General features: G+C 72.6%; 50 protein-coding genes and 2 tRNA genes (2 of these 52 only partly in view). 27 read left to right on the top strand and 25 right to left on the bottom strand.

Annotated elements, in window-relative coordinates:
- The 4 genes from ACZ5NJ_RS00485 to ACZ5NJ_RS00500 all read right to left on the bottom strand — a co-directional run.
- Positions 1–322 carry the 5' end (the start) of a 3-keto-5-aminohexanoate cleavage protein gene (locus tag ACZ5NJ_RS00485; RefSeq protein ID WP_468761117.1) on the bottom strand. Its footprint begins 407 nt before the window's first position, so only the first 322 of its 729 coding nucleotides appear in the window; its start codon is at positions 320–322; its stop codon lies off the left edge, out of view.
- Between the two features lie 20 nt (positions 323–342).
- Positions 343–972 (bottom strand): hypothetical protein, encoded by a 630-nt coding sequence (locus tag ACZ5NJ_RS00490; protein ID WP_468761119.1) that lies wholly within the window; start codon positions 970–972, stop codon positions 343–345.
- 158 nt (positions 973–1130) lie between these two features.
- Positions 1131–2492 carry a serine-threonine protein kinase gene (locus ACZ5NJ_RS00495; RefSeq protein WP_468761121.1) on the bottom strand — a complete coding sequence of 454 codons (1362 nt, stop codon included), beginning with the start codon at positions 2490–2492 and terminating at the stop codon, positions 1131–1133.
- Positions 2493–2605: 113 nt separating this feature from the next.
- Positions 2606–3853: an exo-beta-N-acetylmuramidase NamZ family protein gene (locus ACZ5NJ_RS00500; RefSeq protein ID WP_468761124.1), complete on the bottom strand. Its 1248-nt coding sequence runs from the start codon at positions 3851–3853 to the stop codon at positions 2606–2608.
- A 100-nt stretch (positions 3854–3953) separates the two neighbouring features.
- Here ACZ5NJ_RS00500 and ACZ5NJ_RS00505 point away from each other — a divergent pair, with 100 nt between their 5' ends.
- The 3 genes from ACZ5NJ_RS00505 to ACZ5NJ_RS00515 are packed head-to-tail and all read left to right on the top strand — an operon-like array spanning position 3954 to position 7099.
- Positions 3954–4727: an SDR family oxidoreductase gene (locus ACZ5NJ_RS00505; RefSeq protein ID WP_468761126.1), complete on the top strand. Its 774-nt coding sequence runs from the start codon at positions 3954–3956 to the stop codon at positions 4725–4727.
- Entirely contained in the window at positions 4724–6451 is a 1728-nt protein-coding gene (locus ACZ5NJ_RS00510; protein ID WP_468761128.1) for a class I adenylate-forming enzyme family protein, read from the top strand. Before ACZ5NJ_RS00505 ends, ACZ5NJ_RS00510 begins: the two co-directional genes overlap by 4 nt.
- 36 nt (positions 6452–6487) lie before the next feature.
- The gene (locus tag ACZ5NJ_RS00515; protein WP_468761130.1) at positions 6488–7099 is read left to right on the top strand and encodes a TetR/AcrR family transcriptional regulator; all 612 of its coding nucleotides are present in this window, start codon (positions 6488–6490) and stop codon (positions 7097–7099) included.
- On the opposite strand, the gene ACZ5NJ_RS00520 is transcribed toward ACZ5NJ_RS00515, so the two are convergent.
- Positions 7096–8217 (bottom strand): alkene reductase, encoded by a 1122-nt coding sequence (locus ACZ5NJ_RS00520; protein WP_468761132.1) that lies wholly within the window; start codon positions 8215–8217, stop codon positions 7096–7098. The genes ACZ5NJ_RS00515 and ACZ5NJ_RS00520 overlap by 4 nt on opposite strands.
- Positions 8218–8293: 76 nt before the next feature.
- On the opposite strand from ACZ5NJ_RS00520, the gene ACZ5NJ_RS00525 reads away from it, so the two are divergent.
- On the top strand, positions 8294–8662 hold the full coding sequence (locus ACZ5NJ_RS00525; RefSeq protein ID WP_468761980.1) for a MerR family transcriptional regulator: 369 nt from the start codon (positions 8294–8296) through the stop codon (positions 8660–8662).
- A 15-nt stretch (positions 8663–8677) separates the two neighbouring features.
- Here ACZ5NJ_RS00525 and ACZ5NJ_RS00530 read toward each other — a convergent pair whose 3' ends face one another.
- From ACZ5NJ_RS00530 to ACZ5NJ_RS00555, 6 genes are all read right to left on the bottom strand, one after another.
- The gene (locus ACZ5NJ_RS00530; protein WP_468761134.1) at positions 8678–9892 is read right to left on the bottom strand and encodes an acyl-CoA dehydrogenase family protein; all 1215 of its coding nucleotides are present in this window, start codon (positions 9890–9892) and stop codon (positions 8678–8680) included.
- A gap of 12 nt (positions 9893–9904) precedes the next feature.
- Positions 9905–10930, bottom strand: coding sequence for a phosphotransferase family protein (locus tag ACZ5NJ_RS00535; RefSeq protein ID WP_468761136.1), 1026 nt, complete (start codon positions 10928–10930; stop codon positions 9905–9907).
- A 121-nt stretch (positions 10931–11051) separates the two neighbouring features.
- A complete protein-coding gene (locus ACZ5NJ_RS00540) occupies positions 11052–11960 on the bottom strand; it encodes an MBL fold metallo-hydrolase (RefSeq protein ID WP_468761138.1) in 909 nt (302 codons plus the stop codon).
- 154 nt (positions 11961–12114) lie between these two features.
- The gene (locus ACZ5NJ_RS00545) at positions 12115–12435 is read right to left on the bottom strand and encodes a DUF202 domain-containing protein (RefSeq protein WP_468761140.1); all 321 of its coding nucleotides are present in this window, start codon (positions 12433–12435) and stop codon (positions 12115–12117) included.
- Positions 12432–12830, bottom strand: a complete 399-nt coding sequence (locus ACZ5NJ_RS00550; RefSeq protein WP_468761142.1) for a YidH family protein — start codon at positions 12828–12830, stop codon at positions 12432–12434. The genes ACZ5NJ_RS00545 and ACZ5NJ_RS00550 overlap by 4 nt, the downstream gene beginning before the upstream one ends.
- A 20-nt stretch (positions 12831–12850) precedes the next feature.
- Entirely contained in the window at positions 12851–13393 is a 543-nt protein-coding gene (locus tag ACZ5NJ_RS00555; RefSeq protein ID WP_468761144.1) for an NUDIX hydrolase, read from the bottom strand.
- 85 nt (positions 13394–13478) lie between these two features.
- On the opposite strand from ACZ5NJ_RS00555, the gene ACZ5NJ_RS00560 reads away from it, so the two are divergent.
- From ACZ5NJ_RS00560 to ACZ5NJ_RS00575, 4 genes are all read left to right on the top strand, one after another.
- Positions 13479–15134, top strand: coding sequence for an FAD-binding dehydrogenase (locus tag ACZ5NJ_RS00560; RefSeq protein WP_468761146.1), 1656 nt, complete (start codon positions 13479–13481; stop codon positions 15132–15134).
- Between the two features lie 439 nt (positions 15135–15573).
- Positions 15574–16521, top strand: a complete 948-nt coding sequence (locus ACZ5NJ_RS00565; RefSeq protein WP_468761148.1) for a hypothetical protein — start codon at positions 15574–15576, stop codon at positions 16519–16521.
- A 76-nt stretch (positions 16522–16597) separates the two neighbouring features.
- Positions 16598–18148: an APC family permease gene (locus ACZ5NJ_RS00570; RefSeq protein ID WP_468761150.1), complete on the top strand. Its 1551-nt coding sequence runs from the start codon at positions 16598–16600 to the stop codon at positions 18146–18148.
- Between the two features lie 219 nt (positions 18149–18367).
- Positions 18368–19807 carry an amino acid permease gene (locus tag ACZ5NJ_RS00575; protein WP_468761152.1) on the top strand — a complete coding sequence of 480 codons (1440 nt, stop codon included), beginning with the start codon at positions 18368–18370 and terminating at the stop codon, positions 19805–19807.
- 134 nt (positions 19808–19941) lie between these two features.
- Here ACZ5NJ_RS00575 and ACZ5NJ_RS00580 read toward each other — a convergent pair.
- Positions 19942–20026 (bottom strand) — tRNA-Leu (locus tag ACZ5NJ_RS00580).
- Positions 20027–20199: 173 nt separating this feature from the next.
- Positions 20200–20284, bottom strand: a tRNA-Leu gene (locus tag ACZ5NJ_RS00585).
- Between the two features lie 167 nt (positions 20285–20451).
- Between ACZ5NJ_RS00585 and ACZ5NJ_RS00590 the strand changes: the two genes are divergently transcribed.
- The 3 genes from ACZ5NJ_RS00590 (at position 20452) to ACZ5NJ_RS00600 (ending at position 23070) form a co-directional block, all read left to right on the top strand.
- Complete coding sequence (locus ACZ5NJ_RS00590) at positions 20452–21777, top strand: M20/M25/M40 family metallo-hydrolase (RefSeq protein WP_468761154.1); 1326 nt, start codon at positions 20452–20454, stop codon at positions 21775–21777.
- Positions 21778–21913: 136 nt separating this feature from the next.
- A complete protein-coding gene (gene chpH / locus ACZ5NJ_RS00595) occupies positions 21914–22147 on the top strand; it encodes a chaplin ChpH (RefSeq protein ID WP_468761156.1) in 234 nt (77 codons plus the stop codon).
- Positions 22148–22299: 152 nt separating this feature from the next.
- Complete coding sequence (locus ACZ5NJ_RS00600) at positions 22300–23070, top strand: chaplin (protein WP_468761158.1); 771 nt, start codon at positions 22300–22302, stop codon at positions 23068–23070.
- Between the two features lie 67 nt (positions 23071–23137).
- On the opposite strand, the gene ACZ5NJ_RS00605 is transcribed toward ACZ5NJ_RS00600, so the two are convergent.
- A complete protein-coding gene (locus ACZ5NJ_RS00605; RefSeq protein ID WP_045950166.1) occupies positions 23138–23326 on the bottom strand; it encodes a DUF5703 family protein in 189 nt (62 codons plus the stop codon).
- A gap of 47 nt (positions 23327–23373) precedes the next feature.
- Between ACZ5NJ_RS00605 and ACZ5NJ_RS00610 the strand changes: the two genes are divergently transcribed.
- Complete coding sequence (locus ACZ5NJ_RS00610) at positions 23374–24039, top strand: hypothetical protein (RefSeq protein WP_468761161.1); 666 nt, start codon at positions 23374–23376, stop codon at positions 24037–24039.
- A 64-nt stretch (positions 24040–24103) separates the two neighbouring features.
- Here ACZ5NJ_RS00610 and ACZ5NJ_RS00615 read toward each other — a convergent pair whose 3' ends face one another.
- Positions 24104–26323: a helix-hairpin-helix domain-containing protein gene (locus tag ACZ5NJ_RS00615; protein ID WP_468761164.1), complete on the bottom strand. Its 2220-nt coding sequence runs from the start codon at positions 26321–26323 to the stop codon at positions 24104–24106.
- Positions 26320–27303 carry an aldo/keto reductase gene (locus ACZ5NJ_RS00620; protein ID WP_468761166.1) on the bottom strand — a complete coding sequence of 328 codons (984 nt, stop codon included), beginning with the start codon at positions 27301–27303 and terminating at the stop codon, positions 26320–26322. Before ACZ5NJ_RS00620 ends, ACZ5NJ_RS00615 begins: the two co-directional genes overlap by 4 nt.
- A gap of 109 nt (positions 27304–27412) precedes the next feature.
- Between ACZ5NJ_RS00620 and ACZ5NJ_RS00625 the strand changes: the two genes are divergently transcribed.
- Positions 27413–28462, top strand: coding sequence for an LLM class F420-dependent oxidoreductase (locus ACZ5NJ_RS00625; protein ID WP_468761168.1), 1050 nt, complete (start codon positions 27413–27415; stop codon positions 28460–28462).
- A 194-nt stretch (positions 28463–28656) separates the two neighbouring features.
- Entirely contained in the window at positions 28657–29439 is a 783-nt protein-coding gene (locus ACZ5NJ_RS00630; RefSeq protein WP_468761170.1) for a ferritin-like domain-containing protein, read from the top strand.
- A gap of 20 nt (positions 29440–29459) precedes the next feature.
- Here the strand turns inward: ACZ5NJ_RS00630 and corA are convergent, their stop codons facing one another.
- Complete coding sequence (gene corA / locus ACZ5NJ_RS00635; RefSeq protein ID WP_468761172.1) at positions 29460–30452, bottom strand: magnesium/cobalt transporter CorA; 993 nt, start codon at positions 30450–30452, stop codon at positions 29460–29462.
- 55 nt (positions 30453–30507) lie between these two features.
- On the opposite strand from corA, the gene ACZ5NJ_RS00640 reads away from it, so the two are divergent.
- The 4 genes from ACZ5NJ_RS00640 (at position 30508) to mshC (ending at position 34030) form a co-directional block, all read left to right on the top strand.
- A complete protein-coding gene (locus tag ACZ5NJ_RS00640) occupies positions 30508–31215 on the top strand; it encodes a histidine phosphatase family protein (protein WP_468761174.1) in 708 nt (235 codons plus the stop codon).
- 74 nt (positions 31216–31289) lie between these two features.
- Complete coding sequence (locus ACZ5NJ_RS00645; RefSeq protein ID WP_468761176.1) at positions 31290–31880, top strand: DUF3090 domain-containing protein; 591 nt, start codon at positions 31290–31292, stop codon at positions 31878–31880.
- Positions 31881–31894: 14 nt separating this feature from the next.
- Positions 31895–32680 carry an SCO1664 family protein gene (locus ACZ5NJ_RS00650; RefSeq protein WP_468761982.1) on the top strand — a complete coding sequence of 262 codons (786 nt, stop codon included), beginning with the start codon at positions 31895–31897 and terminating at the stop codon, positions 32678–32680.
- A 120-nt stretch (positions 32681–32800) separates the two neighbouring features.
- Positions 32801–34030, top strand: coding sequence for a cysteine--1-D-myo-inosityl 2-amino-2-deoxy-alpha-D-glucopyranoside ligase (gene mshC, locus ACZ5NJ_RS00655; protein ID WP_468761178.1), 1230 nt, complete (start codon positions 32801–32803; stop codon positions 34028–34030).
- A 71-nt stretch (positions 34031–34101) separates the two neighbouring features.
- Here mshC and ACZ5NJ_RS00660 read toward each other — a convergent pair whose 3' ends face one another.
- From ACZ5NJ_RS00660 to ACZ5NJ_RS00680, 5 genes are all read right to left on the bottom strand, one after another.
- A complete protein-coding gene (locus ACZ5NJ_RS00660) occupies positions 34102–35094 on the bottom strand; it encodes a PAC2 family protein (RefSeq protein WP_468761180.1) in 993 nt (330 codons plus the stop codon).
- A 126-nt stretch (positions 35095–35220) separates the two neighbouring features.
- Positions 35221–36828 (bottom strand): glycerol-3-phosphate dehydrogenase/oxidase, encoded by a 1608-nt coding sequence (locus ACZ5NJ_RS00665; RefSeq protein WP_468761182.1) that lies wholly within the window; start codon positions 36826–36828, stop codon positions 35221–35223.
- Positions 36829–36865: 37 nt separating this feature from the next.
- Entirely contained in the window at positions 36866–38392 is a 1527-nt protein-coding gene (gene glpK, locus ACZ5NJ_RS00670; protein WP_468761184.1) for a glycerol kinase GlpK, read from the bottom strand.
- A gap of 79 nt (positions 38393–38471) precedes the next feature.
- Complete coding sequence (locus ACZ5NJ_RS00675) at positions 38472–39254, bottom strand: MIP/aquaporin family protein (RefSeq protein ID WP_468761186.1); 783 nt, start codon at positions 39252–39254, stop codon at positions 38472–38474.
- A 346-nt stretch (positions 39255–39600) separates the two neighbouring features.
- Positions 39601–40368: an IclR family transcriptional regulator gene (locus tag ACZ5NJ_RS00680; RefSeq protein ID WP_468761188.1), complete on the bottom strand. Its 768-nt coding sequence runs from the start codon at positions 40366–40368 to the stop codon at positions 39601–39603.
- Positions 40369–40621: 253 nt separating this feature from the next.
- On the opposite strand from ACZ5NJ_RS00680, the gene metH reads away from it, so the two are divergent.
- From metH to ACZ5NJ_RS00700, 4 genes are all read left to right on the top strand, one after another.
- Positions 40622–44134, top strand: coding sequence for a methionine synthase (gene metH, locus ACZ5NJ_RS00685; protein WP_468761191.1), 3513 nt, complete (start codon positions 40622–40624; stop codon positions 44132–44134).
- Positions 44135–44247: 113 nt separating this feature from the next.
- Positions 44248–44949, top strand: a complete 702-nt coding sequence (locus tag ACZ5NJ_RS00690) for an HAD family hydrolase (RefSeq protein WP_468761193.1) — start codon at positions 44248–44250, stop codon at positions 44947–44949.
- A gap of 478 nt (positions 44950–45427) precedes the next feature.
- Entirely contained in the window at positions 45428–47032 is a 1605-nt protein-coding gene (locus tag ACZ5NJ_RS00695) for an ABC transporter substrate-binding protein (protein ID WP_468761195.1), read from the top strand.
- Between the two features lie 72 nt (positions 47033–47104).
- Positions 47105–48688 (top strand): ABC transporter substrate-binding protein, encoded by a 1584-nt coding sequence (locus ACZ5NJ_RS00700; RefSeq protein ID WP_468761197.1) that lies wholly within the window; start codon positions 47105–47107, stop codon positions 48686–48688.
- 72 nt (positions 48689–48760) lie between these two features.
- On the opposite strand, the gene ACZ5NJ_RS00705 is transcribed toward ACZ5NJ_RS00700, so the two are convergent.
- On the bottom strand, positions 48761–49432 hold the full coding sequence (locus ACZ5NJ_RS00705; RefSeq protein WP_468761199.1) for a response regulator: 672 nt from the start codon (positions 49430–49432) through the stop codon (positions 48761–48763).
- A gap of 59 nt (positions 49433–49491) precedes the next feature.
- Complete coding sequence (locus ACZ5NJ_RS00710) at positions 49492–50370, bottom strand: RecB family exonuclease (protein WP_468761201.1); 879 nt, start codon at positions 50368–50370, stop codon at positions 49492–49494.
- Between the two features lie 228 nt (positions 50371–50598).
- Between ACZ5NJ_RS00710 and ACZ5NJ_RS00715 the strand changes: the two genes are divergently transcribed.
- The 3 genes from ACZ5NJ_RS00715 to ACZ5NJ_RS00725 all read left to right on the top strand — a co-directional run bounded on the left by ACZ5NJ_RS00715 (position 50599) and on the right by ACZ5NJ_RS00725 (position 53456).
- Complete coding sequence (locus tag ACZ5NJ_RS00715) at positions 50599–51732, top strand: site-2 protease family protein (protein WP_468761984.1); 1134 nt, start codon at positions 50599–50601, stop codon at positions 51730–51732.
- An 18-nt stretch (positions 51733–51750) separates the two neighbouring features.
- Entirely contained in the window at positions 51751–52647 is an 897-nt protein-coding gene (locus tag ACZ5NJ_RS00720; RefSeq protein ID WP_042814566.1) for a tRNA (adenine-N1)-methyltransferase, read from the top strand.
- Positions 52648–52952: 305 nt separating this feature from the next.
- Positions 52953–53456 carry a hypothetical protein gene (locus tag ACZ5NJ_RS00725; protein ID WP_468761986.1) on the top strand — a complete coding sequence of 168 codons (504 nt, stop codon included), beginning with the start codon at positions 52953–52955 and terminating at the stop codon, positions 53454–53456.
- Between the two features lie 4 nt (positions 53457–53460).
- On the opposite strand, the gene ACZ5NJ_RS00730 is transcribed toward ACZ5NJ_RS00725, so the two are convergent.
- Positions 53461–53781 (bottom strand): ferredoxin, encoded by a 321-nt coding sequence (locus ACZ5NJ_RS00730; RefSeq protein WP_468761204.1) that lies wholly within the window; start codon positions 53779–53781, stop codon positions 53461–53463.
- Positions 53782–54045: 264 nt separating this feature from the next.
- On the opposite strand from ACZ5NJ_RS00730, the gene arc reads away from it, so the two are divergent.
- Positions 54046–55812 carry a proteasome ATPase gene (gene arc, locus ACZ5NJ_RS00735; protein ID WP_468761206.1) on the top strand — a complete coding sequence of 589 codons (1767 nt, stop codon included), beginning with the start codon at positions 54046–54048 and terminating at the stop codon, positions 55810–55812.
- Between the two features lie 248 nt (positions 55813–56060).
- Positions 56061–56457, top strand: partial view of a depupylase/deamidase Dop gene (gene dop, locus ACZ5NJ_RS00740; protein WP_468761209.1) — the 5' portion only. 1115 nt of this gene lie beyond the right edge of the window; only the first 397 of its 1512 coding nucleotides appear in the window; the start codon lies at positions 56061–56063; its stop codon lies off the right edge, out of view.

Genomic DNA, 56457 nt, shown 5'->3' on the forward strand with positions numbered 1-56457 from the left:
CGAACGGCACCACCGCCCGGTCCGGCAGCACCGTCCAGGACCGCACCCGCTCCAGCCGCCCCGCCGGATCCGGCTCGGCCGCGACACCCGCCGGCACCGCCACGGGTACGCGGACCCCCGCGCCGCGCAGCTCCGCCAGCAGCGGCCCGACCACCCGGGGCGAGAGGCTCTCCCGCCCGCACGGGGTCCTGGGATGCACCAGCACCTCACCGGCCCCGGCCGCCACCGCCGCCAGCGCCGACTCCGCCAGATCCGCCGGGGACAGCGGCACCGCGGCCCCGTCGCCCGCGCCCCGCGACCCGTTCAGCGCGACCTGCAGCACCGGCCCCCCACCGGCCCCGCTCACGCCGCGTCCGCCGACGCCCGGTGCGCCGCCGCGGCCTCCGCCGGCGCCCGGAGCACCGGCGCCGTGTCCGCCAGCGCCGGCCGCGGGACCACGATCCCACAGCCCCCGCACACCGGCCCGTCCCACGCCCAGGCCCCGCCCCACGCCGCCGGCCCCGACCGCGCCGAAGGCCAGCGCAGCTCCCGCTCGCCGCAGACCGGACACGCCGTCCCCGGCTCCGACTCCAGCGCCCGCACCAGCCGTCTCAGCACCTCGCCGAGGGTTCCCTCCGGCCGTACGCCCGGATCGGCGCACCGCACCACGGCGTCACCGCTGCCGCCCCAGGCCCACTCCGGCCGCCGCACCCCGTCGTGCTTCTCCCGTCTGCGCCGCGCCGCGAACTGCCTCTCGTACTCCAGCCAGACCGCCCGGGCGTCCTCCAGCTCCTCCAGTGCCGCGACCAGCCGCAGCGGGTCCGCGCCCCGGTCCTCGGGGGCGATCCCGTGCCGGTCGCACAGATGCCACCACGTCGCCCGGTGCCCGTACGGCGCGAACCGCTCCAGGCAGCGGCGCAACGAATGGCGCCGCAGGGCCCGGTCATTGCGCGCGTCGCGCACTTGGTAGGCCAGACTCCGAAAACCCGCCACCGTACCTTCACCTCCGCCGTACCCCTGCCTTTACCGTCCGTCGCGCCCCGCGCTACCGCGTAGAACGAAGCGACCCGCCCCGACGTGCCCAACATGCCCGAGGGGATACGGGCGCATGCGGGGGCGGTCGAGGCGTACGGGTGGCACATGGCCGGAAGTCAGCGCCCCATGCGCCCCGCGCCGACCACGATCCGGGCCAGCTCCTCGTGGCAGATGTCGCTGTGCGCCCCCGCCGGGGGACCGCCGCGGCGGACCACGGAACCCGCGTCGACGCTGACGCAGCCGGATCCCGGCAGTCCCCCGCTCAGGGCCCTGTCCAGGGCCAGCCGCGGAGCGCCCGGCACCGCCTGCACCCCGTCGTGCCCGAGGGCGCCCCACCGCTCGTCGAAGCCGAGCAGTCCGGCCGAATCACCCGCCGTCCGGGAGGCCAGGGGGTAGAACACACCGAGGGCGGAGTCGTGCGCGGAATGGCAGGCCACCACCGGTCCGTCCACCCGCCGCTGGAGCCCGCGCAGGACGCCGCCCCGCGCCGGGTCGTGGGGGAGCCGGTCGCTGAACGCGTAATGGGAGAAAGCCCCCTGGAGCAGCGTCAGCGACTTCACGTGGCGGGCCCCGTCCGGCACCGCGCGCAGCGAGAACGACACCACCCGCGCCCCGAAACTGTGGCCGATGAGGTGGAAGCGCAGGGCGGGCCGCCGTGCCGCGAGGTCGGTGAGCACCGGTCCGAGGCCGTGCTCGCCGACCAGCCCGGCCCGCTTCTTCATCTCGTAGTACGTGGCCTGCCGCAGCAGTTCCTTCGCGCCGCCCCACAGGGCGCGCAGCCCGTCCGCCGCCGTGGGACCCGGCCCCGTCCAGGCCCCGGGCAGCCCGTCCCCGGCGGCGGCCTCCGCCTCGGCCAGGGCGGCGGTCAGGGCCCGGCACACCGCCACCGGGTCCAGTGCGAAGACGTCCGGCACCCCGCCGCCCGCGCCCGCCCCGGCCCCGCCCGCGCCCGCCGGCGGTCCCTCCGCGACCGCCGCGGCCCCGGCCGGGGCCGCCGGGCCCGCCCCCACGAGCTCCCGTACCAGCGTCCCGAACTCGGCGAACGCCGCCTCCGACTCCGGCCGCCGCGCCAGCAGCGCCGCGATCCGGTCCAGCTCCGCCTCCCGCCCGGGCCAGAACCCGCCCAGCGCCGCGCGGGTCGCCGCGTCCAGGGCGGGCCCGGAGGCCGCCTCCGCGAGCGCGCCGTGCGGATCGAAGTCCGGTATCGGCTCGTCCGAGAACCGGATCGACGGCCACACCACCCCCACGTACCCCAGCCGCACCCCCGACCCCACCAGGCCCGGGAAGGGGGCGAAGAAACGGTCGTACAGCCGGGTCGCCGCCGAGCGGTCGCTGTTCCACCCGTGCGCGAAGACCAGCAGGTCGGTGGCCTCCATCCGGGCCACCGCCGCCCGCGTGGCCGGGTCCACGTCCCCCTGCGCGTCGAAGGTCAGCTCCTGGTACGGCCCGACCCCGATCCCCGCTCCGCCGTCCGCCATGACGTACCCCTTCCGCGCGAGCCGTGCGTGCCCGGGTCGGTCGCAGCATCCCGCCGCGGGGCCGCGACGGCCAGACCCGCGACAGCACCGGTCGCGGGCGGGGCCGGCGCGGGTCAGGGATAGAGCAGGTACCGCTCCCGGACCGCCGCGAACCGCGCCAGCCCGGCCGCCCAGTCACCCGCGACCTCCTCCACCCCCGCCCCCGCGTCCACCAGCGTCCGCACCCGGTCCGACCCGGTCAGCCGGTCGATCCAGTGGTCCGCCCGCCAGCCGAACCCGCTCCACGTCCGCCGCGCCGTCACCAGCAGCCCGATCCCCGCCCGCACCGGGTCGAAGGCCTCCCGGTCGTGCACGATCAGCCGGAGCCCGCCGCACACCTTCCCGGCGTGCTTGGAGAAGGACGGCGTGAACCAGGCCTCGCGGAACCACACCCCGGCCAGCCCCAGTCCGTTGGCCGCCTCCGCCCACCGCCGGTCGACGCCCTCGGCCCCGAGCAGCTCGAAGGGCGTGGTCGTGCCCCGGCCCTCCGACAGGTTGGTGCCCTCGAACAGGCAGGTGCCGGCGTATGCCAGCGCCGTGTCCGGGGTGGGCACGTTGGGGCTCGGCGGCACCCACGGCAGGCCGGTCTCCCCGAAGAACGAGCCCCGCCGCCAGCCGGTCATCGGCACGGTCCGCAGCCGCGGCCCGGCGCGGCCCAGGAACTCGCCGCCGAACAGCAGGGCCAGCTCGGCCACCGTCATGCCGTGCGCGAGCGCGATCGGCTCGCGGCCCACGGCGCTCGCGTACGGACGCTCCAGCACGGGCCCGGCGGCCCGGAGCCCGCCGACCGGGTTGGGCCGGTCCAGCACCACCACCGCCGTGCCGGACAGCGCGGCCGCGCGCATGCAGTCGTACAGGGTCCAGACGTAGGTGTAGAAGCGCGCCCCGACGTCCTGGACGTCGAAGACCAGGGTGTCGATCCCCGCGGCCGTGAACAGGCCGGCGAGCTCACGGGCGCTCCTGCCGTACGCGTCGTACACCGGCAGCCCCGTCGCCGGATCCCGCCCGGCCCCCTCCGAGCCGCCCGCCTGGGCGGTCCCCCGGAATCCGTGCTCGGGCCCGAACACCGCGACCAGGTCGACCCGTTCGTCGGCGTGGAGCACGTCGACCAGGTGGCGGGCGTCGGCGGTGATGCCGGTGGGGTTGGTGAGCACCCCGACCCGCTGGCCGGCGAGTTCCGCGTACCCGTCGGCGGCCAGCCGCTCGAAGCCGGTGCGCACCCGGCCGGGGCGCGGGGGTGCGGCGGGCCGCCCCGCTCCCACGGCGCCGGCGGCCCCGGCCGTCCCCGCCAGTCCCAGCAGCCCGCGGCGCGAGAGTGTCACCCCGTCATGCTGGCGCGCCGCCCCCTTCCGTCCTGACATACCGACTGGTTAGTCTGCCGGAATCCGGCGGCCCGGTGGGGCCGGCAGGCAGCGGCGAAAGGTGATCCCCGTGAGCGCGTACCAGGACCAGCGAGTCGTCGTCACCGGCGCGGGCGGCGGCATCGGCGCGGCCCTCGCCCACCGGTTCGCGGCGGAGGGGGCCACCGTCGTCGTCAACGACCTCGACGCGGACAGGGCCGCCGCCGTCGCCGCCGCCATCGGCGCCCGCGCCGTCGCCGTCCCCGGCGACGCCTCGGCGGTCGTCGGCGAGGCCCGCGAGGCACTGGGCGGGAGGGTGGACGTCTACTGCGCCAACGCCGGACTGGCCTCGGGCGGCGACGCCTTCGCAGAGGAGGCGGTCTGGGAGGCGGCCTGGGACACCAACGTCATGGCCCACGTGCGCGCCGCCCGCGCCCTGCTGCCCGACTGGCTGGAGCGGGGCGAGGGGCGCTTCGTGTCCACCGTCTCGGCCGCCGGGCTGCTCACCATGCTCGGGGCGGCGCCGTACAGTGTCACCAAGCACGGTGCCCTCGCCTTCGCGGAATGGCTCTCGCTGACCTACCGCCACCGGGGCGTGCGGGTCCACGCCATCTGCCCGCAGGGCGTGCGCACCGACATGCTGACCGCCGCGGGATCGGCGGGCGAACTCGTCCTGGCGCCGACCGCGATCGAGCCGGACGCGGTCGCGGACGCCCTGTTCGACGGCATGGAGAAGGGCCGGTTCTTGATCCTCCCGCACCCCGAGGTGGCGGACTACTACGCCGGGCGCGCGAGCGACCCCGAGCGGTGGCTGGGCGCCATGAACCGCCTCCAGCGCACCTGGGAGTCCTCGTGACGGAACCCGCCGCCGACGCCGCGGCCGCCGGCCCGGCCCCCGCCTCCCCGTACGCGGCCCGGCCGTGGCTGCGCCTGCTCAGCCCCGCCCAGCTGGCGCCGGTGGCGCCACCGGCCAGCGTGCTGGACGCCTTCCGCGACGCCGTGGCGCGGGCCCCGGAGCGGGCCGCGCTGGCGTACTTCGACGGGCGGGTCGGGTACGCCGAGGCCGACGCCCTCTCCGACTCCCTGGCCGGGTACCTCGCCGGGCGGGGGGTGCGGCGCGGGGACCGGGTCGCGGTGATGCTGCAGAACACCCCGCACTTCGTGCTCGCCGTGCTGGGTGCGTGGAAGGCGGGCGCGGTGGTCGTGCCGGTCAACCCGATGTACAAGTCCGCCGAGACGCGGCACGTGCTGGGGGACTCCGGGGCGGTGGCGCTGGTGTGCGAGGACGGGGCGTGGGGCGGCCACCCCGCGGAGGCGGTCCGCGGGACCGCCGTCCGGACCGTCCTGACGGCCCGCCCCACGGACTTCCAGACCCGCAACGACCCCCGGGCCCTCCCGGCCCCTGCCACAGCCCCGGACCCGGCCCTGGCCTCCGCCCCGGCCTCCGCCCCGGCCGTCCCCGCCGACCTGCTCGCCGTGGCCCGGCAGGGCCACCCCGCGCCGCCCGACCCCCGGCTCACCTCCGCCGACACCGCCCTCATCAGCTACACCTCCGGGACCTCCGGCACCCCCAAGGGCGCCATGAACCCGCACGGGGCCATCACCTACAACGCCGTCCGCCAGGTCACCGGGCACCCCGTCGCCGAGGGGGCCGCGTACTTCGCGCTCGCCCCGCTGTTCCACATCACCGGCCTGGTCTGCGAACTGGCCGCCTGCCTCGTCAACGCCGGCACCCTCGTCCTCACCCGCCGCTTCGACGCCGGCACCGTCCTCGACGCCTTCCTGGAGCACCGCCCCGCCTACACCATCGGGCCCGCCACCGCCTTCACCGCCCTGGCCGCGCACCCCGCCGCCACCCGCGAGCACTTCGCCTCCTTCCAGGTGGTCTCCTCCGGCGGCGCCCCACTCCCGCCCGCCCTCGTCGCGCGCCTCCACGCCGACTTCGGGTTCCACCTGCGCAACGGCTACGGCCTCACCGAGTGCACCGCGCCCTGCGCCTCCGTCCCCGCGCACCGCGAGGCCCCCGTCGACCCCGGCAGCGGAACCCTCTCCGTCGGGGTCCCGGGCGCGCAGACCCTCGTACGCATCCTCGACGAGCACGGCGCCGAGGTCCCGCTCGGCCGGACCGGCGAGATAGCCGTGCGCGGTCCGCAGGTCGTGCCGGGCTACTGGGGGCTGCCCGACGCCACCGCCCGGACCTTCCCGGACGGCGAACTGCGCACCGGCGACGTCGGGTTCATGGACGCCGACGGCTGGCTGTACGTCGTCGACCGCAAGAAGGACGTGATCATCGCCTCCGGCTTCAAGGTGTGGCCGCGCGAGGTCGAGGACGTCCTGTACACCCACCCCGCCGTACGGGAGGCGGCCGTCGTCGGTGTCCCCGACCCCTACCGCGGGGAGACCGTCAAGGCGTACGTCAGCCTGCGTCCCGGCGCCCGCGCCGAGCCGGCCGCCCTCGTGGCGTACTGCGCCGAGCGCCTCGCCGCCTACAAGTACCCGCGCCGGGTGGAGGTCCTGCCTGTTCTTCCGCAGACCACCAGTGGCAAGATCCTGCGACGAGAACTGCGCGAGCGCGGCTGAAAACAGTCGGAGGATCAGGAGAGGAAGGCGAGCACCATGGCCGCCAGGAACACCGCCGGACCCCAGACCGGGGACCACGACACCCCGGTGCCGCAGCGGCTGCTGGCCGTCGCCACCAGGCTGTTCGCCGAACGCGGTTACGACCGCACCTCCGTCCAGGAGATCGTCGAGGCGGCGGGGGTCACCAAGGGCGCCCTCTACCACTACTTCGGCTCCAAGGACGACCTGCTGCACGAGGTGTACGCGCGGATGCTGCGCCTCCAGCAGCAGCGGCTCGACGCGGTGGCCGGCTCCGGGGCCCCCGTCGAGGAGCGGCTGCGGGCCGCGGCCGCCGACGTCGTCGTCACCACCATCGAGAACCTCGACGACGCGATGATCTTCTTCCGGTCGATGCACCAGCTCAGCCCGGAGAAGTACAAGCAGGTCCGTGCCGAACGCCGCCGCTACCACGAGCGCTTCCGCGCCCTGGTCGAGGAGGGCATGGCCGCCGGGGTGTTCGCCACGGCCACCCCTGCCGACCTGGTGGTGGACTACTACTTCGGCTCGGTGCACCACCTCTCCACCTGGTACCGGACCGACGGCCCCCTCACCCCCCACCAGGTGGCCGACCACCTGGCCGACCTGCTGCTCCGCTCCCTGCGCCCCTAGAGGGGTGCGGGCGCGGCCAGGAGCGGGTAGTCGTTGTAGCCCTCCGCGCCGTGCACGTGCATCAGGAACTCGGGGCGGAGCTCGTTGAGCGGTGCGCCGGTGCGCAGGCGTTCCACGAGGTCGGGGTTGGCGATGAACCCCCGCCCGAGGGCGATCAGGTCGGCGCCCTCGGCCAGCAGCCGCCCGGCCCGCGCCGCGCCCGCGTCGGCGGCCGCCTCCTCCCGGGTGAGCTTCGGGTTGGCGATCAGCGTGCCCGGCCAGGCCTTGCGGAGTGCGGCGAAGCCGGGCTCCTCCGGGTCGGCGTACACCAGGTGCAGGTAGGCCGGGTCCAGCTCCGCCAGGGCCGCGAGGAGGGCCGGGTAGAGCTCCCCGGTGTCGCCCTCCTCGATGCCGTTGACGTCCCGCCCGGGGGAGATCCGCACCCCGACCCGCTCGGGGCCGACCGCCTCCGCGACCGCCCGGACCACCTCGACGGCGAACCTGATCCGCCCCCGCACCGTCCCGCCCCACGCGTCGGTGCGGAGGTTGGTGTTGCGGGCGAGGAACTGGTGGACCAGCATGCCGTTGGCGGCGTGCACCTCCACCCCGGCGAACCCCGCCTCCACCGCGTTGCGCGCGGCGGTGGCGAAGTCGGCGACGGTGGCCCGGATGTCCTCCGGCGTCATCGCGCGGGGCGTGACCGGGTCCTGGAGCCCGGCCGCGGTGTGCAGCGGCTCCGGCAGCGGTACGGCCGACGGGGCGAGCGGGACGCGGCCGCTGGTGTCGGGGTGGCCGATCCGGCCGCCGTGCTGGAGCTGGAGGAACATCCGCCCGCCGGCGGCGCGCACGGCGTCGGTGACCCGCCGCCATCCGGCCGTCTGCTCCGGGGTGTGGATACCGGGGATGCGCGGGTAGGTCTGGCCGACGGCGTTCGGCGTGGTGCCCTCGGCGATGATCAGCCCGGCCGAGGCGCGCTGCGCGTAGTGGGTGGCCATCGCCTCTCCGGGCACCCCGTCGGCGCCCGCGCGGTTGCGGGTCAGCGGAGCCATCACCAGGCGGTTGGGGAGGTCCAGGGGGCCCAGGCGGGCCGGGGAGAAGAGGCGGGATCCGGCGGCGGAGGCCTGTCGTGTCTGCGTCATGCCGGTACCGTAGGACCTGACACCGGTGTCAGGTTCAAGGCTCGAAGGCCGAGGCTCGAGGGCGGACGGGGTGACCATGCGGATCGGCGAACTGGCGGCGCGCACCGGGGTGAGCGAGCGCTCCCTGCGCTACTACGAGCAGCAGGCCCTCCTCGTCTCCGACCGGACGCCGGGCGGCCACCGAGAGTACCCCGAGCGGGCCGTCGACCGGGTCATCCGCATCCAGGAGCTCTACGCCGCCGGGCTGCACAGCTCCAGGATCGCGCAGATCCTGCCCTGCATGCGGGACGAGGACGGCGGCCCGTCGGTACGGGCCACCCCCGCCCTGGTGGCGGAGCTGGTCACCGAACGGGACCGGATCGACCGGATGATCGACGACCTCGTCCGCTCCCGCGAGGTGCTGGACGAGGTCATCGAGACGGCCTCCGGCCGGGCCGCCCCCTGATCCGGAAGGCGCCGTCTAGCGGTGGCGCTTCAGCTCGCGGAGGGCCAGGGAGCGCTGGTGGACCTCGTCCGGGCCGTCCGCCAGCCGCAGCGTGCGCGCCGCGGCCCACAGCTCGGCCAGCGGGAAGTCCTGGCTGACCCCGCCCGCGCCGTGCAGCTGCACCGCCTGGTCCAGGATCCCGACCACGGCGCGCGGGGTGGCGATCTTGATCGCCTGGATCTCGGTGTGCGCGCCCCGGTTGCCGACGGTGTCCATCAGCCAGGCCGTCTTCAGCACCAGCAGCCGCAGCTGCTCGATGGTGACCCGGGCGTCCGCGATCCAGTTCTGCACGACGCCCTGGGCGGCGAGCTCCTTCCCGAAGGCCGTACGGTCCAGCGCGCGCCGGCACATCAGCTCGACGGCCCGCTCCGCCATCCCGATCAGCCGCATGCAGTGGTGGATCCGGCCCGGGCCCAGGCGGGCCTGGGCGATGGCGAAGCCGGAGCCCTCCTCGCCGACCAGGTTCTCCGCCGGCACCCGGGCCCCGTCGAAGACCACCTCGGCGTGCCCGCCGTGGTCGTGGTCGGCGTACCCGTACACCGTCATCGCCCGGCGCACCTCCACGCCCGGGGTGTCGCGCGGCACCAGCAGCATCGACTGCTGGCGCCGCGGGTCGGCACCGTCCGGGTCGGTCTTGCCCATCACGATGAAGACCTTGCAGTCCGGGTTCATCGCCCCGGAGATGTACCACTTGCGGCCGGTGACCACGTACGCATCGCCGTCCCGCTCGATCCGGGTCTCGATGTTCGTCGCGTCCGAGGAGGCCACCTCGGGCTCGGTCATCGCGAAGGCGGAGCGGATCTCCCCCGCCAGCAGGGGCTCCAGCCACTGCTTCTTCTGCCGCTCGTTCCCGAACTGGGCGAGCAGCTCCATGTTCCCGGTGTCCGGGGCCGCGCAGTTGGTGGCCATCGGCGCCAGGTGGGGGCTGCGGCCGGTGATCTCGGCGAGCGGGGCGTACTGGAGGTTGGTCAGCCCGGCCCCGTACTCGGCGTCCGGCAGGAAGAGGTTCCACAGCCCCTGGCGGCGCGCCTCGGCCTTCAGCTCGCCGAAGACGGGCGGGGTGTCCCAGGGCGAGGCCAGCCGCGCACGCTGCTCGGCGGCGACGGCTTCCGCCGGGTGGACGTACTCCTCCATGAACGCGAGCAGCCGCCCGCGGAGTTCCTCGGTCCGGGTGTCGAATGCGAAGTCCATCTGCGCGGCTCCTCAGCCTTCCTGGAGGGTGGTCAGACCGTGTGCGATGAAGACCGGGACCAGCTCGCCGATCCGGTCGAAGCCCGCGCCCACCGTCTGGCCGAGCGTGTAGCGGTAGTGGATGCCTTCGAGGATCACCGCGAGCTTGAACCAGGCGAAGGCCGTGTACCAGGCGATCGCCCCGGTGTCCCGGCCCGAACGGGCGGCGTACCGCTCGATCAGCTCGGCCGGCGCCGGGTGGCCCGGCGCTCGGCTCGTCGTACTGACGGGGGAGTCCTCCAGGCCCAGGTCCGAGCTGTACATCACCAGCAGCCCGAGGTCCGTCAGCGGATCGCCCAGCGTGGACATCTCCCAGTCCAGCACCGCCCGGATCGTGTCGTCCGGCCCGCCGATCAGCACGTTGTCCAGCCGGAAGTCGCCGTGCACCACGGCCGGGGCGGGGGAGCCGGGCAGTGCCCGGGCCAGGGCCCCGTGCAGTTCGTCGATCCCGGCGAGCTCCCGGCCGCGCGAGGCCGCGAGCTGCTTGCCCCAGCGGCGCAACTGCCGGTCCAGGAAGCCCTCGGGCCGGCCGAAGTCCCCGAGGCCCACCGCCCCGGGGTCCACCGCGTGCAGGTCCACAAGGGTGTCCACCAGGCCGAGCACCGCCCTGCGGGTGCGCTCGGGGCCGATCCCCGCGAGCTGCTCCGCCGTCCGGTACGGCACGCCGTCGACGTGCTCCATGACGTAGAACGGCGCCCCCAGCACCGCTTCGTCCTCGCACAGCAGCAGCGCCTCCGGCACCGGCACGGCCGTCCCGTGCAGGGCGGCGATCACCCGGTGCTCGCGCCGCATGTCGTGCGCGGTGGCCAGGACGTGCCCGAGCGGCGGGCGGCGCACCACCCAGCGGCCGGATCCGTCGGTGACCGCGTACGTCAGGTTCGACCGGCCCCCCTCGATCAGCCGGCCGGTCAGCGGTCCGGCCACGAGCCCGGGGAGCGCGGCGTCGAGGTGGACGCGCAGCCGCTCCAGATCGAGGCCTCGGGGGTCGGCTGGGGTCATGGGCGCGCCTCCGTACGAAGTCGGGTCGACGACGGGTGTCCCGAGCCATCATGCCGACCAGTCGGTATGCCGTCCAGGGGGCGGGCCGAAAGAAACCCCTCCGGCCCGCCGCGTCAGCGCCTCACGCGTGACACAGGATCGGCGTGCCGCCGTTCATCACCGTCATGTCCCGCAGCACGGCCATGATGTCCAGCGGCGCCCCCTCCGGCTCCCCGGCCAGCTCCGCGTACGCCCGGTGCAGGTTCGCCACCAGCCGTTCGCTCTCCCGCCAGGCCGCGAACTCGCCCAGCTCGGCCCCGCGCGCCAGCTCCAGCGGGGTCAGCCCCTGCGCCCGGCCCTCCCGCGCCAGCTCCGCCACGTACCGCAGGTAGCGCTCGGTGGACTCGTACGCCGACGGGTCGGTCAGCGGCCCGTGGCCCGGTACGACGGTCTCCGCGTCGAGCGAGCGCAGCAGCTCCAGCGCCCGCAGCGAACCGGCCAGCGAACCCATCGCCAGGAAGGGGGTGCCCCCGGCGAAGACCAGGTCCCCGGTGAACACCACCCGCTGCCCGGGCAGCCACACCACCGAGTCGCCCGTGGTGTGCGCCACGCCCGGGTGGAGGACCCGCACCTCGGTGCCCCCGACGTGCAGCGTCAGCCGTTGGTCGTAGGTGAGGTCGGGCGCGGTGATCTCTATGGCGCCGAAGTCGGTCCCGGGCCAGATCAGCTCCAGCTGGTGCCCGGCGGCCAGCTGCTCGGCCCGCGCGTTGTCGTGGCCCACGATCAGGGCCGGGGCGAAGGCGGCGTTGCCGTAGGTGTGGTCGCCGTGGTGGTGGGTGTTGACCACGGTCCGGGGCAGCGGCGACCCGGAGGCCACGATCGCCTCGCGCAGGGCCAGCGCCCGCCGCTCGGTGGCGGCGGTGTCGACCAGCACGGTCTGCCCGCCGTCACTGATCCAGCCGGCGTTGTTCAGGCACCAGCCGCCGTCCGGCTGGACGTAGGCGTGCACCCCGGCCGCGGGCCGGACGACGTAGGGCTTCTCGACGGTCATGGGCGCTCTCCCCGGGTCGCTGTGACAGGCGGTCAGCATCCTGTCAGCCGGCCCCGGGCCACCGGAGGGCGGGGTTCTGCGGGGGAGAGGCCGCGGAGGGGGCCGGGAGGGGCCGGGAGCGGGTGGGCGGGGCCGGGAGGGGGAGCGGGAGGGCTCAGACGATCACGGTCATCGCGAACACCGCCAGCGCCACCGCGCACAGCGCCGCCCCGACCGCCGCCCCCGGCGTCAGCCCCGCCGGCCGGGCCGCCGCGAGCAGCCGGATCCGCCGGTGCGCCACCCACAGGAACGCCACCCACACCAGCGCGATCACGGCCGCCCCGGTCACCTCCAGTGGCGACCCGGTCCCGTGCAGCGCCTGCCGCAGCGCCAGCACCGCGGTGACCGAGCAGGCCAGGGTGGTGCGCCGCCACGCCAGCCGGGTCCGCTCGGGCTGGAGCCCGGCGTCGCGGGCGGCCGTCCCGGGACGGGTCACGGCCGGCCCGTCCAGCCCAGTAGCACCACCAGCACCATCGCCACCGCGACCAGCCCGACCCCCAGGCTCAGCAGCACCGGGAACGGCGACAGCGGCAGGTCCTCGCCCCGCCGCATGGCCCGCTCGCACCGCACCCAGTGGTGCACGGCCCGCAGCGCGCACGCCGCCCCCACCGCCAGCAGGGCCAGCGCCATCCCCACCCGCACCCCCCAGCGCAGGTCCGGCAGGAACTGGTCCACCGCGAACCCGCCGCCCACCAGCGCCAGCGCGGTGCGGATCCAGGCCAGGAAGGTCCGCTCGTTGGCCAGGGAGAAGCGGTAGTCCGGGGTCTCGCCCTCGTCGCGCAGCCGCTGCGGTGCGAACCAGAGGCGCACATCCTTGCCGAAGTCGATCACCTGTCCAATTTACGTCCCCTTCACACGCGGGGCGCGGGCGGCCGCCCCCCGCCCTCCCGGAAGGCCCGCAGCCGCCGGTACGCCTCCAGCCCGTCCGGCACCCACGGCCACTCCCCGCCGGCCGCCCGCCGCTCCAGCTCCCCGGGCTCCAGCCAGGCGTGCCAGTCCACCTCCGACTCCTGCGGCGCCACCGGCAGGGTGCACCGCACCTCGTGCACGTACGACCACCACGAGCCGCCCGGACCCTCGTAGAGGAACTTGAACAGCGGCGCCGGCTGCTCCAGCCCGCTCACCCCGAGCTCCTCCTCCGCCTCCCGCAGCGCCGCCCCCGGGTAGTCCTCCCCGGCGCCCAGCACCCCGCCGACGAACATGTCGTAGTGCGCGGGGAACACCAGCTTCGACGCCGTCCGCCGGTGCACGAACACCCGCCCCAGCTCGTCCCTGACCTGCACGAACACACACCGGTGGAGGAGCCCCCGGGCGTACACCTCGCCCCGCGGGGCCTGCCCCGTGACCCGGTCGTCGCGGTCCACCACGTCCAGTACTTCATCCGCTGCGCCCATCCGTCCATCCAACCACCGCTGTTGACGGGTTACCGCTCCGTAGCAAAGGATCTGCCCCACCACCGACCGGAGGACGGGCAGACGCATGAGCTACGACGCTGACGTGATCGTGATCGGAGCGGGCCTCGCGGGCCTCGTGGCCACCGCCGAGCTCGTCGACGCGGGGCGGAAGGTGATCCTCCTCGACCAGGAGCCCGAGCAGTCGATCGGCGGCCAGGCGCACTGGTCCTTCGGCGGGCTCTTCTTCGTGGACTCGCCCGAGCAGCGCCGGATGCGGATCCGCGACAGCCGCGCCCTCGCCCTCCAGGACTGGCTGGGCACCGCCGGCTTCGACCGCGAGGAGGACGCCTGGCCGCGCCGCTGGGCCGAGGCCTACGTGGACTTCGCCGCCGGCGAGAAGCGGCCCTGGCTGCACGCCCAGGGCGTGCGCTTCTTCCCCGTCGTCGGCTGGGCCGAACGCGGCGGCTACGACGCCAACGGGCACGGCAACTCCGTCCCCCGCTTCCACATCACCTGGGGCACCGGACCCGGCCTGGTGGAACCCTTCGAGCGCCGGGTGCGCGCCGGAGCGGCCCGCGGGCTGGTCAGCCTGCGGTTCCGCCACCGGGTCACCGGCCTGGCCTCCACCGCCGGCGCCGTGGACACCGTCACCGGGGAGGTCCTGGCACCCTCCGACGCCGTACGGGGCGCCGCCAGCGGCCGCGAGAGCACCGGCACCTTCAGCCTGCGGGCCCAGGCGGTGATCGTCACCAGCGGCGGCATCGGCGGCAACCACGATCTGGTCCGCGCCCAGTGGCCGGCCCGCCTGGGCACCCCGCCCGCGCGGCTGCTCTCCGGGGTCCCGGCGCACGTGGACGGCCTGATGCTCGGCATCACGGAGAAGGCCGGCGCCAGCCACATCAACAAGGACCGGATGTGGCACTACACCGAGGGCATCGAGAACTGGGACCCGATCTGGGCCCGCCACGGCATCCGCATCCTGCCCGGCCCCTCCTCCCTCTGGCTGGACGCCACCGGCCGGCGCCTGCCCGTCCCCCTCTTCCCCGGCTTCGACACGCTCGGCACCCTCGACCACATCATGCGCACCGGCCACGACCACACCTGGTTCGTCCTCAACCAGCGCATCATCGGCAAGGAGTTCGGCCTCTCCGGCTCCGAACAGAACCCCGACCTGACGGGCCGCTCCGTCCGCGAGGTGCTGGTCCGCGCCCGGCAGGCCGTACCCGGGCCGGTCAAGGCGTTCATGGACCGGGGCGCCGATTTCATCGTGGAACGGGACCTGTCGGCGATGGTCCGCCGGATGAACGAGCTCACCGGCGAGGACCTGCTCGACGAGGCCACCGTACGGGGCGAGATCACCGCCCGCGACCGGGAGATCGCCAACCCCTTCACCAAGGACCTCCAGGTCACGGCCATCCACGGGGCCCGCAAGTACCTCGGTGACCGGCTGATCCGCACCGCCGCCCCGCACCGGATCCTGGACCCGAAGGCCGGCCCGCTGATCGCCGTCCGCCTCTCGATCCTGACCCGCAAGTCCCTGGGCGGCCTGGAGACCGACCTGTCCTCGCGCGTCCTGACCCCCTCGGGCGAGCCGCTGCCGGGCGTGTACGCGGCCGGGGAGGCGGCGGGCTTCGGCGGCGGGGGCGTCCACGGCTACCGCGCCCTGGAGGGCACGTTCCTGGGCGGCTGCCTCTTCTCGGGACGGGCCGCGGGCCGCGCGGCCGCCGCAGCCACCGCCTGACCCGGACCCCGCGGGGCCGCCCCCCCGGAACGGGCCGCCCCCGGAACCGGCCCCCCGGAACCGGCCCCCCGGAACCGGCCCCCCGGAACCGGCCCCCCGGAACCGGCCCCCCGGGAACCGGCCCCCCGGAACCGGCCCCCCGGAACCGGCCCCCCGGAACCGGCCGCTCCGCGCCCGGTGCGCTCGACCGCCGCGCGGGCCGGATGGATCCGGCCCCGCACCAACCGACCTCCTCCACCCACCCGTTGATTCCAGCCACTCCCCGCATCCGGACCTTGACGCGGAGCTGTGCGTACCGGTTTGCTGTGAGTGATCATCCGGCTGACCACCGGCGTGATCGAGTCGCGCCCCGCGCGCCCCGCGCCCCGGCGCCGCACACCGCACCGCACCCGCACCGCACGTCGTCCACCCGCGCCCGCGCTCTGGAGGGAACCCGCGGATGTCCCCGCCGCCGCCCCTCGGCCGCACCCGCAAGCGGGACGCCCAGCTCTTCGACCCGGCTCTCTGCGACAGCGAACTCGTCTCCGTACGCGGCCAGTTCGCCCAGGGGCGGTGGGCCCGGGCCCGCAGCCTCCTGGTGGCGACCGGCGACGACTGGGACCGCCGCGGCCACCGCGTCACCGTCCTCGCCGAGACCCCGTCCGCCACCGCCTGGGCCCGCGAGTGGCTCCTCGCCGAACCCGACAGCGCCGACGCCGCCACCCTCCTCGCCTGCGCCTCCGTTCACGCCGCCCTGCGCGGCAAGGGCACCCCCCAGGCCGCCGACGAGGCCTGCCGCCGCGCCGCGGCCCTGCTCCCGGCCGACCCCACCCCCTGGCTCGGCCTGCTCATGCTCTCCCGCGCCTTCGGCTCCGACGAGGAGTTCAGCCGCACCTTCGACCAGGTCCGGGCCCGCCACCGCGAACACCACCACGCCCACCACCTCATGGTCGCCCGGCTCGCCGAACGCGACCCCGAGGCGGGCCGCGACCCGCTCCACGAGGTCTACGACTTCGCTGCCTGGGCCGCCGAGGAGTCCCCGGCCGACTCCCCGCTCGCCGTGCTCCCCGTCATCGCGCACGCCGAGCGCTACCGCGTCCTCGCCGCCGCCCAGGGCCGCACCGCCCCCGAGGCCGCCGTCGAACACTGGACCGGCCACCGCGCCCGCCAGGTGCTGCGCTCCGCCTTCGACTGGTGGCTCGAATGGGAACGCGAGGACCACCCCCGCAACCGGGTCGACCTCAACTTCCTCGCCCACGCCAAGCTCTGCGAAGGGCGCCCCGCCGAAGCGGCCGCCCTCTTCCACCGCATCGGCGCCCACGCCACCCGCGCCCCCTGGTCCTATCCGGACCGCGACCCCACCAAGGCCTTCCTCGCCGCGCGCAGCGCCGCGCTCGGCACCGCCTGACCCGCACCCCGCACCCGCACCCCCTCCGTCCCTTCCCCGACCCGCGACCCGACCAGTCGCCCGAAAGGACCCTGCCATGCCGACGGGCAGATCCACCGCGACGGCCTCCGCCACCCCGGCCGAGATCCGCACCTACAAGGGCCAGGACCGGGCCCTGCGCGCCGGCCGCCTCGGCACCGCCGGGCTGCTGCTCTCCGTACTCGCCGCCAGCGCACCCCTGATGGTCGTCGCCGGCGTCATGCCGACGATCTTCGGGGTCATGGGCATCGTCGGCCAGCCCCTGCTCTTCGTGATCCTCGGCGTCGTCCTGGCCCTCTTCGGCATCGGCTACGCCGAGATGAGCCGCCACGTCCACAACGCCGGCGCCTTCTACGCCTACATAGCCCGCGGCCTCGGCCCCACCGCCGGAGCATCCGCCTCCCTCGTCGCCCTCGTCGCGTACAGCGCCATGCAGGTCGGCGTGTACGGCATCCTCGGCTTCGAGATCTCCGGCCTCTTCTCCACCTACCTGCACACCGAGATCGCCTGGTGGATCCCCGCCCTGCTCGCGGTCGCCGCCACCGGCGCCCTCGGCTGGCTGAAGATCGACCTCAACGCCAAGGTCCTCGGCGTCCTGCTGCTCATCGAGTGCGCCCTCGTCGTCGTCTTCGACCTCGCCGCCCTCGGCAAGCCCGGCCCCCAGGGCCTCTCCCTGCAGGCCTTCGACCCCGCCACCCTCGGCGGCGCCGGCCTCGGCACCGCCCTGTGCTTCTGCATCGCCGCCTTCGTCGGCTTCGAGCAGTCCCCGGTCTACGCCGAGGAGACCAGCAAGCCGCACATCGTCGTCTCCCGGGTGATGTTCCTCGCCGTCGGCTTCGTCGCCCTCTTCTTCGCCCTCAGCGCCTGGGCCCTCAGCGTCGCCACCGGGCCCGACCGGATCACCAGGGCGGCCACCGACGCCGGCCCCGCGCTCCTCTTCGACCTCACGCGGAGCCGCCTCGGCGCCGGTTTCACGGACGTCCTGCACGTCCTCTTCGTCACCGGCATGTTCGCGGCCATGCTCAGCTTCCACAACGTCGTCGCCCGCTACGCCTTCGCCATGGGCCGCGAGGGACTGCTCCCCGCCCGCTTCGGCCGCACCAACCCCGGCACCGGAGCCCCCGCCACCGGCTCCCTGCTCCAGACGGTCGTCGCCGCCCTCGTCGTCCTCGCCTTCGCGCTCACCGACTCCTCGCCGGCCGGCGACCCCACCGCACCGGTCCTGCACCTGTTCACCTGGATGGGCAGCGTCGGCGCCCTCGGCGTGACCGTCCTGATGGCCGCGTCCTCCTTCGCCGTCATCGCCTTCTTCGTCCGCCGGGGCGCCGCCGGCGCCCAGATCTGGCGGCTCGTCGCGGCGGGCCTCGCCGGCCTGGCCCTGGTCGGCATCGTCGTCTACACCGTCAAGGACTTCGGCGTCCTGGTCGCCGCCGAGGAGGGCTCCGCGCTCAGCCTGGTCCTGCCCGCGATCATCGGCGTGGCCGCCCTCGCCGGACTGGTCCACGGGCTGGTCCTCAAGGCCCGCCGCCCCGAGGCGCACGCCCGGATCGGCCTGGGCAACGAGGCCTTCCGGCTCGACCAGGCCGCCGAGGCCGGGCCGGGCGCCTGAGGGCCCCGAACCTCGTAGGCGTACCCTCCAGAGGCCCCCGGCGACCGTTCCATGGTCGCCGGGGGCCTCCGCTTTCGGTGGCCGATTTTGGCGGGTTGCGCAGGCGCGTGGTCTCCTATGGCGACAAAATCACCGGAACCGCGATACGGGCGACACCACCCAGGTCCCCCGCACGCGGCTTCGGGCCTGCCTGTCCGACCCACGAAGGCGAAGTCGTATATGAGTGACCGCACCTTGACCGAGGCCCCAGCCGAGGCGCCCTCCCGTCACGTCGACGCAGGTGACGAGGGTTACAGCAAGGACCTCAAGTCCCGCCACATCAACATGATCGCGATCGGCGGGGCGATAGGCACCGGCCTGTTCCTCGGAGCCGGCGGCCGCCTCGCCGGCGCCGGCCCCTCCCTGGCCATCGCCTACGCGGTGTGCGGCGTCTTCGCCTTCTTCGTCGTCCGGGCCCTCGGCGAGCTCGTCCTCTACCGCCCGTCCTCCGGCGCCTTCGTCTCGTACGCGCGCGAGTTCATGGGGGAGAAGGGCGCCTACACCGCCGGCTGGCTCTACTTCCTCAACTGGTCCACCACGACCGTGGCCGACATCACGGCCGCCGCGACCTACGCGCACTTCTGGTCGATGTTCACCGACATCCCCCAGTGGGTGCTCGCGTTCATCGCCCTGGCCGTGGTCCTCACCGCGAACCTGATCTCGGTGAAGTACTTCGGCGAGATGGAGTTCTGGTTCTCCCTGGTCAAGGTCGCCGCCCTGGCGGTCTTCCTGATCGTCGGCATCTACCTCGTCGCCACCAGCCACGACATCGGCGGCAACACCCCGGGCCTGGCCAACATCACCGACCACGGCGGCATCTTCCCGTCCGGCGTGCTCCCGATGCTCCTGGTCATCCAGGGCGTGGTCTTCGCGTACGCCTCCGTCGAGCTCTGCGGCGTCGCCGCCGGTGAGACCGAGAACCCCGAGAAGATCATGCCGAAGGCGATCAACTCGATCATGTGGCGCGTCGGCCTGTTCTACGTCGGCTCCGTGGTCCTGCTCGCGCTGCTGCTCCCGTACACGGAGTACTCGGCCGACCAGAGCCCCTTCGTCACGGTCTTCGACAAGCTGGGCATCCCCGGCGCCGCCGGCATCATGAACCTGGTCGTCCTGACGGCCGCCCTGTCCAGCCTGAACTCCGGCCTCTACTCCACCGGCCGGATCCTGCGCTCGATGGCCATGTCAGGCTCCGCCCCGAAGTTCACCGGCCTCATGAACAAGGGCAAGGTCCCCTACGGCGGCGTCCTGTTCACGGCCGCCTTCGGCGTCGCGGGCGTCGGCCTGAACTACTGGATGCCCGGCGAGGCCTTCGAGATCGTCCTCAACCTGGCCTCCATCGGCATCCTCGGCACCTGGGCCATGGTCATGATCTGTTCGCTGTTCTTCTGGCGCCGGGCGCGGAACGGGCAGGTCGAGCGGCCCGCCTACAAGCTGCCCTGGGCGCCGTACACGCAGATCGTCACCCTGGTCTTCCTGGTGACCGTCCTGGTGCTGATGTGGTGCGACGGAGGCGTCGGCCGCACCACGGTGATGATCCTCCCGGGCATCGCCGCGGCCCTGGTCGGCGGCTGGTTCCTGGTCCGCCGCCGGGTGGCCGAGCTCGCCGCCTCGCGCGACTGACGACCCCCACGGGCCCAGGGGCCCCCGGGACGGGCACAGGCCCGCCCGGGGGCCCCTCCTTCGTTCCCAGGCCCGCTGACGCCCGCCGGGGAAACGAAGAAGGACCCCGCCGCAGCGGGGTCCTTCTCACTGTGTGTCCGAGGGGGGACTTGAACCCCCACGCCCGATAAAGGGCACTAGCACCTCAAGCTAGCGCGTCTGCCATTCCGCCACCCGGACGGGGTGTGTGTCGTCCCGGCCTCACCGGCCGTGGCGACAGGTGAAACATTACCAAACATTCCGGGGGCGCCGTCGCCACCCCCGGACCGGCGCTTTCCGGCCAACGCGGACCACCGCGGGCCTGCGGGGGAAACGAAGAAGGACCCCGCCGGAGCGGGGTCCTTCTCACTGTGTGTCCGAGGGGGGACTTGAACCCCCACGCCCGATAAAGGGCACTAGCACCTCAAGCTAGCGCGTCTGCCATTCCGCCACCCGGACCGGGTGTGTGCGTCCCGGCCTCGCGGCCGTTCCGACGTGGAAAACATTACCAAACAGTCCGGGGTCCTCGATCACGCCCCCTGCGGCCGACGGCCGCCCTTGGGGAGAGCGGCCCCGGGCGGGAGGATGGGGGGACAGCCGGTACGTGATCAGTGGGAGGAAACAGCGTGAGCACATCGGGCGCGGGCCACACCGTCTCGGGCCAGGACGAGGTCGTCGACCTCTGCCGGGACCTCATCCGGATCGACACCAGCAACTACGGGGACCACTCGGGCCCCGGCGAGCGCAAGGCGGCCGAGTGGGTCGCCGAGAAGCTCGCCGAGGTCGGGCTGGAGCCGCAGATCTTCGAATCGCACAAGGGCCGCGCCTCGACCGTGGCGCGCATCGAGGGCGAGGACCCCTCGCGGCCGGCGCTGCTGATCCACGGGCACACCGACGTGGTCCCGGCCAACGCCGCCGACTGGACCTACGACCCCTTCTCGGGCGAGATCGCCGACGGCTGCGTGTGGGGCCGCGGCGCCGTCGACATGAAGGACATGGACGCGATGACGCTGGCCGTCGTGCGCGACCGCATGCGCAGCGGGCGCAAGCCCCCGCGCGACATCGTGCTGGCCTTCCTCGCCGACGAGGAGGCGGGCGGCACCTACGGAGCCCGCCACCTCGTGGACAAGCACCCCGGCCTCTTCGAGGGCGTCACCGAGGCGATCGGCGAGGTCGGCGGGTTCTCCTTCACCGTGAACGAGAACCTCCGCCTCTACCTGGTGGAGACGGCCCAGAAGGGCATGCACTGGATGCGGCTGACGGTCGAGGGCACCGCCGGCCACGGTTCCATGACCAACACCGACAACGCGATCACCGAGCTGTGCGAGGCCGTCGGCCGCCTCGGCCGCCACACCTGGCCGGTCCGCGTCACGAAGACCGTCCGGCACTTCCTCGACGAACTCTCGGACGCGCTCGGAACCCCGCTCGACCCCGACGACATGGACGCCACCCTCGCCAAGCTCGGCGGGATCGCCAAGATGGTCGGCGCGACGCTGCGCAACTCGGCCGCCCCGACGATGCTCGGCGCCGGCTACAAGGTCAACGTCATCCCCGGCCAGGCCACGGCCCACGTGGACGGCCGTTTCCTGCCGGGCTACGAGGACGAGTTCTTCGCGGACCTCGACCGGATCCTCGGCCCGCGCGTCAGGCGCGAGGACGTGCACGCCGACAAGGCCCTGGAGACGGACTTCGACGGGAAGCTCGTGGACGCCATGCAGGGCGCCCTGCGGGCCGAGGACCCGATCGCGCGCGCCGTCCCGTACATGCTCTCCGGCGGCACGGACGCCAAGTCCTTCGACGACCTCGGCATCCGCTGCTTCGGCTTCGCGCCGCTCCAGCTGCCGCCGGAGCTGGACTTCGCGGGCATGTTCCACGGGGTCGACGAGCGGGTTCCGGTCGACGGCCTGAAGTTCGGCGTACGGGTGCTCGACCGCTTCATCGACAACGCCTAACGCCCGGGATTCGGGAAGGTGTGCGCATTCCACTGAGAAGAGTGAATGCGCTCATACGCTCGTAGCCCCGGTGATCCCTCCTCGTTACAGGTGGTGCGGTCCGCGGCTGGGACCGCATTGCCTACTAGGAGGAACAATGCTCAAGAAGGTTGTCGCCGCTGCGGCTGCCACCGGTGGTCTGGTTCTCGCGGGCGCCGGTCTCGCCGTCGCCGACGCGGGCGCCCAGGGTGCGGCCATCGGCTCCCCCGGCGTCGCGTCCGGCAACGTCGTCCAGGTTCCCGTGCACATCCCGGTCAACGTCTGCGGCAACACCGTGAACGTGATCGCGCTGCTGAACCCGGCCTTCGGCAACACCTGCGTCAACGCCTGACGCTTCTGAAGTTCTGGCCCCGGAGCGCAATCCAGCGCTCCGGGGCCGCCGGGCATTACGGCCCGGAACCAGATCATGTCGGCGTGGCAGGCGGGGGAGCCCGTTGAGCCTGTGCGCGCCGCGCGAACGCACACACCAGGGGACGAGTACAGATGCGACGACCTGTCCAGGTCACGAGGAAGACGCTGATCACGATGGCGGCGGCGGGGGGTGTCCTCGCGCTCGGCGGCGGATACGCGCAGGCGGACTCCGGAGCCTCCGGGCACGCCGCGAACTCCCCGGGCCTCCTGTCCGGGAACACCGTGCAGGCGCCGGTGGACGTGCCGGTGAACGCCTGCGGCAACACCGTGACGGTGGTGGGGGGCCTGAACCCGGCCTTCGGCAACCGCTGCGCCAACGAGTCCGGCGGTCCGCAGCACCCCGGGCACCCCGGCAACCCCGGCACACCGGGACACCCCGGCAACCCGGACGACGGCGACGAGGACTGCGACGAGGACGAGCCGCACCACCCCGGCCACCCCGGCGGCGAGCACCCGGGCCACCCGGGCAACCCCGGCACCCCGGGCGGCCACACCCCCGGCGGCAACCCCGGCACCCCGGGCGGGCACACCCCGGGCGGCAACCCCGGCACGGGCACCCCGGGCGGCCAGACCCCGGGCGGCGGGCAGCAGAACCCCGGCACCCCGGGCGGTCACACCCCGGGCACCCCGGGCACGGGCACTCCCGGCACCGGCACCCCCGGCACGCCCACCGGCCCCGGTACGGGCGGCGCCACCACCCCGGCGGCCCACAGCACCACGACGCCGGGCGCGGGGCTCGCCGCGACCGGCGCCGGTGACGCCATGACGGCCGGCCTCCCGCTCGCGGGCGGCCTGCTGCTGGCCGGCACCGTCCTCTACCGGCGCGCCCGCAGCGCGGCCTGACGCACCGCCACGACGCGGGTCCCGGACCGCCGGGGCCCGCGTCGTCGCGCGAGCGGCCGCCGCACGGTCACCAGGTCGCTCTGACCTGGCGGATGATCCGGCGGCGCAGCCGCGCGCGGCGGCTGCCGTCCCGGTACAGGGTCAGGCGGTCGAGCTCCCAATGCCCGTACTCGGCATGGTCGGTCAGCAGGCGGGTCGCCTCCTTGCGGGGGGTCCCGCGGGGCACGTACACGTCGACGAATTCGTATTCCGGCATCGCATCTATTGTGCGGGCACCGGCCCGCTACGGATAGCGTCTGCACTATGTCTGATGCCGCTCTGCCCACTGTTGCCGAGGTACGCGCCGCCGCCGAGGCGGTCAAGGCCGCTCTCGACCGTCACCTCGCCGCGGTCGAGAGCAGGATCGGGGACGAGGACCCGGCCGTCTACGCCGCCTTCAACGAACTCGCCGCCGCCGCCGAGGAGTACGACGAACTCCTCTACGACCGCTACGACGAGGTCACCCCCTTCGAGATCCCCACACCCGAGACCGGGACCCGCTACACCGGCCCCGCCGAGCCCGCCGCCTTCAGCGTGCTCATCCGCCGCGACTACGCCGTCGTCGAACCGGCCCGGCTGATCGCCCAGGCGGAACGTGTCGCCGCGCACGACCGCGACGCCGAACTCCTCGACGACGGCGGGACGGGCGGAGCGCTGGGCGTGCTCTTCGGGGAGTACGAGCCCGACGAGATCGCCTCCCGTTCCAAGGACTTCGGCCTGGAGGAGGGCGACTCCACCCTCTGGATCGCGGCGCTGGAGGAGGTCGCGGAACCGGGGGACTGGCTGGGCTCGCCCTTCGGCCAGACCGACCCGCAGGACGTCCTGCACCGGTTCGACGTGAGCTCCGTCTTCGACGAGGACGGGGAGTACTTCGAGGACGACGACACCGACGGGAGCCCCGCCGCGCCCTCCGGCCTGACTCCGGCCTGAGAACGCGGCACGCCGCCCCCGCCCCCGGCCGGGGGAGGAGGCGGCGTGCCCGTTCCCGGGGCGTCTACGCCTGCTCGTGCTGGGCGGCCGCCAGGGTCCGCAGCAGGGCCGTGAGCCGGGTCGTCCGCGGCTTCGGCGGCACCTGGGCCACGGCCTGCGCCAGTGCCTGCTCGACGCCGTGCACCACCGACAGGTGCCGCTCGGCCCGCCCGAACGCCGTGTACACCCAGTCCCGGGACAGGGTCTGCGCCGCGTCCCCCGGCAGGACGACGACCACCGCCGGCCAGCGCGAGCCGACGGCCTGGTGCGCCGTCACCGCCCACCCGTGCCGCACCCGCGACTCCACCCGGTCCTGCGGTACGACGATCCGCGCGCCGGCCGCCTCCAGGTGCAGCCCCTCGGCGTCGGCGGACACCACCCGGGCCGGCACCGCCCGCCCGGGCGCGGGCACGTGGACCACCCGGTCACCGGGGTCGAAGCCGCCGAACCGGCCGGGGCCGGGGTTGAGCCGCTCCTTGAGGGCCGCGTTCAGCGCCCGGGTCCCCGCCGGGCCGCCGTGGCCGGGGGTGACGACCTGCACGGCCTCCACCGGGACGCCGAAGGCCCGCGGCACGGAGTCGGCCACCAGCTGCACGGTCCGGTGCACGGCCTCGCCGGCGTCGCGCACCGGCACGATGACGACCTCCTTGCCGGGGGCGTCGACCTGGTTCAGCTCCCCGATCCCGATCCCCGAGACCAGCTCGCCGATCGGTCCCGGGTCCGGGGTCCGGGACACCACGTGGGGGAAGGCGCGGGCCGCCAGCACGTCGGCGAACACCCGTCCGGGCCCGGCCGAGCCGAGCACCCCGGGGTCCCCGGAGAGCACCAGACGGGCCCCGTCCGGCACCGACTCCACCAGGGCCGCCGCCGTCCCCACGTCCAGCTGCGGGGCGTCCAGGACGACGAGCAGGTCCAGCTCGAAGCGGCCGTCGGCGTCCCGGCCGGGGCCCTGGCCCCCCGAGAGCAGCTCCGCGACCGTGACGGCCCCGGGAGCGGGGGCGTGCGCGGCCAGGACCGTGCGCAGGCCCAGGGCGCGGGCGGCCTCCGCCAGCGCCACGGGTTCGGCGCGGGCCGCCTCGCCGCCGGTGTGGGTGACCAGGCCGGCGCCGGCCACGGCCCGCACCAGCTCGGCGCCGGGGCCGGAGGCCGCCGCGGACCAGTCCGCCGGGGCGGTGAAGGTGGCCGCCAGCCGGGCCAGGCCGTCGGCCAGGCTCTCCTCGGCCAGGGCGTGCTCCTCCAGGCCCACGAGGACGCGTACGGGCTGCTCCTCGTCCTCCGCGACGGGCTCGCCCAGCGGCTCGTGGAACACCAGCACCGCGCCGTCGCCGATCGCCGCCTCCACGGTCTCGGCGGGGGCGGGCACCCCGTACTGGGCCAGGGCCTTCTCCAGCACGGGGGCCTCCAGGGCGGTGTGCCCGCGCTCGGCGGCCCGGGCCAGGAGCCAGTCCAGCAGGGCGGCGCCGCGCCGGGCGTCGGCGGGGCCGGCCGCCGGGCCCAGCAGGGCCTGCGCGAAGCCGTCCGCCTGCGTGGGGCGCACCCCGGGGACGTCCAGCAGCCGCCAGGGGTCCTCGGCCAGCCGCTCCGCCGCGCCCTCACCGAGGGCCTCGGCGGCCGGCCCGGCGAGCGCCTCCGGGGCCCCGCCGCGCGCCAGCACGGCCCGTACGGCCCCGACGTCCCCGACGGTACGGGCCGGCGCCGCCTGCGGGCGGGGCTGCGGGGGAGCGGGGGCCGCCGCCCGGCGGGGTGCGGCCGGGGCCTCGTCGAAGGTGAGCGCGGGCGCCTTGGCCCCGCTCTCCACGGCCCGTACGGCCGCCAGCAGGTCGGCGGCCCGGCCGCTGAGCTTGCCGCCGGCGTCGACGGGGTGCTCCCGCTCGGCCTTCCGCCGCGCGATCCGCTCCCGCTCCACCCGCTGCGCGGCCAGCTCGGCCTGCGCCTCACTCACCCCACCCGCGGCCTCCGCCCCGCCCTCGGCCTTGGGCTCCGCCCCGGCGTCGGCCTCCGGATCCGCCCCGGCTGCGTCGGGCGTCCCGTCTTCCGGTTCCGCCCCGGCTGCTTCGGGCGTCCCTCCGTCCGGTTCCGCTGCGTCGGGGGCGTCCGGCTCCGGCTCCGGTGCGGCTTCGGGTTCCGGGGCGGGGGATTCGGTCGGGGGCGCGGCGGGGTGGTGCTGGGGCCCCGGGGTGCCGGAGGCCTCCGGTTGCGCTCCCGGGGGGGTGGCCTCGGGGGTCGTCTCGGGGTCCGTGCTCACAGGGTGCTCCAGTCCTGGTCGGGGTAGCGGTGCACGGGGGCGGACACGTCGTCCAGCGCCCGGCGGATCTCCTCCGGAAGACTAAGGGCCTCCACCGACAGCGCCGCCGCGAGCTGCGCCGACGTGCGCGCGCCGACGAGGGGGGCGGCGACCCCGGGCCGGTCGCGGACCCAGGCCAGGGCCACCTGGAGCGGGGTCACCGCCAGTCCCTGCGCGGCGGTGACGACCGCGTCCACGATCCGGCCCGCCGCCTCGTCCAGGTACGGCTCCACGAAGGCCGCCAGGGAGGCCGACGCGCCCCGGGAGTCCGCCGGGGTGCCCTCGCGGTACTTGGCGGTGAGGACGCCCCGGCCGAGCGGGGAGGAGGGGAGCAGGCCCACTCCGAGGTCGAGGGCCGCCGGGAGGACCTCCCGTTCGATGCCCCGCTGGAGGAGGGAGTACTCCATCTGCGTCGACGCCAGCCGGGTCCGGACCCCCGGCGCCGCCAGCTGCCAGGTCGCCGCCTTCGCCAGCTGCCAGCCGCTGAAGTTCGACACCCCGGCGTAGCGGGCCCGTCCGCTGGACACCGCCAGGTCCAGCGCCTGGAGGGTTTCCTCCAGGGGCGTCTCCGGGTCGAAGGCGTGGACCTGCCACAGGTCCACGTGGTCGGTGCCGAGGCGGTCCAGAGAGTCGTCCAGGGCCGCCAGCAGGTGCCCGCGCGAGCCGTTGAAGCGCCGGTCCGGATCCGGGACGCCGCCCGCCTTGGTCGCGATGACCAGGTCCCGGCGCGGTACGAGGCCGCCCACCAGCCGCCCCAGGAGGTACTCCGACTCCCCGTCGCCGTACACGTCCGCCGTGTCGACCAGCGTCCCGCCCGCCTCCCAGAACGTCTTCAACTGCTCGGCGGCGGCTTCCTCGCCGGTGTCGCGGCCCCAGGTCAGGGTGCCGAGGCCGATCCGGGAGACGCGCAGTCCGGTGCGGCCGAGATGCCTCTGCTCCATGAGCGCTGAGACTACTGGGGCACTGCCGCGAGGCCGTCGGGCGCGCTAGAGTCCCTGCCCAGACCCACGTTACTGAGCGGTAAACCGGCACATCGTTAGGGGACGACACATGCGGCTCGGCATCAATCTCGGCTACTGGGGTGCGGGCATGGACGCCGACAACCTCGCCGTCGCCCAGGAGGCCGACCGCCTCGGCTACGACGTCTGCTGGGCGGCCGAGGCCTACGGCTCCGACGCGGCGACCGTCCTGGCCTGGGTCGCCGCCCAGACCGAGCGGATCGACGTCGGCTCGGCCATCTTCCAGATCCCGGCCCGCCAGCCCGCCATGACGGCCATGACCGCCGCCACCCTGGACTCCCTCACCAAGGGCCGCTTCCGCCTCGGCCTGGGCGTCTCCGGCCCCCAGGTCTCCGAAGGCTGGTACGGCGTCAAGTTCGACAAGCCCCTCGCCCGCACCCGCGAGTACGTCGAGATCGTCCGCAAGGCCATGAGCCGCGAGCGCCTCAGCCACGACGGCGAACACTGGACGCTGCCGCTGCCCGGCGGCCCCGGGAAGCCGCTCAAGCTGACCGTGCACCCCGAGCGCCCGCACATCCCGCTCTACATCGCCGCCATCGGCCCCAAGAACCTGGAGCAGACCGGCGAGATCGCCGACGGCGCCCTGCTGATCTTCCCGGCCGCCGAGCACCTGGAGGAGACGGCCCTGCGCCACGTCCGCGCGGGCCGCGCGAAGGCCGGACTGACCATGGACGGCTTCGACGTCTGCCCGACCGTGCCCCTGGCCGTCGGCGAGGATGTGACCGCCCTCGCGGACATGTTCCGCCCCTACACCGCCCTGTACGTCGGCGGCATGGGCAGCCCCAAGCAGAACTTCTACAACCAGCTCGCCCAGCGCATGGGGTACGAGAAGGAGGCCGCCGAGATCCAGGCCAAGTACCTGGGCGGCGACAAGGACGGGGCGGCCGCCGCCGTCCCGCACTCGCTGATCGACTCCACCACCCTGCTCGGCTCCGTGGACCGCATCGCGGACGGGATGCGGGCCTACGCCGACGCCGGGGTCACCACCCTCACGCTCGCCCCGGCCGGATTCACCCTGGACGAGCGGCTCACCGCCCTGCGGGCCGGCACGGAGGCGCTGGAGCGGGCCGGGCTGGCGTAGCGACGCCCCCGGCGAGGGGCTCAGCGGCCGTGGTGGGGGCTCGGGGGGTCTTCCCCGCCACGGCCGACACAGCCAACAACGCGCGGGCCGCCCCCGGGGTTACGCCCCGCGGCCCGGGCGGGGTTTTCGTTCATTCGGCCGAGTCGTGCGACCTCTCGGTTGCCCGCCCGCTCCATCCGCATTTGACTCGTTCCATGCTCTCCGCACGCAGCCTGTTCCAGGAGATCGTCGATCACGACGACTCCTTCCAGCTGTTCTGCTCCATCGCCGCCAGCGGGGAGTCCCAGGGCGGCTGGGAGAACGCCAGGATCGCCGCCCTCGTCCCCGACGCCCTGCGCGACCTCGCCCCCAAGATCGCCCGGCACGGCGCCGACGAGGACAAGCACGGCCGGATCTTCCGCGCCCTGCTGCGCAAACGCGGCCTGCCCGCCGTCCCCGTCCCGCCCGAGACCGACTACACGATGCTCCTCGAACGCCGCGGCATCGGCCTCGCCCACGACAAGCTGCTCCGCGAGGTGCCGCTGAGCGAGGAGGACGTCGTCGTCTACCTCGCCCACAGCCGGGTCACCGAACAGCGGGCCGCCGACGAGATGGACCTGCTGCTGCGCCACTTCGGCGACCACCCCGACGTCGGCAAGGCCGTCAGGGTGATCAGCCACGACGAGGACAACCACCTCGCCTACTGCCACGAGGAACTGCTGCGCCTGGCCCGCGCGGGACACGGCCGGACCATCCACCGGGTCCTGCGCGAGAGCGCCCTCGCCGAGATCGCCGTCTACCGGGACGTCAGCCTCGCCGTCATGGACCACATGGGACGGCTGCTGCGCTGGCCCGCCCCCAAGACCGCCGCCCTCGCCGCCGGCATCCGCGCCACGTACGCCTACGAGCGCTTCAGCGGCTGGCACCGCATGATCGGGCTGCGCCCGCCCGAGCGCACGAACCCGCTGGGCGGCCGGCCCCTCCCCGCCCCCGCCTGAGCCGGGCGGCCGTACGCCCGCTACAGCCAGCCGCGCCGCTTGAACATCCGGTGCAGCCCCAGGCACAGGCCCGCCATGAGCAGCAGCACCGCCGGATAGCCCCACCACTGCCGCAGCTCCGGCATGTGGTCGAAGTTCATCCCGTAGATCCCCGCGACCATCGTCGGCACGGCCGCCATGGCCGCCCACGCGGAGATCTTGCGCATGTCGTCGTTCTGCCGGACCCCCATCTGCGCCAGGTGCGCGGACAGCGCGTCCGACAGCAGCCGGTCCAGCCCCTCGATGTACTCGTTCGCCTTCGTCAGGTGGTCGGCGACGTCCCGGAAGAACGGCTTGGCGTGCTCGTGCACGAACGGCACGTTCCCGAAGGCGAGCCGGTCCATGGGCTGGAGCAGCGGGCTCGTGGCCCGGCGGAACTCCAGCACCTGCCGCTTGAAGCCGTAGATCCGGGACGCGGTGTTCCTGGTGTCCGCCGTCTGCGGGGCGAAGACCTCCGCCTCCAGCTCCTCCAGGTCCGCCTGGAGCTCGGCCGCCACCTCGATGTAGTGGTCGACCACCGCGTCGGACACCGCGTACAGCACCGCCGTGGGCCCGTGCCGCAGCACCTCCGGCTCGTGCTCCAGCCGGCGGCGCACCGCGGCCAGCGCGGCCCCCTCGCCGTGCCGGACGGTCACGACGAACGAGTCGCCGATGAACAGCATCAGCTCGCCCGTGGTCACCGTGTCCGCGTCGTCGTCGTACATCACCGGCTTGAGGACGACGAACAGGGAGTCGTCGTACACCTCCAGCTTCGGCCGCTGGTGCGCGGTCAGCGCGTCCTCCACCGCCAGCTTGTGCAGCCCGAACTCATGGCTGACGTGGTCGAACTCCTCCTCCGTCGGCTCGTACATGCCGATCCACAGGAAGGCGTCACCCACCGCGCGCGCCTGGGCCAGGGCCTCCGAGAGGTCCCCTGGTGCCTCGGAGCGCCGGCCGTCCCGGTACATCGCGCAGTCCACAATCACGCGGGGCATTCTTCCCCCACCGCGCCCCGACCGCACGTCGGCCCCACCGCTTAGGCTGGCTCCCATGGCCACGCTGATCCTCGTACGACACGGGCGGTCCACCGCCAACACCGCCGGACTGCTCGCCGGCTGGACCCCCGGGGTCGCCCTCGACGGGCGCGGCGCCGCGCAGGCGGCCGCGCTGCCCGGACGGCTCGACGGAGTGCCCCTCGCGGCCGCCGTGTGCAGCCCCCTCCAGCGCTGCCAGGAGACCCTGGCCCCGCTGCTGGCCGCCCGCCCGGGCCTGCCCGTGCACACCGACGAGCGCATCGGCGAGTGCCACTACGGAGACTGGTCGGGCCGCAAGCTCTCCGAACTCGCCGACGAACCCCTCATGAAGATCGTCCAGCAGCACCCCTCGGCCGCCGCCTTTCCCGGCGGCGAGTCCATGCGCGCCATGCAGCACCGCGCCGTGGACGCCGTCCGCGAGTGGAACGCGCGGATCGAGGAGGAACACGGCGCCGACGCCCTCTTCCTCATGTGCTCCCACGGCGACATCATCAAGTCCGTCGTCGCCGACGCCCTCGGCATGCACCTCGACCTCTTCCAGCGCGTCCACGTCGACCCCTGCTCCGTCACCGCGATCCGCTACACCCCCAGCCGGCCCTTCCTGCTGCGCCTCGGCGACACCGGCGACCTCGCCCCCCTCATCCCGGCCGCGGCGCCCCCCGCGGAGAACGCGGCCGAGGGCGGCGGCAACGCCGTCGTGGGCGGCGGCGCGGGCGCGGCCTGATCGAACGGCGCAGTAGGGTGGCAGGGCCAACACAGTGCGCAGCCCTGCCCCCGCCCCAGACTTGGAGACCGGTCGTGCCCCGTCAGGTGTTCCTTTACGACCCGCCGGACCGCTTCGTGGCGGGCACCGTCGGTCTGCCTGGACGTCGCACCTTCTTCCTCCAGGCCTCCCAGGGACCCCGTGTCACCAGCGTCTCCCTGGAGAAGACCCAGGTCGCCGCGCTCGCCGAGCGGATGGACGAGCTGCTGGACGAGGTCGTCCGGCGGACCGGGGGCAACGCCCCCGTCCCGGCCGTCGCCTCCACCGAGGCCACCGACACCGCCCCGCTCGACGTCCCCGTCGAGGAGGAGTTCCGCGTCGGCACCATGGCGCTCGCCTGGGACGGCGAACAGCAGCGCATGATCGTCGAGGCGCAGGCGCTCGTCGAGCTCGACGCCGACTCCGAGGAGGACCTCGCCGAGGCCGAGGAGCGGCTGCTCCAGGACGAGGAGAACGGGCCGCCCATGCTGCGCGTCCGGCTCTCCGGCGCCCAGGCGCGGGCCTTCGCCAAGCGGGCCCTGGACGTGGTCAACGCCGGCCGCCCGCCGTGCCCGCTGTGCAGCCTCCCCCTCGACCCCGAGGGGCACGTGTGCCCCCGCCAGAACGGGTACCGGCGCCAGGTGTGAGCGCCGTGACCCCGATGGAGGAGCTGCTCACCCGCGGTGAGCTCACCGTCCGCGGCCGGATCGCCGAGGCGTCCAACGCCGTCCTGCTGTGCACCGCGGCCTACGAGGGCCGCACCGCGGAGTGCGTCTACAAGCCGGTCAAGGGCGAGCGGCCGCTGTGGGACTTCCCCGACGGCAACCTCGCCCGGCGGGAGCGCGCCGCCTACCTCGTCTCCGAGGCCACCGGCTGGGGGCTCGTGCCCACCACCGTGCTGCGCGACGGCCCGTACGGAGAAGGCATGGTGCAGCACTGGATCGACGCCGGAGAACAGCCGGAGCCGCAGCTCCTCGCCCTCGTGGAGGGCGAGGAGGCCGGGGAGGGCTGGAAGGCGGTCGCCTTCGCCGAGGTGGGGGAGGGCCGCACCGCCCTGCTCGTCCACGCCGACGACCCCCGGCTGCGCCGGCTCGCCGTGCTCGACGCCGTGATCAACAACGGCGACCGCAAGGGCGGCCACCTGCTCCCCGCGCCCGATGGACGCCTCTACGGGATCGACCACGGTGTGACCTTCCACTCGGAGGACAAGCTCCGCACCCTGCTCTGGGGCTGGGCGGGGGAGCCGCTGACCGGCGAGGCGCGCGCGGTGCTGGCCTCCCTGGAGGCCCAGCTGGCCGAGGACGGCCCGCTGAGCGGCGGGCTGGCCGAACTGATCACCCCCGCCGAGCTGGCCGCCGTACGGGCCCGCGTGGCCCTGCTGCTGAGCAACGGGACCCATCCGAAGCCCTCCGGGCAGTGGCCCGCGATCCCCTGGCCGCCCGTCTGAGCAGGGCGGGCGCCCAGATGCGGCGAACGCACAGATCCAGCCGGAGCGCAAGGGTGTCGATCAAGCCAACACTGCTCCTCCCATTCGTTTCCGGAACAGTCGTCCGGTTAGGCTCGATGCATGCATGCCTGGCCCGCTTCTGAGGTCCCCGCCCTGCCCGGCAAGGGCCGCGACCTCCAGATCCACGACACCGCGACCCAGGGGACGGTCACCGTCGACCCCGGTCCCGTCGCCCGCCTCTACGTCTGCGGCATCACGCCGTACGACGCGACCCACATCGGTCACGCGGCGACCTACAACGCGTTCGACCTCGTGCAGCGCGTGTGGCTCGACAACAAGCGCCAGGTCCACTACGTCCAGAACGTCACGGACGTGGACGATCCGCTCCTGGAGCGGGCGCTGCGCGACGGGCACGACTGGACCGAGCTCGCCGAGCGCGAGACGGCCCTCTTCCGCGAGGACATGACCGCCCTGCGGATGCTGCCCCCGCAGCACTACATCGGAGCCGTCGAGGCCATACCCGGCATCGTGCCGCTGGTCGAACGACTGCGCGACGCCGGTGCCGCGTACGAACTCGACGGCGACATCTACTTCTCGGTGGAGTCCGACCCGCACTTCGGCGGGGTCTCGAACCTCGACGCCCAGGCGATGCGGCTGCTGTCCGCGGAGCGCGGTGGCGACCCGGACCGCCCGGGCAAGAAGAACCCCCTGGACCCGATGCTCTGGATGGCCGCCCGTCCGGGCGACCCGAGCTGGGACGGCGCCTCGCTGGGGCCCGGCCGGCCGGGCTGGCACATCGAGTGCGTGGCCATCGCCCTGGAACACCTGGGCATGGGCTTCGACATCCAGGGCGGCGGCTCCGACCTCGCCTTCCCGCACCACGAGATGGGCGCCTCCCACGCGCACGCGCTGACGGGCGAGTTCCCGATGGCCAAGGCGTACGTCCACGCGGGCATGGTCGCCCTGCACGGCGAGAAGATGTCGAAGTCCAAGGGCAACCTGGTCTTCGTCTCGGCCCTGCGGCGGGCCGGCGTCGACCCGGCGGCCATCCGCCTGGCGCTGCTCTCGCACCACTACCGGGCGGACTGGGAGTGGACGGACGCCGTCCTCGCGGAGGCGGAGGCCCGCCTGGCGCGCTGGCGCGCGGCGGTCTCCCGCCCGGACGGGGTTCCCGCCGACGCCCTGGTGGAGGAGGTCCGCGAGGCGCTGGCCCGTGACCTCGACGCCCCTGCCGCTCTCGCGGCGGTGGACCGCTGGGTCGAGCGGCAGCTCGCCTCCGACGAGACGGACGAGACGGCCCCGGGCCTGGTCTCCCGCACGGTCGACGCCCTCCTGGGCGTAGCCCTGTAACCACGGGCCGGCGGGGCTGTTCACAGCCCCGCCGGCGTCCGAGGCGCGGGGTCCGGGGCGGAGCCCCGGGTTCAGCCTTCGGGGGAGTCGTCCCCCGGCTCCTCCGGCGGCGCCGCCGCCGGAGGCTCCTCGGCAGGAGGCTCCGGCTCCGGCTTCCGCTTCGGCGCCCGCGGCCCCGCGGACGTGTCCCGCAGGTACGACCCGTCCGAGGGGTCGGCAGCCGACGGGTCCCGCCGCCTCAGGTACCGCTCGAACTCCCGCGCGATCGCGTCACCCGACGCCTCCGGGAGGTCCGCCGTGTCCCGCGCCTCCTCCAGCGTCTGGACGTACTCCGCCACCTCGCTGTCCTCGGCGGCCAGTTGGTCCACCCCGAGCTGCCACGCCCGCGCGTCCTCCGGCAGTTCCCCGAGCGGGATCCGGATGTCGATCAGGTCCTCCAGCCGGTTCAGCAGCGCCAGCGTCGCCTTCGGGTTCGGCGGCTGCGACACGTAGTGCGGTACCGCCGCCCACAGCGACACCGCCGGCACGCCCGCGTGCGTACAGGCCTCCTGGAGCACGCCCACGATGCCCGTCGGGCCCTCGTACTTGGTCTCCTCCAGGTCCATGGTCCGCGCCAGGTCCGGGTCCGACGTCACCCCGCTGACCGGCACCGGCCGGGTGTGCGGGGTGTCCCCGAGGAGCGCGCCGAGGATGACGACCATCTCCACGCCCAGCTCGTGCGCGAAGCCGAGCAGCTCGTTGCAGAACGACCGCCACCGCATGGACGGTTCGATGCCCCGCACCAGCACCAGGTCGCGCGGCTTCGCGCCGCCGATCCGGACCACCGACAGCCGGGTCGTCGGCCAGGTGATCTTCCTGACCCCGTGCTCCAGGAACACCGTCGGCCGGTTGACCTGGAAGTCGTAGTAGTCCTCGGCGTCGAGCGCCGCGAAGACCTCGCCCTTCCACTCCCGGTCCAGGTGCGCCACCGCACCGGAGGCGGCGTCACCCGCGTCGTTCCAGCCCTCGAACGCGGCCACCATGACCGGGTCGATCAGCTCGGGCACGCCCTCAAGCTCGATCACCCAGGTCTCCTTCCGAAGTTCCTCGTGTACGGGGGAAAGCCTAAGCCTTGTGGGGTCGGCCGCCACAGCCCACGACAGAGGGGCGGTTCCCCTCGGAACCGCCCCTCTTCCCCACCTGCGTACGAGCTATGCCTTGCGGGCCAGCATCTCCTCGACGCGGGCCTTCACGGACTCGTCGTCCAGACCGCGGATGGTCACCGTCGTACGGCGGCGCAGCACGTCGTCGACCGTCTCGGCCCACTCGTGGTCACGGGCGTAGGCGACCTGCGCCCAGATCTCCGGACCGTCCGGGTGGATGCGCTCGGCCAGCGCCGCGTCCTCGTTCGCCAGGCGGGCGATGTCGAAGGCCAGCGAGCCGTAGTGCGAGGCCAGGTGGCGGGCGGTCAGCGGGTCCATCCGCGTGCCGGGCTCGCGGTCGACGAGCAGGCGGTGCGCGACGGCGTTCGGGTTGGCGACACCGGGCAGCGGGACGCGGCGGACGAGGGACTTCACCGGCTCCATGTCCTCGGTCAGCGGGCTGCCGGGCAGCTTGGCGAGCTTGTCCATGACCACGCGGCCGATGTGGCGGTACGTGGTCCACTTGCCGCCGGCGACGGACAGCATGCCGCCCGCGCCCTCGGAGACGACCGTCTCGCGCTTCGCCTTCTCCACGCCGCCGGGGCCGCCGGGCAGGACGCGCAGGCCGGCGAAGGCGTACGTCATCAGGGAGCGGTCGAGGTCGGCGTCCTTCACCGAGAAGGCGGCCTCGTCGAGGATCTGCTGGATGTCGGACTCGGTGGCGCGCACGTCCGCCGGGTCGCCCTCGTAGACCTCGTCGGTGGTGCCCAGCAGGAGCTGGTCCTCCCACGGCAGGGCGAAGGTGATGCGGTACTTGTCGATCGGGGTGGCCATGGCGGCCTTCCACGGCGACTTGCGCTTCATGACGATGTGCGCGCCCTTGGAGAGGCGGATCGACGGCAGCGCGTGCTTGTCTTCCATGCGCCGCAGGTGGTCCACCCACGGGCCGGTGGCGTTGAGCACGACGCGGGCGTCGACGCCGAACTCGGTGCCGTCGAGGCGGTCCTTGAGCTCGGCACCGGAGACCCGGCCGCGCGTCATGCGCAGGCCGGTGACCTCGGCGTGGTTGAGGACGACCGCACCCGACTCGACGGCCGCGCGGACCGTCATGACGGCGACGCGGGAGTCGTTCATCTGGTGGTCGTAGTAGACCGCGACGGCCTTGAGGTTGTCGGTCTTCAGGCCGGGGTTGTCGGCGACGGCACGGGCCGGGGATATGACCTTGCCCATGCCGTCGCCGAAGGCCGAGAGGGCGGAGTAGGCGAACACGCCCGCGCCCAGCTTGGCCGCACCCACCGGGCCGCCCTTGTAGACCGGCAGGTAGAACGTGAGCGGGTTGACCAGGTGCGGGGCCACGTCCTTGGCCAGCACCCGCCGCTCGTGGTGGTTCTCGGCGACCAGCTTGACCGCGCCGGTCTGCAGGTAGCGCAGACCGCCGTGGACGAGCTTCGAGGAGGCGGAGGAGGTGGCGCCGGCGAAGTCGCCGGCGTCCACCATGGCCACCCGCAGACCCGACTGCGCGGCGTGCCAGGCCACCGAGGTGCCCAGGATTCCACCGCCGATGACCAGCAGGTCGTACGTGGCCTTGGCCAGCTGCTCACGGGTCTCGGCGCGGCTCGGGTTCGAGCCGGCGGTCGGGTGCGTGCCCAGTGCGGGGACGCTCTGCAGGGTGCTCATGTCTCTTCAGCTCCTCGTCGATTCGACAGCTGGTGCGTCAGCTGGCGTCTTCGTCGTCGATCCAGCCCATGGACCGCTCGACGGCCTTGAGCCAGTTCTTGTACTCGCGGTCCCGCTGCTCGGCGGGCATCCGCGGGGTCCACTCGGCCGCGCGGCGCCAGTTGGCGCGCAGGGCGTCGGTGTCGGGCCAGAAGCCGACGGCCAGGCCGGCGGCGTAGGCGGCGCCGAGGCAGGTGGTCTCGGCGACCATCGGACGGACCACGGGGGCGTCCAGGAAGTCCGAGAGCGTCTGCATCAGCAGGTTGTTGGAGGTCATACCACCATCGACCTTGAGGGCCGCCAGCTCGACGCCGGAGTCCTTGGTCATGGCGTCGGTGATCTCGCGGGTCTGCCAGGCGGTGGCCTCCAGGACGGCACGGGCGATGTGCGCCTTGGTGACGTACCGGGTGAGGCCGGCGATCACACCGCGGGCGTCGGAGCGCCAGTACGGGGCGAACAGGCCGGAGAAGGCCGGCACGAAGTAGGCGCCGCCGTTGTCCTCGACGGAGGAGGCCAGGGTCTCGATCTCGGCCGCGGACTTGATCAGGCCCATCTGGTCGCGCATCCACTGGACGAGCGAGCCGGTGACGGCGATGGAGCCCTCCAGGGCGTAGACCGGCTTCTGGTCGCCGATCTGGTAGCCGACCGTGGTCAGCAGGCCGCTGTAGGAGTTGATGATCTTGTCACCGGTGTTCATCAGCATGAACGTGCCGGTGCCGTAGGTGGACTTGGCCTCGCCCTCGGCGAAACAGGTCTGGCCGAACAGGGCGGCCTGCTGGTCACCGAGCGCCGAGGCGACCGGCACGCCGGCGAGGACGCCGTCCTTGACGTGGCCGTAGACCTCGGCGGAGGACCGGATCTCGGGGAGCACGTTGAGCGGGACGCCCATCGACTCGGCGATCTTCTCGTCCCAGGCCAGGGTGTGCAGGTTCATCAGCATGGTGCGCGAGGCGTTGGTGACGTCCGTGACGTGCGCACCGCCCTGGGCACCGCCGGTGAGGTTCCAGATGACCCAGGAGTCCATGGTGCCGAAGAGGATGTCCCCGGCCTCGGCGCGCTCGCGCAGGCCCTCGACGTTGTCGAGCAGCCAGCGGACCTTCGGGCCGGCGAAGTAGCTCGCCAGCGGCAGGCCGGTCTCGCGGCGGAAGCGGTCCTGGCCGACGTTGCGGCCGAGCTCCTTGCAGAGGGCGTCGGTGCGGGTGTCCTGCCAGACCAGCGCGTTGTGCACCGGCTCGCCGGTGTTCCTGTCCCACAGGACGGTGGTCTCGCGCTGGTTGGTGATGCCGACGGCCTTGACGTCGGCGGCGGTGATCTCGGCCTTGGCGATGGCGCCGGCGACGACCTCCTGGACGTTGGTCCAGATCTCGGTGGCGTCGTGCTCGACCCAGCCCGGCTTCGGGAAGATCTGCTCGTGCTCCTTCTGGTCGACGGCGACGATGCGGCCGTCGCGGTCGAAGACGATGCAGCGGGAGGAGGTGGTGCCCTGGTCGATCGCGGCGATGAAGGGGCCGGTGCTGCTGGTCATGATGGCTGCTCCTGGCAGGTCTGTTGAGTAGGCGGAATCAGGAGGGCGGTGCGGATCTTACGAACGCGGCCGAAGCTGATCAGGCGAACGCGATGTTGTACAGACCGCCGGCGAGCGCGGCACCGACGAGCGGGCCGACCACCGGGATCCAGGAGTAGCCCCAGTCGGAGCCGCCCTTGTTGGGCAGCGGGAGCAGGGAGTGGACGATGCGGGGACCGAGGTCGCGGACCGGGTTGATGGCGTAGCCGGTCGGACCGCCGAGCGAGAGGCCGATGCCGACGACGACGAAGGAGGTGATCAGGACGCCGATGACGCCGAGGCCCTTGCCGTCGCCCTGGAGGCCCTGGGTGAGGATCGCGATGACGAGGACGAAGGTGCCGATGATCTCCGTGGCGAGGTTCTGGACCACGTTGCGGATCTCGGGGCCGGTGGAGAAGATGCCGAGCACCGGGCCGGCGACGTCGTGCGGGTGCGGGTCCTCGGGACCGAGCTTGGCGTCCTTGATGTTCTCCGGGTCCGCCAGGTGCGCGGCGAACTGGCCGTAGTAGGTGATCCACATCAGGACCGCGCCGAGCATGGCGCCGAGCAGCTGGCCGGCGAAGTAGACGGGGACGTCGCCCCACTCGCCGGTCTTCACGGCTATGCCGACGGTGACCGCCGGGTTGAGGTGCGCGCCGGAGAGCGGCGCGGAGACGTAGGCGGCGATCAGGACGGCGAAGCCCCACCCGAAGGTGATCGCGAGCCAGCCCGCGCCGCGGGCCTTGGAGCTCTTGAGCGTGAGGGCGGCGCACACGCCGCCGCCGAGCAGAGTGAGCAGGGCGGTACCGATGGTCTCGCCGATGAAGATGTCGGAGCTGGACACCCGCGACTCCTTTGTCTTACGTCCAGGGGTGGGCGGACACCGGGTCCCTCCGGTCGCCCGCACACTCGGTGAGTGCTTCACCGGTCCATGGCCTCGCCCTAGCCTAACGCGTATTGCCGGTAGGTGTTCGACAATGCCGACCGATGAACGGCAGTTTTCCGCCTGGGTTCAGAACCCGTCAAGGCCTGACCAGGTCAAAGAACCGGATCGTTACCACTCGGTACGATCGCCCAAATCCGGCCAACGGGCGGTCCGGAAACGACGAGGTCCACCCGAATGGCACGCGATGCGGCCATGGGGTGGACCAAAGGGATGCAGAAGGGGGGCCCGGGGGACCGGGTCAAGGTCAGAACCGGCCTGCTCCGAGGTCGCGCGAAACCGACCGCGCGCAGTCCCGCACGGAGGCCACCAGGGCCGGGTGCGGCTCCCCGGACTCCCCGCAGACCCGCTCCACGGCGCCCGCGACCGCCACCGCCCCCACCGGCATCCGCCGCCGGTCGTGGATGGGCGCCGCCACCGAGGCGATGCCCTCCCAGGTCTCCTCCACGTCCGACGCCCAGCCGCGCGCCCGGGTCAGGTCCAGGACCTCCTCGAAGCCCACCGCGTCGGTCACCGTGCGCGGCGTGAACGCCTCCCGCTCCGCGTCCATGACCTCCGTGTGCGCCACGGGGTCGTAGGCCGACAGCACCTTGCCCAGAGCCGTGGAGTGCAGCGGCTGCATGGCCCCCACCTCCAGCACCTGGCGGCTGTCGTCGGGCCGGAACACGTGGTGCATGATCAGCACCCCGCTCTTGTGCAGCACCCCGACGTACACGCTCTCGCCGCTCGCCCGGGCCAGATCGTCCGTCCACACCAGGGCCCGGGCGCGCAGCTCGTGCACGTCCAGGTAGCTGTTGCCCAGCCGCAGCAGCTCCGCGCCCAGCTGGTAGCGCCCCGAGGCCGGGTCCTGCTCCACGAAGCCCTCGGCCTGCAGCGTGCGCAGGATCCCGTGCGCCGTACCCTTGGCCAGGCCCAGGGAGGACGCCACGTCCGAGAGGCCCAGCCGGCGCTCCCCGCCGGCCAGGAGCCGCAGCATCGCAGCGGCTCGTTCGAGCGACTGGATGTTCCGTGCCATCGCGCAGCCTCCTGCTGACGTAGTTCGACAATGCTGAACACTATCGGTCGATGCCGACCTGGTGCATGGTTGGGGGTTTACCCGGTGTGCCGCGGGCCAGACACCCGTCCGTGCGACTCCCGCGCACAGAATGCAGTCCGCCACGTGGGACGCCCTCACCGGGGCGGGTGCCGCGCGGTTACGCTGACGGCGTGCACCCCTGACACAGCGGGGGCGCAAAGCCGACAGCCGTCGCATCCCAGGGAGCTCAACCATGGCCTCGTTGCCGAACCCGCCCGCTGACACCCAGACCCGGGCCGATGCCCTCCGAGAGGCGCTCGCGACCCGCGTGGTCGTCGCCGACGGAGCCATGGGAACCATGCTCCAGGCCCAGGACCCCACCCTGGAAGACTTCCAGCAGCTCGAAGGCTGCAACGAGGTCCTGAACGTCACCCGCCCCGACATCGTCCGCTCGGTCCACGAGGCGTACTTCTCGGTGGGCGTGGACTGCGTCGAGACCAACACCTTCGGCGCGAACTACGCGGCCCTGGCCGAGTACGACATCCCCGAACGCAACTTCGAGCTGTCCGAGGCCGGCGCCCGCATCGCCCGCGAGGTCGCCGACGAGTTCACCGCCTCCACGGGACAGCAGCGCTGGGTGCTCGGCTCCATCGGCCCCGGCACCAAGCTGCCGACCCTCGGGCACATCACCTACGCCCAGATCCGCGACGCCTACCAGGTCAACGCCGAGGGCCTGATCTCCGGCGGCGCCGACGCGCTGCTCGTCGAGACCACCCAGGACCTCCTCCAGACCAAGTCCTCCATCATCGGCGCCCGCCGCGCCATGGACGCCCTCGGCGTCACGGTCCCGCTGATCTGCTCCGTCACCGTCGAGACCACCGGCACGATGCTGCTGGGTTCGGAGATCGGTGCGGCGTTGACGGCGTTGGAGCCGCTCGGGATCGACATGATCGGTCTGAACTGTGCGACGGGTCCGGCGGAGATGAGCGAGCACCTGCGCTATCTGGCGCGTAACGCCCGTATTCCGCTCTCGTGCATGCCGAACGCGGGTCTGCCGGTGCTGACGAAGCAGGGCGCGCACTATCCGCTGTCGGCCGTCGAGCTGGCGGACGCGCAGGAGACGTTCGTCCGCGAGTACGGCCTCTCCCTCGTCGGCGGCTGCTGCGGCACCACCCCCGAGCACCTGCGCCAGGTCGTCGAGCGGGTCCGCGGCACCGCGATCACCGCGCGGGATCCGCAGCCGGAGCCGGGCGCCGCCTCCCTCTACCAGACGGTGCCGTTCCGTCAGGACACCTCGTACATGGCGATCGGTGAGCGGACGAACGCGAACGGGTCGAAGAAGTTCCGCGAGGCGATGCTGGAGGCGCGCTGGGACGACTGTGTGGAGATGGCGCGGGATCAGATCCGTGAGGGCGCGCACATGCTGGACCTGTGCGTGGACTACGTGGGCCGTGACGGTGTCGCGGACATGCGGGAGCTGGCGGGGCGGTTCGCGACGGCTTCGACGCTGCCGATCGTGCTGGACTCGACCGAGGTTCCGGTGATCCAGGCGGGTCTGGAGAAGCTGGGTGGGCGTGCGGTCATCAACTCCGTGAACTACGAGGACGGTGACGGTCCGGAGTCGCGGTTCGCGAAGGTGACGCGGCTGGCGCAGGAGCACGGTGCCGCGCTGATCGCGTTGACGATCGACGAGGAGGGCCAGGCCCGCACGGTCGAGCACAAGGTCGCCATCGCCGAGCGCCTGATCGAGGACCTGACGTCGAACTGGGGCATCCGCGAGTCGGACATCCTCATCGACACGCTGACGTTCACGATCTGTACGGGTCAGGAGGAGTCCCGCAAGGACGGCATCGCCACGATCGAGTCGATCCGCGAGCTGAAGCGGCGTCACCCGGACGTCCAGACCACCCTGGGGTTGTCGAACATTTCCTTCGGTTTGAACCCGGCCGCCCGCGTCCTGCTCAACTCGGTCTTCCTCGACGAGTGCGTCAAGGCCGGCCTGGACTCCGCCATCGTCCACGCGAGCAAGATCCTGCCGATCGCCCGCTTCGACGAGGAGCAGGTCAACACCGCTCTGGACCTGATCTACGACCGTCGTGAGGGCGACTACGACCCGCTCCAGAAGCTGATGGCGCTCTTCGAGGGCGTCAACACCAAGTCGCTGAAGGCCGGCCGCGCCGAGGAGCTTTTGGCCCTGCCCCTGGACGAGCGGCTTCAGCGGCGGATCATCGACGGGGAGAAGAACGGCCTGGAGGCCGACCTCGACGAGGCGCTCCAGACCCGTCCGGCGCTGGACATCGTCAACGACACCCTGCTGGAGGGCATGAAGGTCGTCGGTGAGCTGTTCGGCTCCGGTCAGATGCAGCTGCCGTTCGTGCTCCAGTCGGCCGAGGTGATGAAGACGGCCGTCGCCTACCTCGAACCGCACATGGAGAAGACCGACGACGAGGGCAAGGGCACCATCGTGCTGGCCACCGTCCGCGGCGACGTCCATGACATCGGCAAGAACCTGGTCGACATCATCTTGACCAACAACGGCTACAACGTGGTCAACATCGGGATCAAGCAGCCGGTCTCCGCCATCCTCGAAGCGGCCCAGGAACACAAGGCCGATGTGATCGGCATGTCGGGTCTGCTGGTGAAGTCGACCGTGATCATGAAGGAGAACCTGGAGGAGCTCAACCAGCGCAAGCTGGCCGCCGACTACCCGGTCATCCTCGGCGGTGCCGCCCTGACCCGCGCCTATGTGGAGCAGGACCTCCACGAGATCTACGAGGGCGAGGTCCGCTACGCCCGTGACGCCTTCGAGGGCCTGCGGCTGATGGACGCGCTGATCGCCGTCAAGCGCGGCGTCCCCGGCGCCAGCCTCCCCGAGCTCAAGCAGCGCCGTGTCGCCAAGCGGGACACGCCGGTGCTCCAGGTGGAGGAGCCCGAGCTGCCGGGCGGCCGCTCCGACGTGGCCGTGGACAACCCGGTGCCCACCCCGCCCTTCTGGGGGACCCGCGTGGTCAAGGGCATCCCGCTCAAGGACTACGCCTCCTGGCTGGACGAGGGCGCGCTGTTCAAGGGCCAGTGGGGCCTGAAGCAGGCCCGCGCCGGCGGGGCCACGTACGAGGAGCTCGTCGAGACCGAGGGCCGTCCGCGCCTGCGCGGCCTGCTGGAGAAGCTGCACACCGAGAACCTCCTGGAAGCGGCCGTGGTCTACGGCTACTTCCCCTGCGTCTCCAAGGGCGACGACCTGATCGTCCTGGACGAGCAGGGCAACGAGCGGACCCGGTTCACCTTCCCGCGCCAGCGCCGGGGACGGCGCCTGTGCCTGGCGGACTTCTTCCGCCCGGAGGAGTCCGGCGAGACCGACGTCATCGGCCTCCAGGTGGTCACCGTCGGCTCGAAGATCGGCGAGGCCACCGCCAAGCTGTTCGAGTCCGACTCCTACCGCGAGTACCTGGAGCTGCACGGCCTGTCCGTCCAGCTCGCCGAGGCCCTGGCCGAGTACTGGCACGCCCGCGTCCGCGCCGAGCTCGGCTTCGGCGGGGAGGACCCGGCCGCCATCGAGGACATGTTCGACCTCAAGTACCGGGGCGCCCGCTTCTCCCTCGGCTACGGCGCCTGCCCCGACCTGGAGGACCGCGCGAAGATCGCCGACCTCCTCCAGCCGGAGCGGATCGGCGTCCACCTGTCCGAGGAGTTCCAGCTCCATCCGGAGCAGTCCACCGACGCTCTGGTGATCCACCACCCCGAAGCGAAGTATTTCAACGCACGCTGACACGGACCGGCGTACACTGGTCGGTCCCAAACAGGCCGGTCACCTGTTCCCGAGGGCGATGCCCCACGGGTCCGAGGTGACCGGCCTTGTCGTCCCCGGAGAGAGGCGTACGCATGACCAGCACCGTTCCCGCCCCCGTCGTCCGCACGGCCGACGGGCACGCCCTGCAGGCGGTGCTGCTCGACATGGACGGCACCCTCGTCGACACCGAGGGGTTCTGGTGGGAGATCGAGGCGCAGATCTTCCTGGAGCTCGGACACCGCCTCGACGAGGCCTGGCGCGACGTGGTCGTCGGCGGGCCCATGAGCCGCAGCGCCACCTTCCTGATCGAGGCGACCGGCGCCGACATCGGCCTCGCCGAGCTGAGCGTCCTGCTGAACGAGCGCTTCGAGGCCCGGATCGCCGAGCAGGTGCCCCTGATGCCCGGAGCCGAGCGCCTGCTGAGCGAGCTGGCCCGGCACAACGTGCCCACCGCCCTGGTCTCGGCCTCGCACCGCCGCGTCATCGACCAGGTCCTGCTCACCCTCGGCCGCGACCGCTTCCACCTGACCGTCGCCGGCGACGAGGTCCCCCGTACGAAGCCCCACCCCGACCCCTACCTGTTCGCGGCGAGCAGCCTCGGCGCGCACCCCTCGCGGTGCGCCGTCATCGAGGACACGGCGACCGGGGTGGCCGCCGCCGAGGCGGCCGGCTGCCGGGTCGTGGCCGTGCCCTCCGTGGGCCTGATCGAGCCCGCCCCCGGCCGGACCGTCGTCCGCTCCCTGGAGGACGTGGACCTGGCGTTCCTGCGCTCCCTCATCACTCCGATGAACTGAGCGCACACCGTCAGTGCCGAACGGAACGGGGCTCGTCCCCGCTCCGGCGGAAGGATCTTCCGCGCCCGGCCCCGGAGGCCGAAATTCCATCCTGAAGCGAGGGGCTGTGACGGGTGACTTTGGTCACCTGCGCAGCCTTCGCCGGACCTGCCCCGAGCCTCCAGGGGCTTCCCATGTGTCCGGATTGATCATCTCCTGACACCATCTGCGAAGACTCCGGCATAAGCGGTCAGTCCGCACCCATCACAGTGCGATTACGCCCCAACTCCTGCTGGTTCCAGCCACCCCGTCCCGGGCCACTAATGTCGTCGCGGGCACTCCGCACGCACCTCTGCCGTACCGGCCGCACACCCTTGCACCGGCACGCGCGTGGACCGATCGTCGAACACCGGCCCGATCGTTCCGCCCTGAACGGGCGACCGCAGCGAAGTGCCCTCTACGCCGCTTAACAAGTGCCGGGTGAGGGAGTACTTCCAGCATGAACCGCAAGACCCTGGTGCTGACGGCCGCGATCGGCCTGCTCACCCCCGCGCTGTCCGCATGCGGCAGCGCGAGTGGAACGGGAGCAGGATCCGGAGCGATCGTCGTCGGCACCACCGACCGGTTCGAGGCAGCCGACTACGCCCCCGCCCCGTTCGACCCCGCCTACGCCTACGACGCCTCCTCCTGGAACGTCCTGCGCCAGACCGTCCAGACGCTGATGCACACCCCGCGCGGCGGCGGCCAGCCCGTCCCCGAAGCGGCCTCCGACTGCCGCTTCACGGACAACGACAACGAGAGCTACCGCTGCACCCTGCGGCCGGGCCTGAAGTTCGCGAGCGGCGACCCGCTCACCGCCAAGGACGTCAAGTTCTCCATCGACCGGGTCCGGGCCATCAAGGACGAGAACGGCCCCTCCTCGCTCCTGTCCACCCTCGACACCGTCGAGGTCAAGGGCGCCGACACCGTCGTCTTCCACCTGAAGACCCCGGACGCGACCTTCCCGTACAAGCTCTCCACCCCCGCCGCCGGCATCGTCAGCGAGAAGAACTACGACGCCAGGAAGCTCCGCACCGGCTTCGCCGTCGACGGCTCCGGCCCGTACACGATGAAGCCCGAGGTCAAGGACAACCACCTCGTCCGGGCCGTCTTCACCAAGAACCCGAACTACAAGGGCGACATCAAGCCGCAGAACGACAAGGTCGAACTGCGCACCTTCCCCGACTCGGCCGCCGCCACCAAGGCGCTGTCCGACGGCTCCATCAGCATGGTCTCCCGCACCCTCTCCCCGGCCCAGATCACCGAGCTCTCGGCCAAGCCCCCCAAGGGCGTCAAGCTCGTCCCCATGCCGGGCCTGGAGATCCGCTACATCGGCTTCAACACCGACGCCCCGGCCGTCAAGGACAAGGCCGTGCGCCAGGCCCTCGCCGCCGCCGTCGACCGGGGCAACGTCATCTCCAAGGTCTACGGCAAGTCGGCGCAGCCCCTGTACTCGCTGGTCCCCACCACGGTGGGCGGCCACGTCAACTCCTTCTTCAACAAGTACGGCGAGGCCAACACCGCCAAGGCCGCCGACCTGCTGAAGGCCGCCGGGATCAAGACCCCCGTCAAGCTGACGCTGAACTACACCAGCGACCACTACGGCGACGGCACCGCGGCCGAGTTCGCGGCCCTCAAGGCCCAGCTGAACTCCACCCAGCTCTTCGACATCACCGTCCAGGGCACCGAGTGGGGCGACTTCCGCCCCGCCCAGAAGAAGGGCGACTACGCCGCCTACGGGCTCGGCTGGTTCCCCGACTACCCGGACGCCGACAACTTCCTCGCCCCGTTCCTGGAGCAGGACAACTTCCTGGGCACGCCGTACACCAACAACACGGTGCGCACCAAGCTCATCCCCGAGTCCCGCAAGGCCGCCGACCGCAACGTCGCCGTCCCCGCGATCACGGAGATGCAGGACATCGTCGCCGAGGACGTGCCCGTCCTGCCCCTGTGGCAGGGCAAGCAGTACGTCGCCGCACGCGACGGGATCACCGGAGTGGAATGGTCGGTCAACGCCATCTCCGACCTCCAGCTGTGGGAACTCGGCCGCGGGGTCAGCGGCTGAGACCCGGCAGCAACCGGCGGCGGACGTCGCAGGCCGGCGCAACGATCAGACAAGAACTGTGAAGGACATCGCGTGAAGAGACGTAACCAGTGGCTGGTAGCCCCGCTCGGGGCGGCGACCGCCGCCGCGCTGCTCAGCGGCTGCGGCTCCCAGGACGGCTCGGCCGCCGGCGACGGCAAGGGCGTCGTCATGGGCATATCCGACAAGGTGAAGTCCACCGACCCGGCGTCCGGCTACGACCCGGGCTCCTGGCTGCTCTTCAACAACGTCTTCCAGTCCCTGCTGAGCTTCCCCAAGGGCGGCACCACGCCCGAGCCGGACGCCGCGCAGGCCTGCAACTTCGAGGGCGGTGACAGCAAGGTGTTCAAGTGCACCCTGCGCTCCGGCCTGAAGTTCAGCAACGGCCACAGCCTCACCTCGAAGGACGTCAAGTTCTCCTTCGAGCGCACGCTGAAGATCAACGACCCGAGCGGCCCGGCCGTCCTGCTCTCCGCCATCGGGGGCATCGACGCCCCCGACGAGAAGACCGTCGTCTTCAAGCTGAAGACCCCCGACGCGACCTTCCCGAGCAAGATCGCCTCGGGCGCGGGCGCCATCGTCGACCACGCCGAGTACCCGGCCGACAAGCTCCGCACCGACAACAAGGCGATCGGCTCCGGCGTCTACAAGCTGGACTCCTTCAGCGAGAAGAGCGCCAACTTCTCCGTCAACGACTCCTACAGCGGCAAGGCCAAGGCGAAGAACACCGGCGTCACGCTGAAGTTCTTCAACGGCGACCAGGCCGGCCTCAAGACCGTCCTGGAGAGCGGCGACGTCGACTTCGCCTTCCGCGGCCTCGCCGCCAAGGACATCGCCGGCCTCGCCGCGACCAAGACCGGCGACAACAAGGTCGACGTCGTCCAGGGCACCGGCGCCGAAGTCCAGCACATGGTCTTCAACGTCAACGACCCGGTCGCCGGCAAGCTCCCCGTCCGCAAGGCCATCGCGTACCTCGTCGACCGCGAGGCGCTCGTCAAGGACGTGTACTCCGGCACCGCCATCCCGCTGTACTCGATCGTCCCCGCCGGCATCGCCGGACACACCACCCCCTTCTTCGACCGCTACGGCGGCAGCCCGCAGCCGGAGAAGGCCAAGGCCGTCCTCAAGGCCGCCAACATCACCGGCAAGATCAAGCTCACGCTGTACTCGACGCCGACCCGCTACGGCCCCTCCACCGACCAGCAGTTCCAGGTCATCGCCAAGCAGCTCAACGACAGCGGGCTCTTCGACGTCGACGTGAAGTCCGTCGAGTTCGAGCAGTACGAGAAGGACATCAAGGCCGGCAAGTACGGCGTCTACATCAAGGGCTGGGTCCCCGACTACCCGGACGCCGACAACTTCACCCAGCCGTTCTTCGGGCCGGACAACGTCCTGATGAACAACTACGACAACAAGGAGATCAGCGGGACCATCATCCCCTCGACCTCCACCAAGTCCGACCGCACCGCGGCCAACCCGGACTACACCCGCCTCCAGGACATCGTCGCCGACGAGCTCCCGATCCTCCCGCTCTGGCAGAGCAAGCAGTACGCCGTCGCCCGCCAGAACATCACCGGCCTCCAGTGGTCCCTGGACGCCTCCACCGTCTTCCGCTTCTGGGAGATCAGCAAGGGCTGACCCGCCCCGGACACACCTCCGCCCCGGCCCCCCACGAGGGAGCCGGGGCGGAGGCGTACCGGGACACGGCCGCTACTGCGCGCCCGGCCGCACCAGACCGCTCTCGTACGCGTACACCGCCGCCTGCACCCGGTCCCGCAGACCCAGCTTCGTCAGCACGTGACCCACGTGCGTCTTCACCGTCGTCTCGCTCACGAACAGGTCCGCCGCGATCTCCGCGTTCGACAGCCCCCGCGCCACCAGCTTCAGCACCTCGACCTCACGCTCCGTCAGCGTCCCCAGCACGTCCGGGACGCTCTCCTCACCCGACGGCAGATGACCGGCGTACTTGTCCAGCAGCCGGCGCGTGATGCTCGGCGCGAGCATCGCCTCGCCCGCCGCCACCACCCGGATCGCCTGCACCAGCTCATGGGCCGGAGCGTCCTTCAACAGGAACCCGCTCGCCCCCGCCCGCAACGCCTCCACCACGTACTCGTCCAGGTCGAACGTGGTCAGCACCAGCACCTTCGCCGGCCCGTTCCGCTCCGGACCCGTGATCTGCCGCGTCGCCTCGACCCCGTCCATCCGCGGCATCCGGATGTCCATCAGCACCACGTCCGGCTGCAACGCCCGCACCCGCTCCAGCGCCTGCAGACCGTCCCCGGCCTCACCCACCACCACCAGGTCCTGCTCCGCCTCCAGGATCATCCGGAAGCCGGTGCGCAGCAGTGGCTGGTCGTCGACCAGCAGGACGCGGATCGCCACGGGAAGCACCTCGTATTCGTCGGACGGCTTCGATCCCGCCCATTCTGCCCTGGCCGAGGTCAGGACCCCGCCGGGCGGTCCGGCCTCGGAACGACCACCAGCGGATACACCGGGGGAGTGCCGCCGAACTCCGGACACACCGCCTGGTGGTCGCACCAGCCGCACAGCTTCGTCGGCCGCGGCCGCCAGTCACCCGTCTCCGTCGCCTCCGAGATCGCCTCCCACAACGCGTGCAGCTTCCGCTCCACCCGCTCCAGGTCCGCCACCACCGGGTCGTACGTCAGCACGTCACCACTGCCCAGGTACACCAGCTGCAGCCGCCGCGGCACCACACCCTTCAGCCGCCACACCACCAGCGCGTAGAACTTCATCTGGAACAGCGCGCCCTCGGCGTACTCCGGCCGCGGCGCCTTGCCCGTCTTGTAGTCGACGATCCGCACCTCACCCGTCGGCGCCACGTCCACCCGGTCGATGATCCCGCGCAGCCGCAGCCCCGACTCCAGCTCCGTCTCCACGAAGAACTCCCGCTCCACCGGCTCCAGCCGCGTCGGGTCCTCCAGCGTGAACCAGCGCTCCACCAGCGCCTCCGCCTCCGCCAGCCACCCCGCCAGCCCCGCGCCACCGTCCCCGTCCGGGAACAGCCCCGCCAGCTCCGGCTTCGCCTCCAGCAGCCGCTCCCACTGCCCCGGAAGCAGCTCCTTCGCCCGCGGCACCGTCCGCTCCGCCGCCGGGTGATCGAACAGACGCTCCAGCACCGCATGCACCAGCGTCCCCCGCGTCGCCGCCGCACTCGGCTTCTCCGGCAGCCGGTCGATCACCCGGAACCGGTACAGCAACGGGCACTGCATGAAGTCACCCGCCCGCGAAGGCGACAGCGAGGCGGGGCGGGCAGCACCCGGGGAAGCGTCGGCGGAACCGGCGCCGGGGATCGTCGTCATGCGTAAAACCCTACGACCCGGCACCGACAGCACACGCATACCATCGACTCCGGGACCATCGCCCTGCATGATCGGAGCATCACACCGCGCGACAGCGCCCCACGCCGCCCCACCCCCGACGTGGACCACACTGGAAGCAAACGCACCGAACGAAGGAAATCCGTGGCAGACACCGACGAAACCGGCGAGCGCCCCGCCAAGCGCTCCGGACCGGGCGGCGGCATCCTCATGGGCCGCCCCTTCGGCGTACCCGTCTACGTCTCGCCCAGCTGGTTCCTCGTCGCCGCCCTCATCACCTGGGTCTTCGGCGACCAGCTCGACCGCATCCTCCCCGAGCTCGGCCCCGCCCGCTACCTCGTCTCCCTCTTCTTCGCCGTCGCCTTCTACGCCTCCGTGCTCGTCCACGAGCTCGCGCACACGATCGCCGCGCTCCGCTTCGGGCTCCCCGTACGCCGCATCCAGCTCCAGTTCTTCGGCGGCGTCTCCGAGATCGAGAAGGAGTCCGAAACCCCCGGCCGCGAATTCGTCCTGGCCTTCGTCGGCCCCCTCCTCTCCCTCGCCCTCGCCGGGATCTTCTACCTCGGCATGAAGGCCGTCGACCCCGCCACCGTCCCCGGCGTCCTCCTCGCCGGCCTCATGGTGTCCAACCTGCTCGTCGCCGCCTTCAACCTGCTCCCCGGCCTGCCCCTCGACGGCGGCCGCATGCTCCGCGCCGTCATCTGGGGCATCACCGGCAAACCCATGGCCGGCACCGTCGCCGCCGCCTGGGTCGGCCGCGCCCTCGCCGTCACCGTCCTCATCGGCCTGCCCCTGGTCACCCAGACCGGCGTCCTCGGCAACCCCACCCAGGACATCGGCGGCATGGACACCGTCATGGACGCCCTCCTCGCCGCCATCCTCGCCGCGATCATCTGGACCGGCGCCGGCAACAGCCTGCGCATGGCCCGCCTGCGCGAACACCTCCCCGAACTGCGCGCCCGCACCCTCACCCGCCGCGCCATCCCCGTCCAGAGCGCCACCCCCCTCTCCGAGGCCCTGCGCCGCGCCAACGAAGCCGGAGCCCGCGCCCTCGTCGTCGTCGACGGCCACGGCGCCCCCACCGCCATCGTCCGCGAGACCGCCATCGCCTCCGTCCCCGAACACCGCCGCCCCTGGGTCGCCGTCAGCACCCTCGCCCAGGACCTCACCGACGGCATGAAGGTTTCGGCGGACCTCACCGGCGAAGCCCTCCTCGACCACCTCCGCACCACCCCCGCCACCGAGTACCTCGTGGTCGAGACCGGCGGCGAGATCTACGGCGTCCTGTCCACCCTCGACGTCGAAAAGGCCTTCGTGAAGGCCATGGCGCGGCCCCAGTCCTGAAGCCAATACACTGGTCACATGTCCGAACCGACCGGTGCCGCCCGCCGACGCGGGCCCTTCGAGGTCGGGGACCAGGTACAGCTGACCGACCCCAAGGGCCGCCACTACACGTTCACGCTCGAAGCCGGGAAGAACTTCCACACCCACAAGGGTTCCTTCCCGCACGACGAGCTGATCGGCGCTCCCGAGGGCAGCGTTGTCCGCACCACCGGCAACGTCGCCTACCTCGCGCTGCGCCCCCTGCTCCCCGACTATGTCCTGTCCATGCCCCGCGGCGCCGCCGTGGTCTACCCCAAGGACGCGGGCCAGATCCTGGCCTTCGCCGACATCTTCCCCGGCGCCCGCGTCGTGGAGGCGGGGGTGGGCTCCGGCTCCCTGAGCAGCTTCCTGCTGCGCGCCATCGGCGACCAGGGCATGCTCCACAGCTACGAGCGCCGCGCGGACTTCGCCGAGATCGCCACCGCCAACGTGGAGCGCTACTTCGGCGGCCCCCACCCGGCCTGGAAGCTCACCGTGGGCGACCTCCAGGACAACCTGGACGAGACCGACGTCGACCGCGTCATCCTCGACATGCTCGCCCCCTGGGAGTGCCTGGAAGCGGTCAAGAAGGCCCTCGTCCCCGGCGGCATCCTCTGCTGCTACGTGGCCACCACCACCCAGCTGTCCAAGACCGTCGAGTCCATCCGCGAGATCGGCTGCTTCGCCGAGCCGCAGCCCTGGGAATCGATGATCCGCAACTGGCACGTGGAAGGCCTCGCCGTCCGCCCGGACCACCGGATGATCGGCCACACCGGCTTCCTCGTCACCGCCCGCCGCCTCGCGGACGGCGTCGAACCCCCCATGCGCCGCCGCCGCCCCGCCAAGGGCGCCTACGGCGAGGACTACGAGGGCCCCGGCAGCGACCGCTCCGCGTAGCCACCCCCGACGCCCCGCCCGGGGCGCGGACCCAACACGAAAGCGCTGTGGCGCAGTTCCCGGAAGCCTTCCCGGAACTGCGCCACAGCGCCTTTTCGTTGCCCGTGCGGATCCGCGCGGACCCGGCCGTTCCACCCCGGTGTGAGGTGTGGCACGATGCTGGCTCACCGTCACCCTTCGTACAGGAGACAGCCCGCGTGACGCACAGCCCCACCGACCCCGCACCGTCGTTGGAAGACCTGTCGCCCGAACACCTCGCGCACCGCCGGGCCAAGCCCGTCCACTGGGTCGCCACGGCCACCGCCATGGCCGCCGTCATAGCCGGCGCGGGCCTGCTCCAGCCCGGCCGGGCCACCGGAGCCACCCCCGCACCCGGCCCCGCGGGCACCCCGCACGCCGCCGCCCCCGACGCGCACGCGGTCACGTACCCCCTCGACTGCAAGGGCACCCCGAGCACCGTCACCGCCACCGCCCAGGGCGACCTGGACGGCGACGGCCGCCCCGAGACCGTCGCCGCCGTCCGCTGCGACGCCGGCTCCGGCACCCCGCCCCACGCCCTCTACGTCCTGGCCCAGGAAGCCACCCCCGGGGCCCGGCCCCGCGTCGTGGCCACCCTGCTCGACCCCGCCCAGCGCCGCACCGCCACCGACCTGACCGTCCGCGACCGGGCCGTCACCGCGAGCCTGCTGGGCTACTCCTCGCCCGCGGTGCCCCGCTACAGCCCCGACGTCAAGCAGCTCGCCAAGTGGCGCTGGACCGGCGGAAAATTCCGCCAGGAGCTTACGGACTCGACCGCCGGGCGTGTTTGAACCGTCACTCGGCGTCCGGGCCGTACACCTCGACCCTGTCCGAAACGCGCCTTACGTGGATGCAGTCCCCCGGACATTCCTTCGCCGAATCGACCACGTCCCGCAGCAGCGGCAGCGGAACCGGAGCCGTCGCCCCCGGCTCCGCGAGGAGCTCGTCCTCCGGGCTCTTCACGTACGCCAGACCGTCGATATCCAGCTCGAACACCTCCGGGGCGTACTGGACGCAGATCCCGTCCCCGGTGCAGAGGTCCTGGTCGATCCAGACCTCAAGGGGCTCTCCGGCCTCGCCGGCGCCCCCCGCCGGGGCCTCCTGCTGCACGGTCATATCTCCTGCCGTTCCCTGCGCTGATTGATCCGTTCCGGAAGCGGCCCTGGACAAGTCGCGCGGGCCCGGAAGGGTGTTGAACAGTTCGACCTTACAACCGGCTGCTTTCCGATGTTGAACGGTGGGTATTTCCCTGGCGTGAGGGAGTACGCAAGGGTGAAGATCGGACACACCCCTACCGTCTTTGTGATCTAGGGGTTTCAATCACCACCAGCCCAGGTAGGGTCAGGAAGCGTCCAGCTCCCCTTGGAGGAGGTGAGGACCGTGGCAGCCCACGACGACGACATCAACCGCGGCATCCGGCCCGGGCGGGGGTCTGAGGACCCCGCTGGCCAGGTTGCCTATCTAGAGCAGGAAATCGCCGTCCTGCGCCGCAAGCTCGCCGACTCTCCGCGTCACACGAGGATTCTCGAAGAGCGGATCGTCGAGCTCCAGACCAATCTGGCAGGCGTATCCGCGCAGAACGAACGACTGGCGAATACGCTCCGTGAGGCCCGCGACCAGATCGTGGCCCTCAAGGAGGAAGTCGACCGGCTCGCGCAGCCGCCGGCCGGCTTCGGTGTCTTCCTTCAGGCGAACGAGGACGGCACCGTCGACATCTTCACCGGCGGCCGCAAGCTCCGTGTGAACGTCAGCCCCAGCGTCGACCCGGAAGACCTCCGGCGCGGCCAGGAGGTCATGCTCAACGAAGCGCTCAACGTGGTCGAGGCCATGGAGTTCGAGCGCGCCGGGGACATCGTCACCCTCAAGGAGATCCTGGAGGACGGCGAGCGCGCCCTGGTGGTCGGGCACACCGACGAGGAGAGGGTGGTGAGGCTCGCCGAGCCGCTCCTGGACATCACCATCCGCCCCGGCGACGCCCTGCTGCTCGAACCCCGCTCCGGCTACGTGTACGAGGTGGTCCCCAAGAGCGAGGTCGAGGACCTCGTCCTCGAAGAGGTCCCGGACATCGACTACGACAAGATCGGCGGCCTGGGCGACCAGATCGAGCTGATCCGCGACGCGGTCGAGCTCCCCTACCTCTACCCGGACCTCTTCAAGGAGCACGAACTGCGGCCCCCGAAGGGCATCCTGCTGTACGGCCCTCCCGGCTGCGGCAAGACGCTCATCGCCAAGGCCGTCGCCAACTCCCTTGCCAAGAAGGTCGCGGAGGTGACCGGACAGGCGGCGGGCAAGTCCTACTTCCTGAACATCAAGGGCCCCGAGCTCCTCAACAAGTACGTCGGCGAGACCGAGCGGCACATCCGCCTCGTCTTCCAGCGTGCGCGGGAGAAGGCCAGCGAGGGCACCCCCGTCATCGTCTTCTTCGACGAGATGGAGTCCCTCTTCCGCACCCGCGGATCCGGCGTCAGCTCGGACGTGGAGAACACCATCGTCCCGCAGCTGCTCGCCGAGATCGACGGCGTGGAAGGCCTGGAGAACGTCATCGTCATCGGCGCCTCCAACCGCGAGGACATGATCGACCCGGCGATCCTGCGGCCCGGCCGCCTCGACGTGAAGATCAAGATCGAGCGCCCGGACGCCGAGGCCGCGAAGGACATCTTCGCGAAGTACCTCAAGGCCTCGCTGCCGCTGCACACGGACGACCTGAGCGAACACTCGGGCTCGCCCGAGGTGGCCGTCCACAGCATGATCCAGACGGTCGTCGAGCAGATGTACGCGGAAAGCGAGGAAAACCGCTTCCTCGAGGTCACGTACGCCAACGGCGACAAGGAAGTCCTGTACTTCAAGGACTTCAACTCCGGAGCGATGATCCAGAACATCGTCGACCGGGCGAAGAAGATGGCCATCAAGGCCTTCCTCGACCACAACCAGAAGGGTCTGCGCGTCTCCCACCTCCTCCAGGCCTGCGTGGACGAGTTCAAGGAGAACGAGGACCTGCCGAACACCACCAACCCGGACGACTGGGCCCGCATCTCCGGAAAGAAGGGCGAGCGGATCGTATTCATCCGCACCCTCGTCACCGGAAAGCAGGGCGCGGACACCGGACGCTCCATCGACACGGTGGCGAATACCGGTCAGTACCTCTGACGGTGCGAGGCGGCTGCGGGTGCCTCACACGGCACCCGCGGCCGTCTGCTTTACCGCCCGCCTTTTCCGGCCGTGACAAGGCGAAGTCAATGACTGAAATGATCTCCCCACCAGTGCGGAGTGGTTCTAGGCTCTTCCGTACCGCCGCATCCGCAGTGCGGGACGGGCACCGCACATGACGCACCGGAGCACCAGCGGTACTTGAGCGCCGCCCCCGAACGGGAGCGCCGCCGGGCAAGGAGGGCCGCATGACCGTACGGCGAGTAATGGGGATCGAGACGGAGTACGGGATCTCCGTCCCGGGGCACCCGAACGCCAATGCCATGCTCACCTCGTCCCAGATCGTCAACGCGTACGCGGCGGCGATGCACCGGGCGCGACGCGCCCGCTGGGACTTCGAGGAGGAGAACCCGCTGCGGGACGCCCGCGGCTTCGACCTCGCCCGCGAGGCCGCCGACAGCAGCCAGCTGACCGACGAGGACATCGGCCTCGCCAACGTCATCCTCACCAACGGGGCGCGGCTCTACGTCGACCACGCCCACCCCGAGTACAGCTCGCCGGAGATCACCAACCCGCTCGACGCCGTGCTCTGGGACAAGGCCGGCGAACGGATCATGGCCGAGGCCGCGGAACGGGCCGCCCAGC

It is taken from the genome of Streptomyces sp. NPDC032091 (assembly GCF_055580265.1).

What these genes read in the sequence shown, in the direction of transcription:
- ACZ5NJ_RS00495 (WP_468761121.1), bottom strand. Translation starts at nt 2,492, where the DNA reads ATGGCGGACGGCGGAGCGGGGATCGGGGTCGGGCCGTACCAGGAGCTG.
- ACZ5NJ_RS00515 (WP_468761130.1), top strand. Translation starts at nt 6,488, where the DNA reads ATGGCCGCCAGGAACACCGCCGGACCCCAGACCGGGGACCACGACACC.
- ACZ5NJ_RS00520 (WP_468761132.1), bottom strand. Translation starts at nt 8,217, where the DNA reads ATGACGCAGACACGACAGGCCTCCGCCGCCGGATCCCGCCTCTTCTCC.
- ACZ5NJ_RS00525 (WP_468761980.1), top strand. Translation starts at nt 8,294, where the DNA reads ATGCGGATCGGCGAACTGGCGGCGCGCACCGGGGTGAGCGAGCGCTCC.
- ACZ5NJ_RS00530 (WP_468761134.1), bottom strand. Translation starts at nt 9,892, where the DNA reads ATGGACTTCGCATTCGACACCCGGACCGAGGAACTCCGCGGGCGGCTG.
- ACZ5NJ_RS00535 (WP_468761136.1), bottom strand. Translation starts at nt 10,930, where the DNA reads ATGACCCCAGCCGACCCCCGAGGCCTCGATCTGGAGCGGCTGCGCGTC.
- ACZ5NJ_RS00540 (WP_468761138.1), bottom strand. Translation starts at nt 11,960, where the DNA reads ATGACCGTCGAGAAGCCCTACGTCGTCCGGCCCGCGGCCGGGGTGCAC.
- ACZ5NJ_RS00555 (WP_468761144.1), bottom strand. Translation starts at nt 13,393, where the DNA reads ATGGGCGCAGCGGATGAAGTACTGGACGTGGTGGACCGCGACGACCGG.
- ACZ5NJ_RS00560 (WP_468761146.1), top strand. Translation starts at nt 13,479, where the DNA reads ATGAGCTACGACGCTGACGTGATCGTGATCGGAGCGGGCCTCGCGGGC.
- ACZ5NJ_RS00565 (WP_468761148.1), top strand. Translation starts at nt 15,574, where the DNA reads ATGTCCCCGCCGCCGCCCCTCGGCCGCACCCGCAAGCGGGACGCCCAG.
- ACZ5NJ_RS00570 (WP_468761150.1), top strand. Translation starts at nt 16,598, where the DNA reads ATGCCGACGGGCAGATCCACCGCGACGGCCTCCGCCACCCCGGCCGAG.
- ACZ5NJ_RS00575 (WP_468761152.1), top strand. Translation starts at nt 18,368, where the DNA reads ATGAGTGACCGCACCTTGACCGAGGCCCCAGCCGAGGCGCCCTCCCGT.
- chpH (WP_468761156.1), top strand. Translation starts at nt 21,914, where the DNA reads ATGCTCAAGAAGGTTGTCGCCGCTGCGGCTGCCACCGGTGGTCTGGTT.
- ACZ5NJ_RS00600 (WP_468761158.1), top strand. Translation starts at nt 22,300, where the DNA reads ATGCGACGACCTGTCCAGGTCACGAGGAAGACGCTGATCACGATGGCG.
- ACZ5NJ_RS00605 (WP_045950166.1), bottom strand. Translation starts at nt 23,326, where the DNA reads ATGCCGGAATACGAATTCGTCGACGTGTACGTGCCCCGCGGGACCCCC.
- ACZ5NJ_RS00610 (WP_468761161.1), top strand. Translation starts at nt 23,374, where the DNA reads ATGTCTGATGCCGCTCTGCCCACTGTTGCCGAGGTACGCGCCGCCGCC.
- ACZ5NJ_RS00620 (WP_468761166.1), bottom strand. Translation starts at nt 27,303, where the DNA reads ATGGAGCAGAGGCATCTCGGCCGCACCGGACTGCGCGTCTCCCGGATC.
- ACZ5NJ_RS00625 (WP_468761168.1), top strand. Translation starts at nt 27,413, where the DNA reads ATGCGGCTCGGCATCAATCTCGGCTACTGGGGTGCGGGCATGGACGCC.
- ACZ5NJ_RS00630 (WP_468761170.1), top strand. Translation starts at nt 28,657, where the DNA reads ATGCTCTCCGCACGCAGCCTGTTCCAGGAGATCGTCGATCACGACGAC.
- corA (WP_468761172.1), bottom strand. Translation starts at nt 30,452, where the DNA reads ATGCCCCGCGTGATTGTGGACTGCGCGATGTACCGGGACGGCCGGCGC.
- ACZ5NJ_RS00640 (WP_468761174.1), top strand. Translation starts at nt 30,508, where the DNA reads ATGGCCACGCTGATCCTCGTACGACACGGGCGGTCCACCGCCAACACC.
- ACZ5NJ_RS00650 (WP_468761982.1), top strand. Translation starts at nt 31,895, where the DNA reads ATGGAGGAGCTGCTCACCCGCGGTGAGCTCACCGTCCGCGGCCGGATC.
- mshC (WP_468761178.1), top strand. Translation starts at nt 32,801, where the DNA reads ATGCATGCCTGGCCCGCTTCTGAGGTCCCCGCCCTGCCCGGCAAGGGC.
- ACZ5NJ_RS00665 (WP_468761182.1), bottom strand. Translation starts at nt 36,828, where the DNA reads ATGAGCACCCTGCAGAGCGTCCCCGCACTGGGCACGCACCCGACCGCC.
- glpK (WP_468761184.1), bottom strand. Translation starts at nt 38,392, where the DNA reads ATGACCAGCAGCACCGGCCCCTTCATCGCCGCGATCGACCAGGGCACC.
- ACZ5NJ_RS00680 (WP_468761188.1), bottom strand. Translation starts at nt 40,368, where the DNA reads ATGGCACGGAACATCCAGTCGCTCGAACGAGCCGCTGCGATGCTGCGG.
- metH (WP_468761191.1), top strand. Translation starts at nt 40,622, where the DNA reads ATGGCCTCGTTGCCGAACCCGCCCGCTGACACCCAGACCCGGGCCGAT.
- ACZ5NJ_RS00690 (WP_468761193.1), top strand. Translation starts at nt 44,248, where the DNA reads ATGACCAGCACCGTTCCCGCCCCCGTCGTCCGCACGGCCGACGGGCAC.
- ACZ5NJ_RS00695 (WP_468761195.1), top strand. Translation starts at nt 45,428, where the DNA reads ATGAACCGCAAGACCCTGGTGCTGACGGCCGCGATCGGCCTGCTCACC.
- ACZ5NJ_RS00710 (WP_468761201.1), bottom strand. Translation starts at nt 50,370, where the DNA reads ATGACGACGATCCCCGGCGCCGGTTCCGCCGACGCTTCCCCGGGTGCT.
- ACZ5NJ_RS00715 (WP_468761984.1), top strand. Translation starts at nt 50,599, where the DNA reads ATGGGCCGCCCCTTCGGCGTACCCGTCTACGTCTCGCCCAGCTGGTTC.
- ACZ5NJ_RS00720 (WP_042814566.1), top strand. Translation starts at nt 51,751, where the DNA reads ATGTCCGAACCGACCGGTGCCGCCCGCCGACGCGGGCCCTTCGAGGTC.
- ACZ5NJ_RS00725 (WP_468761986.1), top strand. Translation starts at nt 52,953, where the DNA reads ATGGCCGCCGTCATAGCCGGCGCGGGCCTGCTCCAGCCCGGCCGGGCC.
- ACZ5NJ_RS00730 (WP_468761204.1), bottom strand. Translation starts at nt 53,781, where the DNA reads ATGACCGTGCAGCAGGAGGCCCCGGCGGGGGGCGCCGGCGAGGCCGGA.